The 57,671-nt window shown below is 64.2% G+C and carries 45 protein-coding genes and 2 pseudogenes (1 of these 47 running past the window's edge); 23 read left to right on the forward strand and 24 right to left on the reverse strand.

Annotated elements, in window-relative coordinates:
• Nucleotides 1–121: 121 nt before the first annotated feature.
• A complete protein-coding gene (locus FFY45_RS17320) occupies nt 122–1,588 on the reverse strand; it encodes a rhomboid family intramembrane serine protease (protein ID WP_176341367.1) in 1,467 nt (488 codons plus the stop codon).
• Nucleotides 1,589–1,692: 104 nt separating this feature from the next.
• Here FFY45_RS17320 and greB point away from each other — a divergent pair, with 104 nt between their 5' ends.
• Complete coding sequence (gene greB / locus FFY45_RS17325; RefSeq protein WP_043889830.1) at nt 1,693–2,199, forward strand: transcription elongation factor GreB; 507 nt, start codon at nt 1,693–1,695, stop codon at nt 2,197–2,199.
• Nucleotides 2,200–2,315: 116 nt separating this feature from the next.
• On the opposite strand, the gene rimO is transcribed toward greB, so the two are convergent.
• Entirely contained in the window at nt 2,316–3,689 is a 1,374-nt protein-coding gene (rimO, locus tag FFY45_RS17330) for a 30S ribosomal protein S12 methylthiotransferase RimO (RefSeq protein ID WP_176341368.1), read from the reverse strand.
• A gap of 182 nt (nt 3,690–3,871) precedes the next feature.
• Between rimO and FFY45_RS17335 the strand changes: the two genes are divergently transcribed.
• The 4 genes from FFY45_RS17335 to FFY45_RS17350 all read left to right on the forward strand — a co-directional run bounded on the left by FFY45_RS17335 (nt 3,872) and on the right by FFY45_RS17350 (nt 5,693).
• Nucleotides 3,872–4,534 (forward strand): dienelactone hydrolase family protein, encoded by a 663-nt coding sequence (locus tag FFY45_RS17335; RefSeq protein ID WP_006452350.1) that lies wholly within the window; start codon nt 3,872–3,874, stop codon nt 4,532–4,534.
• Complete coding sequence (locus tag FFY45_RS17340) at nt 4,531–4,983, forward strand: HIT family protein (protein ID WP_176341369.1); 453 nt, start codon at nt 4,531–4,533, stop codon at nt 4,981–4,983. The genes FFY45_RS17335 and FFY45_RS17340 overlap by 4 nt, the downstream gene beginning before the upstream one ends.
• Nucleotides 4,984–5,010: 27 nt before the next feature.
• A complete protein-coding gene (locus FFY45_RS17345) occupies nt 5,011–5,178 on the forward strand; it encodes a LiaI-LiaF-like domain-containing protein (RefSeq protein ID WP_176341370.1) in 168 nt (55 codons plus the stop codon).
• 323 nt (nt 5,179–5,501) lie between these two features.
• Nucleotides 5,502–5,693, forward strand: coding sequence for a LiaI-LiaF-like domain-containing protein (locus FFY45_RS17350; protein ID WP_176341371.1), 192 nt, complete (start codon nt 5,502–5,504; stop codon nt 5,691–5,693).
• Between the two features lie 25 nt (nt 5,694–5,718).
• Here FFY45_RS17350 and dcd read toward each other — a convergent pair whose 3' ends face one another.
• Both dcd and apbC read right to left on the reverse strand, forming a co-directional pair.
• Nucleotides 5,719–6,288, reverse strand: coding sequence for a dCTP deaminase (gene dcd / locus FFY45_RS17355; protein ID WP_006452354.1), 570 nt, complete (start codon nt 6,286–6,288; stop codon nt 5,719–5,721).
• Nucleotides 6,289–6,384: 96 nt separating this feature from the next.
• Nucleotides 6,385–7,236, reverse strand: coding sequence for an iron-sulfur cluster carrier protein ApbC (gene apbC, locus FFY45_RS17360; RefSeq protein WP_176341372.1), 852 nt, complete (start codon nt 7,234–7,236; stop codon nt 6,385–6,387).
• A 336-nt stretch (nt 7,237–7,572) separates the two neighbouring features.
• Here apbC and FFY45_RS17365 point away from each other — a divergent pair, with 336 nt between their 5' ends.
• From FFY45_RS17365 to FFY45_RS17375, 3 genes are all read left to right on the forward strand, one after another.
• Nucleotides 7,573–10,563 carry a TonB-dependent receptor plug domain-containing protein gene (locus tag FFY45_RS17365; protein WP_176341373.1) on the forward strand — a complete coding sequence of 997 codons (2,991 nt, stop codon included), beginning with the start codon at nt 7,573–7,575 and terminating at the stop codon, nt 10,561–10,563.
• 378 nt (nt 10,564–10,941) lie between these two features.
• Complete coding sequence (locus tag FFY45_RS17370) at nt 10,942–14,025, forward strand: TonB-dependent receptor (protein ID WP_176341374.1); 3,084 nt, start codon at nt 10,942–10,944, stop codon at nt 14,023–14,025.
• Nucleotides 14,026–14,318: 293 nt separating this feature from the next.
• Nucleotides 14,319–14,684 (forward strand): DUF6289 family protein, encoded by a 366-nt coding sequence (locus tag FFY45_RS17375; protein WP_176341375.1) that lies wholly within the window; start codon nt 14,319–14,321, stop codon nt 14,682–14,684.
• 323 nt (nt 14,685–15,007) lie between these two features.
• On the opposite strand, the gene FFY45_RS17380 is transcribed toward FFY45_RS17375, so the two are convergent.
• Nucleotides 15,008–16,603 carry a phytoene desaturase family protein gene (locus tag FFY45_RS17380; protein WP_176341376.1) on the reverse strand — a complete coding sequence of 532 codons (1,596 nt, stop codon included), beginning with the start codon at nt 16,601–16,603 and terminating at the stop codon, nt 15,008–15,010.
• Between the two features lie 361 nt (nt 16,604–16,964).
• On the opposite strand from FFY45_RS17380, the gene FFY45_RS17385 reads away from it, so the two are divergent.
• From FFY45_RS17385 to FFY45_RS17395, 3 genes are all read left to right on the forward strand, one after another.
• Complete coding sequence (locus FFY45_RS17385; RefSeq protein WP_176341481.1) at nt 16,965–19,067, forward strand: M13 family metallopeptidase; 2,103 nt, start codon at nt 16,965–16,967, stop codon at nt 19,065–19,067.
• A 341-nt stretch (nt 19,068–19,408) separates the two neighbouring features.
• On the forward strand, nt 19,409–21,505 hold the full coding sequence (locus tag FFY45_RS17390; protein ID WP_176341377.1) for a M13 family metallopeptidase: 2,097 nt from the start codon (nt 19,409–19,411) through the stop codon (nt 21,503–21,505).
• Nucleotides 21,506–21,691: 186 nt separating this feature from the next.
• A complete protein-coding gene (locus FFY45_RS17395; protein WP_168957742.1) occupies nt 21,692–23,704 on the forward strand; it encodes a M13 family metallopeptidase in 2,013 nt (670 codons plus the stop codon).
• 241 nt (nt 23,705–23,945) lie between these two features.
• Here FFY45_RS17395 and FFY45_RS17400 read toward each other — a convergent pair whose 3' ends face one another.
• The 6 genes and pseudogenes from FFY45_RS17400 to FFY45_RS17420 form a co-directional block, all read right to left on the reverse strand.
• A complete protein-coding gene (locus FFY45_RS17400) occupies nt 23,946–24,641 on the reverse strand; it encodes a rhomboid family intramembrane serine protease (RefSeq protein ID WP_043889734.1) in 696 nt (231 codons plus the stop codon).
• 40 nt (nt 24,642–24,681) lie between these two features.
• On the reverse strand, nt 24,682–25,089 hold the full coding sequence (locus FFY45_RS17405) for an MGMT family protein (protein ID WP_176341378.1): 408 nt from the start codon (nt 25,087–25,089) through the stop codon (nt 24,682–24,684).
• 280 nt (nt 25,090–25,369) lie between these two features.
• Nucleotides 25,370–26,740, reverse strand: coding sequence for a glutathione-disulfide reductase (gene gorA / locus FFY45_RS17410; protein WP_176341379.1), 1,371 nt, complete (start codon nt 26,738–26,740; stop codon nt 25,370–25,372).
• Nucleotides 26,737–26,877, reverse strand: a pseudogene (locus FFY45_RS22210) (amino acid dehydrogenase); the annotation flags it as partial. The pseudogene FFY45_RS22210 and the gene gorA, both read right to left, overlap by 4 nt.
• Before the next feature lie 205 nt (nt 26,878–27,082).
• Nucleotides 27,083–28,327 (reverse strand): DUF418 domain-containing protein, encoded by a 1,245-nt coding sequence (locus tag FFY45_RS17415; RefSeq protein WP_176341380.1) that lies wholly within the window; start codon nt 28,325–28,327, stop codon nt 27,083–27,085.
• Nucleotides 28,328–28,550: 223 nt separating this feature from the next.
• Nucleotides 28,551–29,030, reverse strand: coding sequence for an FKBP-type peptidyl-prolyl cis-trans isomerase (locus tag FFY45_RS17420; protein ID WP_006449968.1), 480 nt, complete (start codon nt 29,028–29,030; stop codon nt 28,551–28,553).
• Between FFY45_RS17420 and FFY45_RS17425 the strand changes: the two are divergent.
• Nucleotides 29,029–29,686, forward strand: a pseudogene (locus tag FFY45_RS17425) (C40 family peptidase). The gene FFY45_RS17420 and the pseudogene FFY45_RS17425 overlap by 2 nt on opposite strands.
• A gap of 109 nt (nt 29,687–29,795) precedes the next feature.
• The gene (locus FFY45_RS17430; RefSeq protein WP_074057100.1) at nt 29,796–30,545 is read left to right on the forward strand and encodes a C40 family peptidase; all 750 of its coding nucleotides are present in this window, start codon (nt 29,796–29,798) and stop codon (nt 30,543–30,545) included.
• Nucleotides 30,546–30,714: 169 nt separating this feature from the next.
• On the opposite strand, the gene FFY45_RS17435 is transcribed toward FFY45_RS17430, so the two are convergent.
• The 3 genes from FFY45_RS17435 to FFY45_RS17445 form a co-directional block, all read right to left on the reverse strand.
• Complete coding sequence (locus FFY45_RS17435; protein ID WP_006449965.1) at nt 30,715–31,206, reverse strand: acyl-CoA thioesterase; 492 nt, start codon at nt 31,204–31,206, stop codon at nt 30,715–30,717.
• 91 nt (nt 31,207–31,297) lie between these two features.
• Nucleotides 31,298–32,134, reverse strand: a complete 837-nt coding sequence (locus FFY45_RS17440; protein WP_176341382.1) for a class I SAM-dependent methyltransferase — start codon at nt 32,132–32,134, stop codon at nt 31,298–31,300.
• Nucleotides 32,135–32,147: 13 nt separating this feature from the next.
• Nucleotides 32,148–33,488 carry a dicarboxylate/amino acid:cation symporter gene (locus tag FFY45_RS17445; RefSeq protein ID WP_176341383.1) on the reverse strand — a complete coding sequence of 447 codons (1,341 nt, stop codon included), beginning with the start codon at nt 33,486–33,488 and terminating at the stop codon, nt 32,148–32,150.
• Between the two features lie 141 nt (nt 33,489–33,629).
• Here FFY45_RS17445 and FFY45_RS17450 point away from each other — a divergent pair, with 141 nt between their 5' ends.
• The 5 genes from FFY45_RS17450 (at nt 33,630) to FFY45_RS17470 (ending at nt 39,425) form a co-directional block, all read left to right on the forward strand.
• Nucleotides 33,630–35,336 carry an alkaline phosphatase gene (locus FFY45_RS17450; RefSeq protein WP_176341384.1) on the forward strand — a complete coding sequence of 569 codons (1,707 nt, stop codon included), beginning with the start codon at nt 33,630–33,632 and terminating at the stop codon, nt 35,334–35,336.
• Nucleotides 35,337–35,427: 91 nt separating this feature from the next.
• Complete coding sequence (gene tilS, locus FFY45_RS17455; protein WP_176341385.1) at nt 35,428–36,723, forward strand: tRNA lysidine(34) synthetase TilS; 1,296 nt, start codon at nt 35,428–35,430, stop codon at nt 36,721–36,723.
• Nucleotides 36,724–36,754: 31 nt separating this feature from the next.
• Nucleotides 36,755–37,018, forward strand: coding sequence for an exodeoxyribonuclease VII small subunit (locus tag FFY45_RS17460; protein ID WP_176341386.1), 264 nt, complete (start codon nt 36,755–36,757; stop codon nt 37,016–37,018).
• Nucleotide 37,019: 1 nt separating this feature from the next.
• Nucleotides 37,020–37,895, forward strand: a complete 876-nt coding sequence (locus FFY45_RS17465; RefSeq protein ID WP_176341387.1) for a farnesyl diphosphate synthase — start codon at nt 37,020–37,022, stop codon at nt 37,893–37,895.
• A 432-nt stretch (nt 37,896–38,327) separates the two neighbouring features.
• Complete coding sequence (locus tag FFY45_RS17470) at nt 38,328–39,425, forward strand: M35 family metallo-endopeptidase (RefSeq protein WP_176341388.1); 1,098 nt, start codon at nt 38,328–38,330, stop codon at nt 39,423–39,425.
• Between the two features lie 70 nt (nt 39,426–39,495).
• Here the strand turns inward: FFY45_RS17470 and FFY45_RS17475 are convergent, their stop codons facing one another.
• Both FFY45_RS17475 and pmbA read right to left on the reverse strand, forming a co-directional pair.
• Nucleotides 39,496–39,960, reverse strand: coding sequence for a DUF4870 domain-containing protein (locus tag FFY45_RS17475; RefSeq protein ID WP_176341389.1), 465 nt, complete (start codon nt 39,958–39,960; stop codon nt 39,496–39,498).
• 67 nt (nt 39,961–40,027) lie between these two features.
• Nucleotides 40,028–41,395, reverse strand: coding sequence for a metalloprotease PmbA (gene pmbA / locus FFY45_RS17480; protein ID WP_176341390.1), 1,368 nt, complete (start codon nt 41,393–41,395; stop codon nt 40,028–40,030).
• Between the two features lie 145 nt (nt 41,396–41,540).
• Between pmbA and yjgA the strand changes: the two genes are divergently transcribed.
• Complete coding sequence (gene yjgA, locus FFY45_RS17485) at nt 41,541–42,143, forward strand: ribosome biogenesis factor YjgA (protein WP_176341391.1); 603 nt, start codon at nt 41,541–41,543, stop codon at nt 42,141–42,143.
• Nucleotides 42,144–42,225: 82 nt separating this feature from the next.
• Here yjgA and tldD read toward each other — a convergent pair whose 3' ends face one another.
• Nucleotides 42,226–43,671, reverse strand: a complete 1,446-nt coding sequence (gene tldD / locus FFY45_RS17490; protein ID WP_176341392.1) for a metalloprotease TldD — start codon at nt 43,669–43,671, stop codon at nt 42,226–42,228.
• Between the two features lie 99 nt (nt 43,672–43,770).
• On the opposite strand from tldD, the gene FFY45_RS17495 reads away from it, so the two are divergent.
• Entirely contained in the window at nt 43,771–44,538 is a 768-nt protein-coding gene (locus FFY45_RS17495) for a DUF6065 family protein (RefSeq protein ID WP_176341393.1), read from the forward strand.
• Between the two features lie 180 nt (nt 44,539–44,718).
• Here FFY45_RS17495 and FFY45_RS17500 read toward each other — a convergent pair whose 3' ends face one another.
• The 3 genes from FFY45_RS17500 to FFY45_RS17510 form a co-directional block, all read right to left on the reverse strand.
• The gene (locus FFY45_RS17500; protein WP_176341394.1) at nt 44,719–48,642 is read right to left on the reverse strand and encodes a YhdP family protein; all 3,924 of its coding nucleotides are present in this window, start codon (nt 48,640–48,642) and stop codon (nt 44,719–44,721) included.
• Nucleotides 48,643–48,817: 175 nt separating this feature from the next.
• On the reverse strand, nt 48,818–50,317 hold the full coding sequence (gene rng / locus FFY45_RS17505; RefSeq protein ID WP_006449951.1) for a ribonuclease G: 1,500 nt from the start codon (nt 50,315–50,317) through the stop codon (nt 48,818–48,820).
• Entirely contained in the window at nt 50,317–50,889 is a 573-nt protein-coding gene (locus FFY45_RS17510) for a Maf-like protein (protein WP_006449950.1), read from the reverse strand. The genes rng and FFY45_RS17510 overlap by 1 nt, the downstream gene beginning before the upstream one ends.
• Nucleotides 50,890–51,011: 122 nt before the next feature.
• Here FFY45_RS17510 and FFY45_RS17515 point away from each other — a divergent pair, with 122 nt between their 5' ends.
• Both FFY45_RS17515 and FFY45_RS17520 read left to right on the forward strand, forming a co-directional pair.
• Complete coding sequence (locus FFY45_RS17515) at nt 51,012–51,746, forward strand: SIMPL domain-containing protein (RefSeq protein WP_006449949.1); 735 nt, start codon at nt 51,012–51,014, stop codon at nt 51,744–51,746.
• 318 nt (nt 51,747–52,064) lie between these two features.
• The gene (locus FFY45_RS17520; RefSeq protein WP_176341395.1) at nt 52,065–52,748 is read left to right on the forward strand and encodes an energy transducer TonB; all 684 of its coding nucleotides are present in this window, start codon (nt 52,065–52,067) and stop codon (nt 52,746–52,748) included.
• A gap of 250 nt (nt 52,749–52,998) precedes the next feature.
• On the opposite strand, the gene rlmH is transcribed toward FFY45_RS17520, so the two are convergent.
• Nucleotides 52,999–53,469, reverse strand: coding sequence for a 23S rRNA (pseudouridine(1915)-N(3))-methyltransferase RlmH (rlmH, locus tag FFY45_RS17525; RefSeq protein ID WP_168957765.1), 471 nt, complete (start codon nt 53,467–53,469; stop codon nt 52,999–53,001).
• A gap of 121 nt (nt 53,470–53,590) precedes the next feature.
• On the opposite strand from rlmH, the gene FFY45_RS17530 reads away from it, so the two are divergent.
• Nucleotides 53,591–55,132 (forward strand): alkaline phosphatase PhoX, encoded by a 1,542-nt coding sequence (locus FFY45_RS17530; protein WP_006449946.1) that lies wholly within the window; start codon nt 53,591–53,593, stop codon nt 55,130–55,132.
• A 329-nt stretch (nt 55,133–55,461) separates the two neighbouring features.
• Here FFY45_RS17530 and FFY45_RS17535 read toward each other — a convergent pair whose 3' ends face one another.
• The 3 genes in view from FFY45_RS17535 to nadD are tightly spaced (at most 57 nt apart) and all read right to left on the reverse strand, a layout consistent with a single transcriptional unit that may run on beyond the window.
• Nucleotides 55,462–56,577, reverse strand: a complete 1,116-nt coding sequence (locus FFY45_RS17535) for a J domain-containing protein (protein WP_176341396.1) — start codon at nt 56,575–56,577, stop codon at nt 55,462–55,464.
• A gap of 12 nt (nt 56,578–56,589) precedes the next feature.
• On the reverse strand, nt 56,590–57,000 hold the full coding sequence (gene rsfS / locus FFY45_RS17540) for a ribosome silencing factor (protein ID WP_176341397.1): 411 nt from the start codon (nt 56,998–57,000) through the stop codon (nt 56,590–56,592).
• A gap of 57 nt (nt 57,001–57,057) precedes the next feature.
• A protein-coding gene (gene nadD, locus FFY45_RS17545) for a nicotinate-nucleotide adenylyltransferase (RefSeq protein ID WP_255172057.1) crosses the window boundary here: on the reverse strand, nt 57,058–57,671 show its 3' portion. It continues 97 nt past the right edge of the window; only the last 614 of its 711 coding nucleotides appear in the window; the start codon falls outside the window, past its right edge; the stop codon is at nt 57,058–57,060.

Consider the following 57,671-nt stretch of genomic DNA (forward strand, 5'->3'; position numbering starts at 1 on the left):
CGCGATGGTGGCCGGGCAAGGACCCTGCAGCCAAACCGCAGATCATCCGCCTGTAATCGATAGACGCTAGCGACGATTAAGAGTCGGTTTTTTTCACAGCAAGCCTGCAAGCTAAACCAGCTCACCCATTGTCGAGCAGAAAGCGCGCCTTGTTGGCTTGGCCTTGCTCCGGAAACTGCTCCAGCACAAGCTGCAACAAGCGCGTACGTTGCGCGCCGTCCTGCAGCTCGCCGTGGCGCAAGGCCAGTACGAACCAGTGCTGCGCCAACTCCGCGCGCAACGCACTGAGTTCGCATTCTTTCAACAGCCGCTCGGCGTCGGCCAGCAACCCATTGCGCATGCACGCACCGATCAAGGCCAGCCGTGCCGGCAGCGCGCAATCAATCTTGGCCTTGCTCAACTCGGCAGCGACCGCCAGCTGTATGCGCGTCTGTTCGGCATGATGCGTATGCAGCTGCAACAGCGTCTGCGCATGCCGCAAGCTGTCCTGGCGATGGCCCGCGTTGCGCGCGGTGCGATAACGCGCCAGTGCCACCTCCAGATTGTGTGGCTGCTCGCCGGCCAACTCGGCCAACAGGCGCTCGGCCTCCACGTTTTCCATGCGTCCCAGATGTCGCTGCGCGCGCTCCCAACGATCGTCCACCAACACGGCATCGCCCTCTTCCATGAAGGCCGGGCGAGTGCGCCGCAACAGCACCAGCAAGGCACCGAGCAGCGCACCGCTGACCAAGCCGCCGGCATGCGCCTCGAAGGCGACCGCGGCATTGTCGCTCGACAACAGGCTGTACAGCTCCCAGCCCAACCACAGCGGCAACAACAGAATCGCAGGGCCACGCACGTAGTTGAACGCCACGAAAAACCAGTAGAAAAAACGCACTTTGCGCCGCCCCCAGACCACGCAGAAAGCGCCCATCAATGCCGCGATCGCACCGGATGCGCCCAACCCGCCGCCCGGCTCGCCCCAGCGCCACCACAGGCTGGCCGCGCTGGCGCCGAACCCGCCGAGCAGATACAGCAGCAGAAACCAGCCACTGCCGATCGCCCCTTCCAGCAAGGTGCCCAGCGCCAGCAGAAACAGCATGTTTCCCAGCAGATGATCCAAACTTCCATGCAGAAATGTCGCTGTCAGCATCCGCGCGGGCGACCACTCCGAACTGCGCTGCAGATGGCGCAGCGTAAACACCCTGGACAGCCGTGCGTCGTAGGGCGCACGCAATGCGCGCCATTCGCGCAGAGGCTCCTCGTCATTGAACAGCGTGCCGCTGCGCAATGCCTGCGCGAACGCCACATCGTTCATCGTCAGATGCGCCAGATACGCGACGCGCTGACGCGCCGGAACGGTGCCCAGCTTCGCCTGGCGCGCGGCGCGCAGCTTGACGTCATCGGTCTGCTCCAGATAGCGCGCGTGGGCTTGCGCCTCCAGCGTACCCAGCCCTGATTCGACGTAATAGCGCACCGCATTTTCGACCAGCGCGTCATCCTTGCGCTGATAGCCCACGTAGACCACCACATTGATCAGCACCAGCAGCAGCGTCACCCAGGGAATGTTCTGGCGCGACCAGGGTTTGTGCAGCGGCATCAGTAGCATGACGGCGTCCGTGTCCGAGAACGCAAAGCTTCGCTGTGCGGCGGCAGATGCGCAAGCAGGTCATGCGCGCTAGCATCGCGTCCCCGCCGACCGACACACCGCCCATGAGCCGCTGGCGCCCGCCTGCCGAAAAAAGCACTGCGCTGATCACGCCCGAAGGCCATGCAAGGCTCAAGGCCGAACTGGAAGATCTCTGGCGCGTGCGTCGGCCAGAGGTGGTGCGCGCGCTGGCTGCAGCCGCCGCAGAAGGCGACCGCTCGGAGAATGCCGAATACACCTATCGCAAGAAGCAGCTCGGCGAGATCGACCGCCGTGTGCGTTATCTGAGCAAACGGCTGGAAGCGCTGCGCGTGGTGGATACCGCGCCGACCGATCCGCGCGCGGTGTTCTTCGGCGCGCAGGTCGAACTGGAAGACGCCGACAGCGGCGACCTGCTGCACTACCGCATCGTCGGCCCGGACGAAACCGACGCCGGACGCGGCTGGATCAGTATCGATTCGCCGCTAGCACGCGCATTGCTGAAAAAGCGCGTGGATGACGAATTCGAAGCGCAGCTGCCGTCGGGCAAGCACACCTTCGTGGTGGTGTCGGTGGATTACGCCAGCCAGTAGCCACGCGAATCTGCTGACCTGTAGGAGCGCACTTGTGCGCGATGGGGCGTTATCGATAACGCCTTATCGCGCACAAGTGCGCTCCTACGGACTGCGGTGTCCCGACAGGTGACCGGTTACACCATCTGCAGATTCAACGACCGTCCTTGCTGAATCGGGACATTGGCCGGCAACGCATCGCCGAACAAATCGTGCTCATCGCTGTCGGTGATCTCCACATCGATCAGGTCGCCGATCTTCAATCCAAGCTCGCCGCCATTCTGGATGTGCACCAGGCCGTCGATTTCCGGCGCGTCCGCGCGCGAACGGGCCACGGCGATATCGTCTTCGATCACATCGACCAGGCATTGCTGCACGCTGCCGATCTTGGCTTCCAGCCGCGCGGCGGAAATCTCCGCCTGCTTGGCCATGAAACGCGCCAGCCGCTCCTGCTTGAGTTCTTCCGGCACCGGGTCCGGCAGCGCGTTAGCGCTGGCACCTTCCACTGGCGAGTACGCGAACGCGCCGACGCGATCCAACTGCGCCTGATCCAGGAAATCCAGCAGCGATTCGAACTCGGCATCGGTCTCGCCCGGGAAGCCGACGATGAAGGTGGAGCGCACCGTGATCTCCGGGCACATCGCCTTCCAGCGCTGCACGCGCTCCAGCGTCTTCTCCACCGCGCCCGGCCGCTTCATCAGCTTGAGGATGCGCGGGCTGGCGTGCTGGAACGGGATGTCCAGATACGGCAGCAGCTTGCCTTCGGCCATCAGCGGAATCACATCGTCCACGTGCGGGTACGGATACACGTAATGCAGGCGCGTCCACACGCCCAGCTCCGACAAACCTTCGCACAGCGCCTTCATGCGGGTCTGGTACATGCGGTCGCGCCACGGGCGCTCGGCGTATTTCAGATCCACGCCGTAGGCCGAGGTGTCCTGCGAGACCACCAGCAATTCCTTGACCCCGCCGCGCACCAAGCGCTCTGCTTCGCGCAGGACTTCATCGACCGGGCGCGAGGCCAGATCGCCGCGCATGGAGGGGATGATGCAGAAGCTGCAACGGTGGTTGCAGCCTTCGGAAATCTTCAAGTACGCATAATGACGCGGCGTCAGCTTGATGCCATAGTCCGGCACCAGATCCACGAACGGGTCGTGGCGCGGCGGCAATGCCGCATGCACCGCTTCCATCACACTTTGATAGTCCTGCGGGCCGGACACCGCCAGCACCTGCGGATAGGCCTCGCGGATCTGCTCCGGGCGCTTGCCCAGGCAGCCGGTGACGATCACCTTGCCGTTGGCGTTCATCGCCTCGCCGATCGCATCCAGCGACTCGGTTACTGCCGAATCGATGAAGCCGCAGGTGTTGACCACCACCACGTCGGCGGCGTCGTAACTGGGCACGATGTCGTAGCCCTCCACGCGCAGCTGGGTGAGGATGCGTTCGGAATCGACGAGCGCCTTCGGGCAGCCAAGGCTGACGAAGCCGACTTTGGGGTTCAGCTGGGACATGGAAGCAGGAGCCTGGGGAACGGAGCGGCCTGGGGCCTGAGTGCGGCAATTATAGCGGCGTGCGGGCAACGCTCTGAACCGCCGGGCCTCGCCAGCCCGGCCGGCTTTGCGAAACCCTCACTTTTCACGATGCCAGTCCGGTCGATAATGCGCGCCTCCCTCGCTGCACATCAGGAATTCCCATGGGTCACTGGACCACGCTCGACACCCCCGACGGCCAGGTCGCCGCCTGGCACGCCACTCCGACCACCAGCCCGCGCGGCGGCCTGGTGGTGATCCAGGAGATCTTCGGCGTCAACGAACATATCCGTGCGGTGGCCGATGATTACGCTGCACGCGGCTACGAAGTGCTGGCACCGGCCTTCTTCGATCTGGAAGAAAAAGACGTGCAGCTGCCCTACGACCAGGAAAGCCTGCAGCGCGGCCTGGCGCTGGCCAATGCGGTCGGCCTGGAGCGCGCGGTGGAGGTGGTCAAATCCGCCGCCACCCTGCTCAGCCGCGCCGGCAAGGTCGGCACCGTGGGCTATTGCTGGGGCGGCTCGGTAGCGCTGCTGTCGGCGATCCGTCTGGGCCTGCCCTCGGTGAGCTACTACGGCGGCCGCAACACCCAGCTGCTGGACGAAACTCCGAAGGCGCCGGTGATGTTCCACTTCGGCGAGCGCGACACCAGCATTCCGCCCGAGGCGATCCAGGCCCACCGCGAGAAGCTGCCGCAGATGGAAACCTTCGTGTATCCGACCGGCCACGCCTTCAACCGCAGCATCGATCCCACCCACTACGACGCCGACAGCGCCGAGCGCGCGTTGGAGCGCACTCTGGGCTTCTTCGAAGCGCATCTGGGATGAGCGGGACCGCAGCAAGCGAATCTACCCCAAGCAGCTCAGGAGCGAGCGGCTTCCAGCTCGATGCGCGTCTTGCGGCCGACAGCGTATTCGTCGCCGACGGACCGCTGTCGCAGGTGCGGCTGATGGACGACAGCCGCTTCCCGTGGATCGTGCTGGTGCCGCGGGTGGCCGAGGTCAGCGAATGGATCGATCTGGATGGCGGCCAGCAGCGCCTGTTGCTGGCCGAGATCAATCAGCTCTCGCAGTTGCTGCGCGTCGAACCCGAGGTGACCAAGCTCAATATCGGCGCGCTGGGCAACATCTTGCGGCAGCTGCATGTGCATCTGGTCGGCCGGCACCCGGGCGATGCGGCCTGGCCTGGCCCGGTGTGGGGCAGCGGCAGCGCGCAGCGTTTCGCGCCCGATGCGTTGCAACAGCGTGTCGCTGCGTGGGCGCAACGGCTACGATAGGCGCCCGTCGTTCAATCACCCTTCCGCATGAAATCCAATGTCGTCGCCGCGCTGATCCTGATCCTCGTCGGCCTGCTGTTTCTGGCCAATAACCTGGGCTGGACCAATATCAGCCTTGGCCGGCTGATCGCCACGTGGTGGCCGGCGGCATTGGTCGCTTGCGGCGTTGGCATGCTGTTTGGGCGGGGCAAGTAGCCGGGAATTGGGAATGGGGTAAGCAGTCGATCAGCCCAGCGCGTCATCAGAGCGCCGATATCCCTTCTCCCATCGGGAGAAGGTGCCCCGAAGGGGCGGATGAGGGTACGCGCGAAGCCTCATGCGCTAGCCAACTGCACCCGTAGGGATCAGGGTTCCAGCATCCCTGAAAATGTAGATGACCTGATGGCCAGCGATCAACCGCAGGCGACATGGCCACCAATGCAGTCATGACCTTTGTCATCCGCAATTGTTGACTTCCGGCACCTGATCGGCGCGCGCATCCCGCGCAGCATGGCCTCACACCTACCGAGGACATCGCCATGCGCTACCGCCTGATTCCTGCCCTGTTTCTGATCACGTTGGGCAGCTTATTCCTGCTGGACAACCTCGGGCTGGCCCGTTTCGATCTTGGCAACCTGGTTTCAACCTGGTGGCCGACGTTGCTGATCGCCGCTGGCATGCGCCAACTGCTGCGCTACTGGGAGCGCACGACCGCGACCGCGACCTGCTGACGCAAGGTCACGGCCGCACCACCCATCAGGTGCGCGGCAGAGTCACGCCGGTCTGGCCCTGATACTTGCCGCCGCGGTCCTTGTACGAGGTCTCGCAGACTTCGTCGGACTGGAAGAACAGCATCTGCGCCACGCCTTCGTTGGCGTAGATGCGCGCCGGCAGCGGCGTGGTGTTGCTGAATTCCAGGGTCACGTGGCCTTCCCACTCCGGCTCCAGCGGGGTCACGTTGACGATGATGCCGCAGCGCGCGTAGGTGCTCTTGCCCAGGCACACCACCAGGGTGTCGCGCGGGATGCGGAAGTACTCGACCGTGCGCGCCAGCGCGAAGCTGTTCGGCGGGATGATGCAGACATCGGATTCGATATCGACAAAGCTGCCCGGATCGAAATGCTTCGGGTCGACGATCGTCGAGTTGATGTTGGTGAAGATCTTGAACTCGCGCGAGCAGCGCACGTCGTAGCCGTAGCTGGAGGTGCCGAAGCTGACGATGCGCTGGCCGGCGGCGTCGTGCTTGATCTGGCCGGGTTCGAACGGCTCGATCATCGCCTGCTGCTCGGCCATGCGCCTGATCCAGCGGTCGCTCTTGATGCTCATGTGATGTTCCTTGAAGACGGAAGGCGACGGGCCAAGCGGCCCGCGCGAAGACGGCGAATTCTAACAAGCGGCCGGCACTGCTGGCCGACCCGCGCGCTACAGCAACGAGGCCGAAATCGGAATGCTGGCGCGCGGGCGCTTGCCCAGCTCTTCGGTCAGGCGCGCAGCGGCGGCCAGATAGGCCTTGGCTGCTGCCGACTCGGGCGCAGCAACGACAATCGGCTGGCCGGCATCGCCCTGCTCGCGGATCGCAATCTCCAACGGCAACGACCCCAGCAAGGGCACGACGTACTGCGCCGCCATGCGCTCGCCGCCGCCTTCGCCGAACAGATGCTCACGGTGGCCGCAACTGGAACAGGTGTGAACTGCCATGTTTTCGACGATGCCCAGCACCGGCACCTCCACCTTTTCGAACATCTTCAAGGCCTTGCGCGCATCCAGCGTGGCGATGTCCTGCGGCGTGGTGACGATCACCGCGCCGGCCACCGGAATCTTCTGCGACAGCGTCAGCTGGATGTCGCCGGTGCCTGGCGGCAGGTCGATCAGCAGGTAGTCCAGGTCATCCCACAGCGTGTCGTTGAACAGCTGGGTCAACGCCGAGGTCGCCATCGGCCCGCGCCAGATCATCGGCGTGTCTTGGTCGACCAGCAAGCCGATCGACATCGCTTCGATGCCGAATGCGCGCAGCGGCTCGATCGACTTGTTGTCCGGGCTGTCCGGCCGCCCGCTCAGGCCCAGCATCGCCGGCACGCTCGGTCCGTAGATGTCCGCATCCAGCACGCCGACGCGCGCGCCCTGCTGGTGCAAGGCCAGCGCCAGATTCACCGCCGTGGTGGACTTGCCCACCCCGCCCTTGCCGGAGCCGACCGCGATCACATTGCGGATCCGCGGATGCGGCGCCAGCGCGCCCTGTACCGCATGCGCTGCAATCCTGCGCGCGCCACTCATGCGCGGCATACCTGCGCGGGGGCGATCGTCGCGCTCACAACACCTTCCAACATCGTCGTCATTGCCTACCTGAATTCGTCGTGGGCGCAGCGGCAGCGACGAAAAATGCCGCCGGGTGCTGCGCCATGGAGGTGGTCAGTGTACCGGCTCGTCTATACACATCCGCATTGGCGACTTCGCTGAAGAAATTCACAAGCAGATACGAATATGTCAAGCGAAGACATATTTCACAAAGATAGACACATTCTTAAGGAATTGTTACGTTCGGGATCCAGTTCAGCCACCGCTCAGCGAGCGCAACTGTTTCGCTAGTTCCAGTGAGGAATCCGCAAGACCATGTCGAGTCGTCTCCCGCAACACACCCAGCGTCATCGTTTGAGCACCGCGTTATTTGCCGTGCTGGCCGCTTCTGCCGGCCACGCTGCCGCTCAATCAGAAAACGGGGTCGCACCCGGCACCACCGATCTGGACAAGGTCACCGTCACCGGCTCGCGCATCGCGCGTACCGGCTTTGTGACGCCCTCGCCGGTCACGGCGATCAGCGCCGAAGAAATCCGCGCCACCGGCGCGACCACCATCAGCGACCTGATGGCACGCATGCCTGCGCTGGCGCCGAGCTACACGCTGGGCAATTCCACCCGCTTCATCGGCACCGCCGGTCTGGGCCTGCTCGACCTACGCGGCATGGGCGTGGATCGCACCCTGGTGCTGGTCAACGGGCGTCGCCACGTGGGTTCCAGCCCGGGCTCGACTGCCGTGGACGTCAACACGATCCCGGTGGAATGGGTCGAGCGTGTTGAAGTCATCACCGGTGGCGCCTCGGCCGTGTACGGCGCCGACGCAGTGGCCGGTGTGGTCAACTTCATCCTCAAGAAGAACTTCACCGGGTTCGAGACGCGCGCGCAGACCGGCCTGGCCAACGAGGGCAACTACAACCGCTCCTTTGCCAGCTTCTCGGCAGGCACCGACTTTGCGGACGGCCGCGGCAACATCGCGGTCTCTGGCGAGTACAGCAAGCAGGACCGCTTCGGTCGCGGCAACCGCGCCATCGGTCGCGAGTACCTGGTGTCGGTGCAGAACCCCAATTTCGATCCCACCCGCCCTCCGAGCGAGAGCAATCCGCAGAATGTACTCAGCGGCCCGGGCGGCAATCATTCCACGTCCTACGGCGGCACCTTCAACCTGGGCACGTTCGATTTCCGTAACCCGGCCAGCTACGGCAACCGCTACCTGTTCAACGACGACGGCAGCTTCCGCCGCAATCGCTACAACGGCACGGTAGTGAGCAACACCTCATGTGTGGACTGCGATTTCGCCGATCTGAACGCGGTGGCCGACCTGCAGCCCGGCTTCGATCGCAAGAGCGTCAACACCATGATCAACTTCGAGATCAGCGAGAACCATCGCCTGTTCTTCGAAGGCAAGTACAGCGAGACCGATTCGGAATTCTTCGGCCAGCCGGCGTTCGACAGTTCGCTGCGCGTGCGTCGCCAGAATCCGTATGTCAGCCCGGAACTCGGTGCGCTGATGGATTCGCGCGGTGCCACGCAGATCCTGATGAACCGCTTCAACGTCGATGCCGGCCGTCGCGGCGAAAATATCGAGCGCAAGACCTATCGCGCCGTGCTAGGTGCAGAAGGCAACTTCACCGACAACTGGACCTACGACGTGTCTGCCAACTACGGCAAGACCACGGTCGACCGTCTGAACCTCAACAACCGCATCAACGAGCGTTGGCAGGCCGGTATCGATGCCGCGCGCGATGCCAGCGGCAACATCGTCTGCCGCACCACGCTGGACCCGAGCGCGATCAACCCCAACACCAACCGCGTCTATTCGGCGCTGGCACGCGAAGGCTGCGTGCCCTTTAGCGTGTTCGGCAATGGCGCGGTCACGCCGGAAGCCGCCGCATGGTTCAACACCACCGCGCGCGCGCAGGCCAAGATCCAGCAAACCGTGTTCAGCGCATCGGTAGCCAACAGCAACCTGCTGTCGCTGCCGGCCGGCGACATCGGTTTTGCCGGTGGCGTGGAATACCGCAAGGAGCAGAGCGAGGAGATCACCGATCCGTTGGCAGCCTCGGGCGTGACCTTCCTCAACGCCATCCCCAACAGCGGCGGCGAGTACACCGTCAAGGAAATCTTCGTCGAAAGCACCATTCCGTTGCTGGCCGGCCTGCCGGGCGTGGATCGACTGGCGCTGGATGTGGCAGGGCGCTATTCGGACTACGACAGCATCGGCTCGACCAAGACCTGGAACGTGGGCCTGGACTGGACCATCATCCCGTCGCTGCGTCTGCGCGGCACCGTGGCGCAGGCAGTGCGTGCACCCAGCATCGGTGAGTTGTACGACTCGCAGAGCGAGAACTTCGCAACCATCAACGATCCCTGCAACTACCTGCCGACCAATTCCAATCGTCCTGGTACCGCTGGCGACGTGGCATTGCGCCAAGCCAACTGCAGCGCGCTTGGCGTGCCGGTCGGCTGGATCGACACCTTTACCTCGACCCGCCCGGGCGTGAGCGGCGGCAATCCAGAGTTGAAGCCGGAACGTGCGCGCAGCCTGTCGTATGGTCTGGTCTGGCAACCGGAGTTCTTCGAAGGCTTCGGCATGTCGATCGACTACTGGCGCATCGACTTGCAGGACGCGATCGGCACGGTGACTGCAGAGACCAATGCAACGCGCTGCGTGGACAATCCGGGCGGCATCGACAACAGCTTCTGCAGCTTCGTGCAGCGCGCCCCGCTGGGTGGATTCACCGACCCGCAGGGACGCATCTATCCCGAGCACAGCATCATCGGCTGGCAGGCGCTCAACGAAAACCTTTCACGCTCGCGGCGTGTCGGCGTGGATCTGGAAATGGACTACCGCTTCCAGATTGGCCAGGGCAATACGGTGCTGCGCTTTGTCGGCACGCGCCTGATCCAGTCGCGCGAATGGGTGTTCCAGGACTTCCCGGCCGAGTACGACGAGTACGTCACCTATGTGACCGACCCGCGCTGGCGCGCGCAGTTCCAGACCAAGTACAACTGGAACGAATGGCGTGCCTCGTGGGACATGAACTACGTGGACGGCAACCTGCGCGTGACGCCGGAGAGCTACAACAGCAACCCGGGCTCGGCCAGCCCGATCAAGAACGGCTCGTACACGTACCACAACTTCCAGTTCGGCTACCAGTTCCCCGGCTCGAAGATCGACGTCTACCTGGGCATCGACAACGCCTTCGACAAGGACCCGCCGCGCAACTACTTCGGCTCGGACTTCAACTCTGCGCTGTATGACAACGTCGGGCGGTTCTTTTACCTGGGTACGACAGTCCGGTTCTGAGGCCTGTTGGCGATGCATCGAAAAGACCCCGTTTGACGGGGTCTTTTTTGAATTCATGTTTCAGATGAAACCAGCCAGCCAGACGCGACAATCAGTTATTGATATGGCGGCAAGGTAGCGTTCGGTTGAGCCGCTCGATGTCACGCCGCATCGCGCGCACTGACAAAAATGAATACTTGTGTAGCCCAAGCCGGGCCCTAATCGCATGCCTGGCAATTTGTGCGCAGATCCGCATATTCGATGCGGATCTCACCCTTTTTATTAACGAATCATTCAAAAGGCTTGCGACTCAGCCCGCAGATTCATTACGTTCGGGTTAAGGCCATCTGACTTTTCGATGACCGCCACTACTCCCGATACCCAGCTGAAAGGTTAGGAATGAGCAATCAATTTCGTCGCCACGCCCTCAAGCGCACCGCTCTAGCTGTCGTACTGGGCGCCTGTCTTGCCAACGGCGCGGTCTACGCACAAAGCACGACCGGCAGCATCTACGGTAGCGCTCCCTCGGAAGCGGGCAGCACCATCGTCGTGCAGAGCGACACCGGCCTCAGCCGCACGATCACCATCGACGCCAATGGCCGTTACAACCTTGGCTCGCTGCCGGTCGGCGCTTACACCGTCACCCTGAAGCGCGGCGATCAGGTCGTCGACACCCGCAAGAACGTGCAGTTGCGCGTGGGGTCCGGTACCGAGGTGTCATTTGCTGCAGCAAGCGCAGCGGGCAATACGGATGCGACAACGCTGGGCGCGATCACCGTCACTGCCGCCAACGCCCCGAAGATCGATGTCAGCTCCACCAGCTCGCGTTCGGTGATCACCTCTCAACAGCTCGCAACGCTGCCGCTAGGCCGCAGTGCCGAAGCGATCGCATTGCTGGCGCCCGGTGCGGTGTCTGGCGCTGGTGCATTCAACAACGGCTCGCGTTCCGTCGTTTCCTTCGGCGGCTCCGGCGTCACCGAAAATGCGTATTACATCAACGGCTTCAACGTTAGTAATCCGCTCAGTAATTTAGGTGGCGTCAGCCTGCCTTATGGTGCGATCGACCAGCAGGAAACCTATACGGGTGGCTACAGCGCCAAGTACGGTCGTTCGACCGGCGGCGTGATCAATCAGCTGGGCAAGCGCGGCACGAATGAATGGCATTTTGGTGTGCAGACGGTGTGGGAGCCTGACTCGCTCTCAAGCTCACGCGGCGATGTCTGGTATCCGAACAAAACGCTACCTGCTGATTACGAATACGACACTCCTGATCAACCAGGGACGCTGTACCGCTCAGGCAAGGACAACACGCAGACGCGCACAGTCTACAGCGCGTATGCAGGCGGCCCACTTATCGAAGACCGACTCTTTATTTTCGTAGCCGGTGAAACTGAGAAAGTCGATGGCGTAGGGACAAACGCAAGCAACGCGAGCATCCAGGCTCGCAATAACTACGAATACAGCACACCAAAGTTTTACGGAAAACTGGATTGGAATATTAACGATAGCAACATTCTTGAATATACTCGCGTCCAGAACACTGATAGGCGTAGCGGCTATTACACATCGTTTGATTACGATGGCTTGGTGAGTGGAGACCGTACTGGAACTTTCCCAGATACTTTCAAGATTAAAGACAATTACGACATCTTCAAGTACACAAGCTACTTGACAGACGATCTGACCTTGAACGCCACATGGGGACGTAGCACCCAGCACAATCAGCAGGTCAATCCTTTCATTTCCGATTTGCCATTCCTTGGCAGTGTCACAAGCCAGAACCCTGCACTCAACGGGGGCACACCGATCCGCAATAATCAAGCAACAAATCGTGCAAAAGCCGACGACCCCATCAACAAGACGCGTAGCCTGCGTCTGGAACTTAATTATCGATTAGGTGACCACGACATCACGGCAGGCGTTGACAACATGTACTTCAACGCGTATGACGAAGGGGTCCGTACAACTGGTCCTGGCTATCAGTGGATTTATGGACGGGCTCTCACAGAACAGACTGCGGTACGTCCGGGGCTAGGAGTTGGCGCTCCGGGGCCAGGCTCAAATGGGTTCTATGCACAGCAGCGTATTTTCACCACTACCACAAGTATGGCAGTGGAGCAAAAGGCATATTACCTGGAAGACCGTTGGCAGGTCAGCGATAACTGGCTGGTAACGCTGGGTATCCGCAACGACCAATTCACCAACTTCAATAGCGATCATGTCGCCTACGTGGACAGTGGTGACCAATGGGCGCCACGCCTGGGAGCGAGCTGGGATGTCTTCGGCGATTCTTCGTTGAAGCTGTTTGCCAACCTTGGCCGCTATTATCTCGCCCTACCAAATAGCGTTGCGATTCGTGGGGCGTCGGCGTCGACCTACACCGACCAGTATTTCACTTACACAGGCATAGATGCCAACGGCGAGCCAATTGGCTTGACTCCGTTTGGGCCGGGGCCGGTCTCTGCAAATGGTGAATTTGGCCAAGCACCCAATCCGGGTGCATTTGCTCCGAGCGATTTGAAGTCGCAATATCAAGATGAGTTGATTCTTGGATTTGAGAAGACGATTGGCGAAGGTTGGAATTCCGGCGCCAAGGCCACTTATAGAAAGTTGGAAGCGGCGATCGACGATGTCTGCGATATGCATAACGATGACTACAATGCCCGCGGCGACTTGAAACTCGCGGCCCAAGGAATCGACCCCAGGACGATTGATGTTCCCTATTGCGTAATTTTCAATCCGGGCAAGACCAATACGTACAACCTCGCAAATCGCGATGGGTCGGGCTTCACCCAGCTTCAGATGTCCCAGTCTGACTGGGGCTTCACCGACAAAGCCAAGCGCAGCTATATCGCGGTCGATTTGTTCTTGGAGCACCCGTTTGATGAGAAATGGTATGGCCGGATCGATTACACCTGGTCGCATAGCTATGGTAATACTGAGGGCCAAGTAAAATCAGACATTGGTCAATCTGACGTCTCCAAAACGCAGGACTGGGATGCGGCAGCTTTGATGTATTACGCGGGCGGCAGCCTGGCTAACGATCGTCGTCATCAACTGAAGGCGTTCGGCGCTTATCAGATCACGCCAGAATGGATGGCATCAGCCACCCTACGCGTCATGTCCGGCACCCCGGTTTCCTGCCTTGGCTACTTCAACGATCCACAGGATCCGGATCCGATCAACTATGGATCGGCCTACCACTATTGTGGCGGTCAGCCCTCACGCCCTGGTGATGCTGGCCGGACCCCATGGATCAAAAACGTGGACTTGGGCGTAACATATCGTCCTTCTTTTGCTGACCACAAGCTGGCAGTCGGCTTGCAAGTGTTCAACGTACTCAACGATCGCGCGGTCACTCGTATTGACGGAGTTTATGAGACAGATCCGGGTCTGGTCTCGAATACATATGGAATCGGCTTAGAAAACTATAGCTATAACACTCCGCGCTACGTGCGCCTGTCTGCATCCTACGACTTTTGATCGCAATCACCGGAAGCATCATCTTGATGCTTCCGGTGATTTAGTAAAGCCTGTTTTTTCCTTTAGCTACAGCAATTGTGCACTTCTTGCTTCCTAAACCAGCCTAATTCAAGTCGGCGATGGCTTCCTGGTCGCAAAACACCAAGTCAGCAACACCGATAGTGAGCACCGCGAAAAAAACGTCAGGACAAATGGAACCGTTTGGAGACCTGTAGCGATAAGCGGACTGTCTGTCAGGGCTAGAGTACGACCCACGCCTCAAGGGAGTTGGGGCAAAACAAGGAGCCAGTTGAATGAAAACAATACTTTTAGCCGCGGTGTTTGCGGCGATGAGCGGCCTTGCAGTCACCCCGGAAGCAAATGCAGCGACTCAGTACGGCCGTACCTGGATGTGGTTCGATGCTAACGAAAATCTAGTTGGCCAGAGCATCCTGTATTGCAGCAATCAGACGGAGCATCAGGGGACAACGTCCACAACCAAGCGCGTCATCATCAGCTATGCATGCGATACGCGTGAAGTCAGCTCGATCGGCTACACCGAGGTCTCGCCGCAGTTACGCGCTGACTTTTGCGATACGTGGGGGCAGGGCATGTGCGAAGGCGGCCCATGGCCCAACGGCTATCTGACCAGTCCGTGGCAGCGCGGTTTGTACAACTGATAACCGAAGCTGGCGGAGACCAGTCTTGACTTTCATCTAATTATCTCTAACCGTCAGCTACAGCAATTCCGCAACCTTCTCCAATCCAGCATAATTTACGGCGACAATGGCGTCCTGGCTGAAAAACGTCAGGCTAACACCCCGCATCAGCAACGCCGACAGCGGAGCTCTGGAAAACGTTAGGACAAATGGCCCTGTCTGCAGGCAAATAGCGATAGGCAGGCTGACGGCCACTGTTAATCAGGTATTGCGTTGCTCAAAGGCCCTGGTCCCCAGGGCTTTTTTTTGCGCTCACAGGTAGCCGGCGCGCTTTAAATACAGGCTTACCCACCCAAAATCACCCGCGCTGCATTATGCCCAGGCGCTCCGGTCACCCCGCCGCCGGGATGCGTCCCGGACCCGCATAGATACAGCCCGGGTATCGCACCACGATAAGCGCCCTGCCCCAGCATGGGGCGTGCGCTGAAGAGCTGGTTGAGGCTGAGGGCGCCGTGGAAGATGTCGCCGCCGATCAGCCCGAAGATACGTTCCAGATCGAGCGGGCTGAGAATCTGCCGGCCCAGCACCGATGCGGCGAATCCTGGCGCGTAGCGCTCCACCGTTGCAATCATCAGATCGGCGACCTCCTCGCGATGGTCGTCCCAGTGCCGGCCATCGGGAAGTTGCGGTGCCACGTGCTGGCAAAACAGGCTGGCCACGTGCTGCCCAGGCGGTGCCAGGCTGTCGTCCAAGGTGCTGGGAATCAGGAGTTCGACCACCGGCTCACGCGACCATCCGAAGGCGCGCGCGTCCAGCCAGGCACGGTCCATGTAATCCAGGCTGGGCGCGAGGATAATCCCGGCGGTGAGATGGTCGCCCGCACTAGGCAATGCAGTGAATTCCGGCAGCCGCGAGAGCGCCACGTTCATGCGGAATGTGCCCGATCCGCACCGGTAATGCGCAATGCGCTCACGGGTTGCCGCAGGCACATCGTCGGGACGCATCAAGCGCTGGTAGAGCAACTTCGGATTGACGTTGACAACCACTGCACGCGCACGAATCACGTCGCCCTTCGCAGTCACCACGCCAACCGCACGCGCCTGCTCCACCAGCACGCGCTCCACTGCGCAGCCAGTCCGGATCTGCGCGCCGTCTTCGCGGGCGCTGGCGGCCATTGCCTGGATGATGGCGCCCATGCCGCCGATGGCGTGGCCCCAGGCGCCCTTGACGCCGTTGCTTTGCCCGAACACGTGATGCAACAACACATACGCCGTGCCCGGCGCGTACGGGCTGGCGTAATTGCCGACAATGCCATCGAAGCCGAACAACGCCTTGATCGGTGCGCTTTCGAACCAGCGATCCAGATACTCGGCTGCGGAAATCGTGAACAGGTCGAGCAGGTCCTGCCGTAAGGCCAGTGGCAACGCCTGCAGCTGCAAGCCGACTTTTCCTGCACGCCACAACTGCGGCAACGCTTGCAGCCAACCGCCGTCGGTGACATCGGGCGGTGGCTGTAAGGCCAGCGCCCGCAAGACATCGGCCAGTTGTTCCAGGCGCGCTTCGTAGGCGGGCAACGCAGCTGCGTCGCGTGCGGAGAATTTGGCGAGCTGTTCGGCGGTACGTCCGGCGCCAGCCAGCAGATACTCACCATTTGGCAGCGGCAAAAAGTTATTGATGCGGCGCGGAACCACGCGCAGGCCATGCCGCTCCAGCGCCAGGTCTGCGATGACTTTTGGCTGCAGCAACGACACCGTGTAGGCCGCCACCGAATTACGAAATCCGGGATGGAATTCTTCGGTGACCGCCGCGCCGCCGACCGCATCGCGCGCTTCCAATACCAGCACCCGCTTGCCGGCCTTGGCCAGATAGGCGGCGCACACCAGGCCGTTGTGACCGGCGCCGATGATCAGTGCATCCAATGGTTCGGAGGCGATGGGCATGCGCCTGTATATAGCACCGCTTTCGCAGGTCGGCCATTCGCACAGCGGCGACCATCGCCACCGATGTGCGCTCACCGACGCAGATCATGTCCGCCAAGAACAAAACCTAATCACCCACGCGGCGCAGAGTAAGAGGATCGCAAGTTGCCAGCAATGCGCATTGCGCTATGCACGCCACGTTGCCAGCCAGCAGCCGCATGCCAAACAGCCATCAGCCCAGCGCATCTACACACGCCGCACCCATGACCTTCGACACCATGCCATCCGGCTGGCGAGGCGTAGAGTGCCGGCCACGGCCCTGGCGACGGGGCTTCCCAATCCGCTGCTTCTGGAGCCCTTTGTGATTCGAACACCTCATTTATTGACGTTGACCCTGGCCGTGGCCACCGCGCTGAGCGCTTGCAAGAAGTCTGAAGACGCCGCGCCTGCCGCCCCCGCAGCCGACACGGCGGCAACCACGCCCGCTGCACCCAAGACGCTGACCCTGGACCAGAGCAAGCTGCCGGCGGTGAACCAGTTCACTGCCGCCGACCTGGATGCCAACGGCAACGCCTGTACCGACCTCAACGCCTACGCCAATGCCAAGTTCCTGGCCGCCAACCCGGTGCCGAGCGATCGCACCAGCTGGGGCGCGTTCGAGATGCTCGACGAGCGCTCCAATGCGATCCAGCAGCAGCTGGTCGAACAAGCTGCGGCCGACACCAGCGCCAGCGGCGTGGAAAAAATCGTCGGAGACCTGTGGTCGACCGGCATGGACGAAGCCAAGATCAACGCCCAGGGTATCGAGCCGCTGAAGCCCGAGCTGGCCGCGATCGATGCCATCAGCGACCAGGCCAAGCTGGTCGACTATCTGCGCAGCAGCGCGGCCAAGGGCAACAACGAACTCTTCAGCTTCGGCGCCGAGGCGGACTTCAAGAAGTCCAGCCAGAACATCGCTTACGCCATGCAAGGCGGCCTGGGTTTGCCGGATCCGGAGTACTACACCAGCGCCACCAACAAGGCCAAGCTGGAGGCCTACCAGGCGCACGTCGCCAAGGTGCTGGAGCTGTCCGGCGTGGCTGCGGCCGATGCCGCCGCGCAGGCCAAGCAGGTGGTCGCGTTCGAAAGCCGTCTGGCCAAGGTTTCCAAGACCAGCACCCAGATGTCGCGCGATGCCTCGCTGGCCTACAACCCGATCTCGCCGGCCGAGGCCGACAAGCTGACTCCGAACTGGTCGTGGACCGAGTTCTTCAAGTCGCAGGGCGTGACCACGCCGGAAATGTTCTCGCTGGCGATCCCGGCCTTCCACCAAGAAGTCAGCAAGATGATCGCCGACACCGACCCGGCGATCTGGCGCGCCTACCTGCGCTTCCACACCGTCGATGGCGCCTCGCCGTTCCTGAGCCAGCCGTTCGTCGATGAGAACTTCGCGTTCTACAACAAGACTCTGCGCGGCCAGAAGGAAATCAAGCCGCGTTGGAAGCGCGTGCTGGCGACCATCAACGGGCAGACCGGCGAAGCCTTGGGCCAGATGTACGTCAAGGTCGCGTTCCCGGCCGATTCCAAGGCCAAGATGGAAACGCTGGTGACCAATCTGCGCACTGCGCTGAAAGCCCGCATCGAAAAGCTCGACTGGATGAGCCCGGAGACCAAGACCAAGGCGATCGCCAAGTGGGAAAGCTTCACGCCCAAGATCGGCTACCCGGAAAAATGGCGCGAGTGGAACGGTTTGAACACCAGCCGTGACAGCTATCTGGGCAACGTGATGGCCGCGTCCGAATACAACTACAAGTGGAATCTGTCCAAGATCGGCAAGCCGGTGGACAAGACCGAATGGGGTATGAGCCCGCAAACGGTCAACGCCTACTACAACCCGCTACAGAACGAGATCGTGTTCCCGGCCGCCATCCTGCAGCCGCCGTTCTTCGACCCGAATGCGCCGGAGGAAATGAACTACGGCGGTATCGGCGCGGTGATCGGCCATGAGATGACGCATGGTTACGACGACCAAGGCAGCCGCTTCGGTGCCGATGGCAACTTCATCGCCGATCCGGGTTGGTGGACGCAGAAGGATCTGGACGCGTTCAAGGCGCGCACCGGCAAGCTGGTCGCGCAGTTCGACGGCTATCGCACCTCGGCCGGCGACAAGGTCAAGGGCGACCTGACCCTGGGCGAAAATATCGCCGACCTGGGCGGCCTCAACACCGCCTACGACGCGATGAAGACCGCCACCGCCGGCAAGGACGATCCCAAGAGCGACGGCATCACCCGCGACCAGCGCTTCTTCCTCAATTGGGCCACGGTGTGGCGCCGCAACTTCACCCCGGAAGAACTGGTGGTGCGCCTGAAGACCGATCCGCACGCACCGGCCAACTTCCGCGCCATCGGTGCGCCGTCGAACATGCCGGCCTTCGCCGCCGCGTTCTCGTGCAAGGCCGGCGATGCGATGGTGCGTCAGGGCGATAAGCAGGTCGTGATCTGGTAATCGTCATCGCAAGAAAGCGGTAACCAACGCGGGCGGCGATCGGTTGATCGTCGCCCGTTTTTTTGGGCATTTCCGAAACGCACGTTCGCGACGCGTGCGGACTGCGCGAGATTGTTTCCGCAACGCAGGCAGCAGGCACTCGCATGCAGCAGCCACTTCGTTTTCGATGGGATTTTTGCGCACACACAAACGCATCGCCTGCGCATCTATCCATGCTTGAAGCGTGAGTTCGTCACTCAGCCATCGAGAGCATAAACACCAAGCCTCAACAAAGCTCAACGCGTGCTCTCGCAAAGACGCACGCGCTTATGCTCGGTGTCCTTTCATGCGACTGGGCTTCCATGTCACCGATCAAGACCTCTACGCTCGCTCTGGCACTGGTTGTGGCCTTGACCGGCTGCAAGCGCGAAGCCGGCGACAGCAATGCGCCGGCAAAAGCGGCCGCCCCGACACCTGCAGCCGCAGCTGCCGCAAAGCCTGCGTTCGACATCAGCGAATTGGGCCCTGCGGGCGGCGCATGTCAAAACCTGGACGACTTCGTCAATGGCAGCTGGGCAAAAGCCAATCCGATCCCGCCCGACCGCACCAGTTGGGGCGTGGACGAAATCCTGTCTGAAAAAAGCATGGCGATCCAGCGCAGCATTCTTGAAACTGCCGCTACGCAGTCGGGTAAGCAGACAACTTCGCTGGAGCAGAAGATCGGCACGCTCTATGCCTCCGGCATGGACGAAGCCGCTATCGAAGCGGCTGGCGCCCAGCCGATTCAGCCGCAACTGGACACGATCGCCGCGTTGAAGTCCGGCAAGGATGTCGCCGATTACATCATCAGCCGCCATGGCGAAGGCGATGCCCAGGTGTTCAATTTCGGGGCCGGCGCAGACTTCCATAACGCCGACATGCAGATCGCGTTTACCCAGGAAAGCGGCCTGGGCCTGCCAACCAAGGACTACTACACCGACGCAGAGCACGCATCCATCCGCGCCGCTTATCTTGCCTACATTGCCAAGTCGTTCGAACTCACCGGCAGTTCCGCCGACGCGGCCAAGACGCAGGCAAAGGACGTACTGGCACTCGAAACCCGCCTGGCTGCCGCATCACTGAAGCCGGTAGATGCGCGTGAGCCCAAGAACCAATATCACCTGGTCAGTCTCGCCGAAGCGGACAAGCTCACGCCGCACTTTCCGTGGAAGGATTTCTTTGCCACCCAGGGCGTGGACGTCGGCAAGGGTTTCTCGCTGGCGCAGCCACGCTTTTTCGCTGCGTTCGATCACGAACTGGCCAACGCACCCATTGCGCAATGGCAGGCTTACCTGCGCTTTCATGCGATCGATGACGCATCCGCACAGCTCAGCAAGGCCTTTGCCGACAATCGCTTCGCCTTCTATGGCAAGACCCTCTCCGGGCAACCAGAGCAACTGCCACGCTGGAAGCGCGTCCTGCGCGCGGTCAATGGCGCAATGGGCGAAGGCGTGGGTCAACTGTACGTCGCTAAAGTATTTACGCCCGAGGCCAAACAGCGTGCCAGCGAGTTGGTGGACAACGTCCGCGCCGCGCTCAAGACGCGGATTGAAAACGTCGATTGGATGAGTGCGGAAACCAAAGCCAAGGCCATCGCCAAGTGGAACACCTTCCTGCCCAAGATCGGCTATCCGGATACATGGCGCGACTGGTCCGGGCTGGAGATCGTCCCCGGCGCCTATTACCGCAATCTGCAGGCGGCCGCCAAATTCAACTATCGCTACGACATCGCTCAGATCGGCAAACCGACTGACCGCAAGCGTTGGCAGATGACGCCGCAGACCGTCAACGCGTATTACGACACCTCCACCAATTCCATCAATTTCCCGGCGGCGATCCTGCAGCCACCGTACTTTGATGCCAACGCCGACGATGCGCTGAACTACGGCGGCATTGGTGCAGTGATCGGCCACGAGGCGACCCATGGGTTCGATGACCAGGGCAGCCAGTTCGATGGTGCAGGCAACAACGTCAATTGGTGGACGGCCGAGGATCGACGCAAGTTCGAGCAGCGCAGCGAGCAGTTGGTCAAACAGTTCGACGCCTATACGCCACTGCCAGACCACCCCACGCTGCACGTCAATGGCAAGCTCACCCTTGGCGAAAATATCGCCGATCTGGGCGGCACCAACGTCGCCTACGACGCATTGCAGACCGCTCTGCACCAACATCCCGAACGCGCAAAAACGATCGACGGCTACAGTCCCGAACAACGCTTCTTTCTTGCTTTTGCGCGGAGCTGGCGCCAACGCGTGCGCGATCAACAGCAGATGGTCTACCTGGCCTCGGATCCGCACGCGCCCAGCAGGCTACGCGCCATCGCGCCTCCCTCCAACATGCCGCAATTCGCCACCGCGTTTGCGTGCAAGCCTGGCGATGCGATGGTGCGGCCTGAGAAAGACCGCGTGGTGATCTGGTAGGCGCCGCGCTAGTCACTACCTGCAAGCGCTTCCAACACGACGGCAATACGCACAGGCCCGCCCACGCGGGCCTGTCGCGTTCATGCAAGCGGCCGGCACCGAGGACAAACGGCAGCTCGCGCCCGCCTGCACGACGCGCAGCCTTGCTAAACTCCGCCGACTTCAATCTGGCCACCCTTCTTCTCGATGCCCACCATTCGTCCGCTTGCCCTCGCTCTTGGCTTCAGCCTGATCACGCTGCTGTCCGCCCCCGACGCCGACGCCGCGCGCAAGAAGAAGGCCGCTCCCAAGGCCCCGGCCGTCTCGGCGGCGTGTACCGATTTCTACGATTACGCCAATGCCGGCTGGCTCAAGGCCAATCCGCTGCCGCAGACCGGCGCCGTCACCGCACTGGGCCAGTTGTCCGAGCGCGCCCTGCAGCAGCAGCGCGAATTGCTGGACGCCTCGATGAAGACCCCGCAAGGCAACGTGCAGAAGCTGCTCGGCGACTTCTGGGCCAGCGGCCTGGACGAAGCCTCGGTCGAAAAGGACGGCTCCAACCCCATCGCCCCCTTGCTGGCGCGCATCGACGCGATCAAGAAGGCCAAGGATGTGCCCGCTTCCATCGCCGCGCTGCATCAGGTCGGTATCCCGGTCGGCTTCAACTTCGGCCCGGACGTGGATCTGAAGGCGCTGGATCGCCACATCGGTTACTTCATGCAAGGCGGCATGGGCCTGCCCGATCCGGCGTTCTACACCCGCACCGATGCCGACACCCAGGCGCTGATGGGCCGCTACCGCAGCTACGTCAAGCAGATGCTGGCGCTGACCGGCACCCCGGCCGACCGCCTCGAAGCCGATGCGGCGTCGGTGCTGCAGATCGAAACCGCACTGGCACGCAGCGCGCAGTCGGTGCAGGGCATCAACAACCCGTTCAACAACTACGCCCCGATCGCCACCAAGGAGCTGACCAAGCAATACAAGAACCTGCGCCTGGCCGACTTTCTGGAAGCGCAGGGCGTCAAGGACGATCTGGTGTCGATGGCCGACCCGGCCATGTTCAAGCAGCTCGACAGCATGATCGTCAGCATCAAGCCGGACCAGTGGAAGGCCTACCTGCGCTGGCGCGTGGGCGATGCGATGGCGCCGTACCTGTCCAAGAGCTTCCACGATGCCGAATACCAGTTCCGCGGCCGTCTGCTGCGTGGCGATGCATTGCCGCCGCAGCGCTGGCAGCAGGTGCTGGACGCGATCAATATCGCCGCCGGCCCGATGCTCGGTCGCGAATACGTGGCGCGTTACCTGAGCAGCGACACCCGCCGTCAGGCCGAAGCCATCGCCGACCAGGTGCGCGATGCACAGCTGGCCGCGCTGGAGCGCACCGGCTGGGGCAACGGCGAGGTGATCGCCGAAGCCAAGGCCAAACTGTCGGCGATGAAGATCGAAGTCGGCGCACCGCGTCGCGATCTGGACTACACCGTGCAGCCGATGGGCCGCGGCAGCTTCGGCGGCAACATGCTGATCGCCTCGACCTGGCGTCACCGCGAAGAAATGAAGCGCATCGGCAAGGGCAACGCCGACCGCCGTTGGGACGTGCTGCCGCAGCAGCCGGCAGTGGCCTACGACATCGCGCAGAACCGTCTGATCATCACCGCTGCCGTATTGCAGGCACCGGTGCTGACCAACGGCAGCACCCCGGCCGCGCAGTACGGCGCCTACGGCGCGCTGGTGGCACACGAAATCACCCGTGCCATCGACGCCAAGGGTTCGCTGGTGGATGCCAAAGGCGAGTTGCGCAGCTGGTGGACGCCGGCCGAGAAGACCAGCTGGACGTTGCTGACCGGCAAGGTGGCCAATCAGTTCGCCGCTTATCCGTACCCGGGCGTGCCCAACGTCAAGGTCAACGGCGCGCAGACCGCCGAAGAAAACCTGGCCGACCTGGCCGGCATCGAACTGGCCTGGCAGGCCTTCAGCAAGGCCCAGCCGGCCGCCACCGAGGCCGACAAGCAGGCGTTCTTCACTGCCTGGGCCGGCCTGTGGGCACAGCAGCTGTCGCCGAACGAAGCAGTGCAGCGTGCAAGCGCCGACATCCGTGCACCGGGCCAGTGGCGTACCAACGGCCCGCTGTCCAACTTGCCCGAGTTCGGTGCAGCATTCACCTGCAAGCCGGGCCAGCCGATGCAGCGTGTGGATACCGAGCAGTTGAAGATCTGGCGCTGATTTCAGCGCCAGGCAGTCACTGGCAATCAACGCAGTCACTGGAATTAAAAAAGAGCGCGGATTCCGCGCTCTTTTTTTGTCTGTCTCGTTTTGTCTGTCTCGCACGTTCTTCCATCCCGAAGAACCACGCCCTGCTCTTCGTAGGAGCGGCCCTGGCCGCGACGAGGCGTTACCGATAACGCCTCATCGCGGCCAAGGCCGCCCCTACCGCTCAGCGCCTATCTGATACGCCGCCACTCTCTCAACGCACCACGCGCAACGGCGGCTTGCGACCACCTTTCCCACCCTTGCCGCCGCTGCCGCCGAACGGTGACTGCCCGCGCCAGTAACGAATCATCAGCCAACCGAACAGCATGCCGCCCAGATGCGCGAAGTGCGCCACACCCGGCTGCCAGCCGGTCGCGCCCAGAAACAGTTCAATCGCACCGAACACGATCACGAAGGTGCGCGCCTTCATCGGGATCGGCGGAAACAGCAGCATCACCCGCTGGTTGGGAAACAGCATGCCGTAGGCCAGCAACAGGCCGAATACACCGCCCGACGCGCCCACCACCGGCGCACCACTCTGGGTGAACCAGGCCATCAGCAGCTGGCACACGCCGGCACCGGCCACACACACCAGGTAATAGGTCAGAAAGCGCTTCTGGCCCCAGGTCTGTTCCAATGCTGCGCCGAACATGAAAAGCGCCAGCATGTTGAAGAACAGATGGTTGAAGCCGCCGTGCAGGAACGCATAGGTCAGCAACTGCCACGGCATGAAGCTGGCGCCGGGCGAGAACGCATCGAAGCCGTTGGAAATCGGCCACAACATCAGCGACGACAACGCCGCATCGGAGGGCAGCACACCGGCGCCCAGGTCGCCCAATGCCCACTGCAACAGGAACAAGCCGATATTGGCGATCAATAACGCTTTGGTGACGGGCGGCAGTTGTGGCATGGCGGCATCCTTCGGAATGCCAACCATCATAACGGCAGGCTTATGAAGGCCCCCACACAGCCGCATCCAGGGTTTGCGCGGCACTGGGACGCCGCACCCGCCCCTGCTCCACCGCAACGCCCTCGGCGCGCAGGCGCCGACATTGCTCGCGATAGCCGGACGAGCCTTCCGGCAACGCGATCCGGCCATCGCTGCGCAGCACACGATGCCAAGGCAGCTGCGGATCGTCGTTGCCGCTGAGTACGCGCGCCACTAGCCGCGCCCGACCGGGAAGGCCGGCACGCAGCGCGACTTCGCCGTAACCGGCAATCTGGCCGGAAGGAATCGCGCGGATCACTTCAAGAATGCGCAGTCGTGCCTGCTCGCTGGAGAGCGCCGCACCATTGGACGCGGAACGCGCAGCTGGCTTGGCAGACGGACGAGGACTGGCTTGGCGAGGCTTGGACATCACGCAAGAATGCCACTTTAAGGATCCAGAGCCCCTCTCCCGCCGGGAGAGGGGTTGGGGTAAGGGTACGAGCGCAGATACGCACGGCTGAACAAGCAAAGCAGTCAAACGCTACGCAACGCCGAAAGAGGTACTGCCGACATTGAACAGCGGATCCAGGTTGATCGATGCATCGCTTGTACCGACCCTCACCCCAGCCCCTCTCCCGGGGGGAGAGGGGCTTTGAGTTGCTGCTCTCGTCCGCGCAGCTACGACAGCCACAGCTGCCGCAACCACCACCTCAATGCATCAATACAATCTCTTCGGACGAGGTGGGATGAATCGCCACGGTCTCGTCGAAGTCGCGCTTGGTCGCGCCCATCTTCACTGCCACCGCAAACCCCTGCAGCATTTCGTCCGCACTCTCGCCCAGCAGGTGCACGCCGACCACGCGCTCTTCCTCGCCCACACAGACCAGTTTGAACAGGCTGCGCTGGGGTGAATCGGCCAGCGCATGCAGCATCGGGCGGAAGTTGCTGCGGTAGACGCGCACCGCACCGTGGTAACGCTCGCGCGCCTGCTCTTCGGTCAGTCCAACATGCCCGAGCGGCGGATGCGAGAACACCACGCTCGGCACGCCTTCGTAATCCATGCGCGCATCCGGCTGATTGCCGAACAAGCGATCCATCAGCTTGCGACCGGCCGTGATCGCCACCGGCGTCAGCCCGACCTTGCCGCCGACATCGCCGATCGCATGAATATTCGGCACGCTGGTGGTCTGACCCTCGTCCACCACGATTTCGCCTTTCTCGCCCAGCGCGATACCAACCGCCTTCAGACCCAGCCCTGCGGTATTGGCGCGTCGACCCACGGCAAAAAACACCTTGTCGAAGACATCATTGCCCTGCTCGCTCGTATGCGCCGGGTGTCCATGCACACGCAGCCCACCGTCGGCATCGCGCTCCAGGCCGGTAGTACAAAATCCGAAATGCAGGCGCACGCCGAGATGGCGCAGGTTGTCGGCCAGCTGCAAGGTCAGTTCGGCATCGAAACGCTCCAGCAGCCGCTCGCCTTGCACGAACAGATGCACGCGGCTACCCAGCGCCTGCAGCAAGCCGGCGATTTCCACCGCGATATAGCCGCCACCGACAATCGCCACCTGTGCGGGCGCGTGACAGAGATTGAAGAAATCATCGGACACTTCGCCGTACTCGGCACCGTCCACGTCCGGGCGCAGTGGATGCGCACCGGTGGCGATCACGATGTGTTCGGCGGTCACCGGCACGCCGTCGCTGCCCATGAGAGTGTGCCGGTCCTGCAACACGCCGCGTTGCGGAATCATCACTACGCCATCCTCATTGAGCCGGCGCCGATAACTGGCATGGATGTTGGCGATGTAGCCCTGCCGATGCGTGACCAGTTCCTGCCACGCCAGTGTCGGCCGCGGCACATCGAAACCGAGCGCGCTGGCCAGTGCGATTTTTCCAGCCAGATCGGCTGCCAGCCACATCGCCTTCTTCGGCACGCAGCCCAGATTGACGCAGGTGCCACCCAACTCGTTCGGCTCCATGATCGCCACGCGGGCACCGTGTCTTGCCGCGCGAAATGCCGCCGCCAATCCACCGGAACCGCCGCCCAGGATCACCACGTCGTAGTCGTAACGGGCGCTCATGCGAATCGCTCCGCGCGGTAAACAGGCAGGTCCGGCGCAGGTGCGCGGCCCGTGATCAGATCGGCCATCAGTTGTTCGCTTGCAGTGCTCATGCTGATGGCGAGCATGCCATGCCCTGCCGCGAGCCAGACGTGAGGACGGACGGCAGGTCGCGCATGGTTTGTCTATCGGCTGCAATCGGGCGCAATCCAACCCGTCACCGGCGATCCAGTCGTCATGGCAGCGACGAGCAATGCGTCACGATCCTGCCCACCACTGCGTGCTGGCCTGCGTGCCTGGCCTGGCAACTGCGCACAGTGCAATGCCGCGCAACCCGCAGCAATACGCGTGCTACGACACGTGTCACTCCAGGCGCGCGCTGCCATGTCGCATCGGCGGCACACGCAAATAGGTCACGCTACGCCACAGCCACTCCATCGGCCCGAAGCGGAACCAGCGCAGCCACAGCCGACTCAGCACCACCTGCAGCGCGAACAACCCCAGCGCAAACGGCAGCTGCCACACCCGCGGAAACTGCTCGAAATAACCAAGCCCGTAACCATAGAACACCCACGTGCACAGCAACGACTGCAGCAGGTAGTTGGTCAATGCCATGCGCCCGGCCGGTGCGAGCCATGCCAGGCGCGGTGCAAGCCGCACCACCCATGCGGCGTAACCCAAGCTCATCAGCGGCCCGGCGATCAACGACAAGGCGAAGGCGCCCGACACACGCAAGTCCAGACGCGCCGGATCCATCCACGGCTCCAACGCATAACTCACCAGCATCACGCCCAGCCCGAGCGGCAACACGCCATAACGCAACGTGCGAAACAGACGCGGAAAGCGCTCAGGCGCCGCAATCGCGCCACTGCGCACAAACCAGCTGCCCAACAGAAACATGCCAAGCATCGCCGGACCATTGATGCTCAGCCCGGTCATCGCTTCCTGCAGGTCATGCCAGCGCTGCAGCGTCGCTTGCAGGTACGTGCCGCTGCCGTACGCGGCGCGCTGCGCCTGTACGTTCGCGACCGCCTGCTGCGCCGCATCGGCCATCGCCGCCTTCCACTCCACCGCAGCTGCCGGATCGGCCTGCGTCAACGTCCCTGCCGCGCCGTACAGCAGCATCAAGCCAGGCGCGCAGCAGTACACCAGCGCCGCAACCCACGGCAGCGTCACCGTTGGCACCGAGCGGGTGGTCAGCAACAGCAACGCCAGCAAGGCGTAGGTCACCAGAATATCGCCGGACCACAGCAGCAATGCATGGGCCAGCCCGATCGCCAGCAATCCAAGGGTCCGCCGCAGATACGTGCCGAAAAACCCGCGCCCGGCCTGCTCGGCGCGCTGCGCCATTACCGCAAAGCCCATGCCGAACAACAACGCGAACAAGGTGTAGAACTTGCCCTGCACGAACAGGTAGACCAGCGCATCGGCAACACGATCGATGCCATGCCAGTGCGGATCCACGCCGGTGAGCGCCAGATCGAGCGGGCCGACGAAGGCTTCGATATTCATCAGCAGGATGCCCAGCAGCGCAAAGCCGCGCAGCACATCCAGCACGACGATGCGCTCGGTTGCGGCAATGGGCTGCAGAAAATCGCGTGGTGTCATCAAGGCTCGGAGCGTGGTGTGCACGACAAAATGCAAACAGCCCGCCGAGATGGCGGGCCGTTTAACCTACAGCGGTCACCCGGAGTGGCTGGCAACACGTCGCAAGCCCTCGTTGGCTGGAAGCGGAGACGGTCCAGAAACCGGCATGTCTGCGTGGCACATGCAGAGTTCAGACACCGGCCACGCCCGCCCGAGGGCAGCGCGACCGTGTCAATCACCGCTCTCAGTGGTGATGGCCGCCTTCGCCATGCACATGTCCGTGGTCGCGCTCTTCCTGGGTGGCTTCACGCACGTCGATGATTTCCACATCGAAGTGCAGATCCTTGCCGGCCATCGGGTGGTTAAGATCCACATCGACCACGCTCATGCCGACCTTCTGCACCGTCACTGCGCGCGGGCCGAAGTTGGTCTGCAGCATCACCTGGGTACCCGGTGCCAGCTTGGTGGCGCCGAAGTGCTTCTTCGGCACGCGCTGGCTCAGGCCTTCGCGGTATTCGCCGTAGGCCTCGGTGGCCTTGACGTCCACGCCGAAGCTCTCGCCGGCCTCTTTGTCCATCATGGCCGCTTCCAGGCCTGGAATGATGTTGCCGTGGCCGATCATGATCGCCAACGGGTCACGTTCCTTGGAGCTCTCGATCGGCTCCTGGCCGATCTCCGAAACGGTGTAGTGGAAGCGGACGACGCTGTCTTTTTCGATCTTCATGCCTGGCTCTGAATGGGCTGCCCGGTGGCAGACGGTGGAGGACGGCTTGTCGGCCGCCGGGTGCGCCGCCATCATGGCGACCTGTTCGAACCGACCATTATCCCGGCTCCATGCCTATCACGCCAGTTTTCGCCGCTCACACCCGTCGTGTCGCGGCCAGTGTATTGCTGGGCCTGCTCGTGCTGTTGGGCGGTTGCGCACAGACCCCGGTGAGTCGCCCGGCTGCCGCCCCAGCGCCGACTGCGCGCGTATGGCCGCAGGTACCGCCGGCAGACCCGGCCGCCGCCAACAACATCCTAATGCGCGCCTTGGGTCTGGTCGGCACGCCCTACCTGTTTGGCGGCAACACGCCGGAAACCGGTTTCGACTGCAGCGGCCTGGTCGCCTATGTCTACAAGGATGTATTGGCGTTGGCGCTGCCACGCACCTCGCGCGAGCTGGCCGCCATCCAGGGACCCAGAATTTCGCCCGAAAAGCTGGCGACCGGCGATCTGGTGTTTTTCGGCTCCAGCGGCAACGTCACCCATGTCGGGATTTATGTCGGTGAAGGCCGCTTTGTGCATGCCCCCAGCACCGGCGGTACAGTCCGCTTGGATTTCCTGGACGGAGCCTACTGGCGTGACCATTATTCAGGTTCAAAGCGTGTTTTACATTGAAACGTGACGCACATCACAAGTCACAGAACGGAAATTTAACCTTTTTTGAACGTAACGATTCTTTCACCAAGGCATCATCGCGCATCGACAGCAGAAATGTGATTCCCGCGTGACGAACGACGAACAGATCAATCCTGGCGCCGCACCGCTTCCGCCCCGGAAACCGCTCCGCCTGCTGTGCGCCACCGCTCTTTGGCTCGCAGCCCTTCCCGCTCTGGCACAGACCGCCAACACTCCTTCATCCGTTCCGCAGACGACCACGCCAGACAGCGCCGTCGCCGCCGAGAAAGCCGCAACCCGCAGCCGCGCCGACGCCGCTGCCACCGCAACGCTGGCCGCCCTGCTTCCGCATCTGGCCGCCAATGACGCCATTCCGCTGATGGACCGTTCGGCGATGTTCGCCGGCGACCTCAGCCGTCTGTTGGCCAATTACGACGTTTCGCAGAGCGCGGCCAACGCCGCCCAGAACGCCGTGGCCGACAGCCGTGTCCAAGTGATCCTGCAGCGCGCCATGGCCCTGCTCGGCACCCCGTACGTCTGGGGCGGCGAGTCCACCGAAGGCTTCGACTGCAGCGGCCTGGTCGGCTATGTGTTCAAGACCGCCCTGGGCATCGACCTGCCGCGCGTCTCGCGTGATATCGCCCGCGACGAATCGGCCGAACTGATCAAGGACCCCTCCGCGCTCAAGGCGGGCGATCTGGTGTTCTTCGGCCGGCGTGGTCGCATCGACCATGTGGGCCTGGTGGTCGGCGACGGCAAGTTCCTGCATGCGCCCAGCCGCGGCAAGGACGTGCGCGTGGATTCGCTGGCCAGCGGTTACTGGAGCGAGAAGTTCATCCAGGCACGCCGAGTGCTGTGATTCTCGGCACCTGATCCACTGCGTGACAGACGAAGGCCGCGGCGATCCCGCGGCCTTTTTCGTGGCGGTGGTTTTTTAGGTTCGTACTTCAACCGCGGTGAACCAATCGACCGCAGCGCCGCGCAAGCACGTGGATCCTGCGCGGGTCACCCGGTGCGCAGCCACTCGGTCAGTGCGCAGCATCCGCTTTGTAGTGCGACATGGTGTCCTCGATGCCCTTGCTCAGTTCCATCACCTTGAGCGCGTACTCGGCCAGGCGCTGATCCTCAGGCGTGTCCGGCTGCCATGAGGGCACTGCCACTGGTGTGATCCCGTCCGGATCCATCGCCACGAACACGATGATGCAATGCGTGCACAGCCGCGAGTCGCCGCCCATGGGGCTGCGCGCACGCACATCGATGGCGAAATGCATGCTGGTGCGCCCGGTGTAGACCAGCTTGGCCGACACCGCGACCAGATCCCCGATCCGCACCGGTGCCACGAAGCGAATGCCGCCCACTGCCACGGTGACGCAGTAATGCCCGCTCCAGCCACTGGCCGCGGCAAAGCCCACCTGGTCGATCCACTTCATCACCACACCGCCATGCACCTTGCCGCCAAAGTTGACGTCGCTGGGTTCGGCCAGAAAACGAAATGTCAGATCACGCTGTTCGCCAATCACCGCCCGCCCTCGTCAATGGATGAGCTGGCAGTGTGCCATGCAGGTGCGACAGAAGCGCGCAGGGACATTCGGCGTTCCGGCGTGTATTCGATCAACCGCGTATCGCTTCAATGTTGTCCTGCTTGCGCAAACACAACCAAGGGAAATGCAGCTGTTTCAACTTAAACATCCGCCGCAGGCGCGCACTCGGCCGTCGCGGGTCGAATAGCCATTGCACTGCAAACCGATCGAACGTGGCGTAAGTGTGTTGGTGGTAGTGCGCGGCCAGTGCGGGCACACCCAGCTCGCTGAAGTAGCGCAGGCTGCGCGCGGCGCTTTCGCTGGCGCGTTGCGGGTCTGCGTACAGCGGGCTGTCGAGGATGTGCAGTTCGCCGCCGTCGCGCAGCTGGGCAAGCAAACGGGTGACCAACGCAGTGGGATCGGCGAAATACTGGATGCAGGCCGGCAGCACGATGACGTCGAAAAGATCACGTGGCAGCGCCAGGGTCTGGATATCGGCGGCGATGAAACTCAGCCGCTGGTCGTGGCCGAATACGCGTGCGGCCTGGGTCAGTTCGGTGCGATTGACGTCGATACCGCAGACGTCGCGTTGCAGCGATTGCGCCAGCAACTGCGACAGCCAGCCGTTGCCGCAACCCAGTTCGAGAATGGCGCCCTCGCCCGCACGCGCCTGTAGATGCTGCACCAGCAACGCGCTGGACAGCGCGCGCACCCGCCATTCCAGCGTCGTGCCGAGCTTGCCGCTGGGCCTTGGCAGGCTACGCACCTGCGCATCGGTGTAGAGCCGGCCCTCCTTGCGCCGAATCTCCAGATACTGCTGCTCGAACGGATCATCGGCCAACGAGCGCTGCACGAACACGCCGTCGATGCTCTCCAAGTCGGACAACTGCTGCAGCCGATCGCGCAGCGCGGGAAATCCAACACTCATCGGTCGGTCGCGGTCAGCGCCGCGAGCTGGCGCGATCGGTCAGCGGATCTTCCAGCCCCACATTGGTCGATGCCGACTCGTAGACCGCCTTGTCCAACAAACCGGTTTCCTTGGCCACCAGCACCGGTACCAGCATCTGCCCGGTCACGTTGGTCATGGTGCGCATCATGTCGAGGATGCGGTCGATCGCATACAGATAGCCGATGACTTCCAGCGGCAGGTTGGCCGCACTGAGCACCACGGTGGCCATGATCACCGCAGTGCCCGGCACGCCGGCCGTGCCGAAGCTGCCGAGTACAGAAGCGATCAACACCACGAAATACTGATTGGCAGTCAGTGGCACGCCGGTGTATTGCGCAATGAACACCGCGCACAAGGCCGGAAAAATCGCGCCGCAGCCATCCATCTTGATGCTGGCACCCAGCGGCACCGCGAATGCGGCGTAATCCTTGCTGACGCCCAGGTTATGCGTGATCGAGCGCATCGCCACCGGCATCGCGGCAAAACTGGACGAACTGACGAATGCCACCTGCATGCCCGGCGCTGCACCACGGAAGAACTTCCACGGATTCAATCCATGCAACAACAACAGGCTGCTGTAGACCACCACGATGTGGATCGCGCAGGCCACATACAACGCCAGCACGAAGTTGCCGAACGGCAACAGCTTCGCAAAGCCGTAGCTGCCCACCAGACCGGCGATCAGGCCGAAGGTGCCGAGCGGGGTCATCTCCAGCACGAAGCGGGTGACCTGGATCATGATGTCGCTCAGTTGCGCGGTGAGCTTGCGCGCCTCGGCCACGCGCTCGCCAAGCTTGACCATCGCAAAGCCCAGCAGCGCGGCGAAGAAGATCACCGGCAGGATCGATCCGCGCCCGGCCGCCAGGACCGTTTCGCCGGCCGCGTTGGTCTTGGTGCCGATGCCGGTCAACGCGTAGAACGGGTTGGAGGGCACCACGTCCAGCAGCACCTTGATCGGGCTGGGCACATCGCGCGGTTTCCAGGCCGAATCCACGCTCAGGCTGAAATGGCCGGCGCCGGGCTGCATGAGCGTGCCCACTGCCAGACCCACGCCCACCGCCAGCGCAGCGGTGATGACGAACCACAGAAAGGTACGCCCGCCGAGTGCGGCGACGGATTTTTGCCCGTGCAGCGACGAGATCGCATTGATCACCGCGAAGAACACCAGCGGGATCGCGATCATCTTGATCAGGGTGACGTACAGATCGCCGAGTGGGCCGAACCACACATCGGCCGCAGGGCCCATGGCCGCTCCGGCGATCGCACCCAGCACGAAGCCAGCCACCACGCGTTGCCAGAACGGAATGCGCAACCAGGCCGAGACCAATGTCATGCGTCGAATCATCCGGGGGGAGAGTGCATGCACGATAGCTCAGGCCCGCGCTGGCCGCGAGACCACGACTGGAACAGCGGTGTGTCATCGGTGTGACGGATGCATCCCGGCATAATGTGTGCTGATTCAGCCACGAGTTCGATGCCGATGCGTTACCGCCTGCCTGCCCTTGCCGCCCTGACCACCTTGTGTGTCGCCGCCTGCGCTTCCACCACCGGCACCAGTGCGTCCGCGCCTGCCGCCGTGCGCGTGGAGGTGCCGCAGGTGACGCATCCCGCCGGCGAGACACCGCAATGGTGGTACCGCTCGGGCGCCGCGCGCGCAGCCGGCAATGGCGCGATGGCCGGGCGTGCGCGCAACGTGATCCTGTTCCTGGGCGATGGCATGAGCCTGACCACGGTGGCTGCCGCGCGCATTCTGGATGGCCAGCGCAAGGGCGGGCCGGGCGAAGAGAATCTGCTGTCGTGGGAGCAATTTCCGGCCACCGCCTTCAGCAAGACCTACAACACCGATTCGCAGACGCCCGATTCGGCCGGCACCATGACCGCCATCACCACAGGGGTGAAATCGCATATGGGCGCGATCGGCGTCAGCAGCGGCAACCGCAGCGACTGCGCCGATAGCCTGGGCAAGGGGCTGCTGAGCTGGCTGCAACTGGCCGACAGCGCCGGCATGGCGACCGGCATCGTCACCACAACCCGCCTCACCCACGCCACCCCGGCGGCCACCTACGCGCATTCGCCGGACCGCAACTGGGAGAACGACACCGACCTGCCCGAGTCCGCGCGCACTGCAGGCTGCCAGGACATCGCTCAGCAACTGCTGTCCACCGCGCGCTTCGGACGCGGACCGCAGGTGGTGCTGGGCGGCGGACGCAGCCAGTTCCAGACCGTGCAGGAGCGCGATCCGGAATACGACGACAAGGTCGGCCTGCGCCTGGACGGCCGCAATCTGGTCGCCGAGTGGAAACAGGCGCATCCGCAAGGCGCCTATGTCTGGAACGAACAGCAATTGAAGGCGGCGGCCGGCGCGCCTGCGCTGCTGGGCCTGTTCGAGCCGGATCACATGCAGTTCGACCACGACCGCAATCGCACCCCGCAAGGCGAGCCCAGCCTGACCGAGATGACTCGCACCGCGATCCAGTCGCTGTCGCGCGATCCGAACGGCTTCGTGCTGATGGTCGAAGGCGGCCGTATCGATCACGCCAACCATGCCGGCAACGCCTACCGCGCGCTCGACGAAACCGTGTCGCTGTCCGATGCGGTGCGCACCGCCGTGCAGACCGCGCCACCGGACACGCTGATCATCGTCACCGCCGACCACTCGCATACGCTCAACTTCGTCGGCTACCCGGTGCGCGGCAACCCGATCCTGGGCAAAGTGCGCGGCACCGGCGGCGAAGAAGGCGACCGCACCCAGCTGGCCACCGACCTGGCCGGCCAGCCCTACACCACACTGAGCTACGCCAACGGCCCCGGCCACACCGGCGCCAGCAACGCGCAACCGGCCGGACCGAAGAAGTACCCGCACGAACCCAGCAGCAGCGAGCCTGCTTCCGGACGCCCGGATCTGACCCACGTCGACACCGAAGCGCCCAGCTACATGCAGGAATCGCTGGTGCCGACCAAATCCGAAAGCCATGGCGGCGAAGACGTCGGCATCTGGGCAACCGGCCCGGGCAGTGCGGCGTTTCGCGGCACGCTGGAAGAGAACGTGATCTACCACGTCATCGTGCAAGCCACCCCGCGCCTGCGCGAGCGCCTGTGCAAGGCCGGCACCTGCGACAGCGCCGGCGTGCCGGTGGAGTTGCCGGCATCGGCGGTGTTCGAGACTGCGACCAAGCGTTGATGTGCAGTGTTGCGCCGTTGCGATTGGCAGGCGGTGGCAATCCGCTACCGGTCGCACCGTGCCGCAGCGCTGTCTTGATCGGCATGCACAGATGACTGCCCTGGCGCTCCCCGCGACGCCGCCGGGCCCGATCCTTGTCGCCTACAGCGGCGGCATGGATTCGAGCGTGTTGCTGCAGCTGCTGGCAGCCGCGCCGCGCTATCGCAACATCGGCTTGCGCGCGGTGCACGTGCATCACGGCTTGCACGCCGATGCCGATGCATGGGCTGCGCATTGCCAGCGCCAATGCGATGCATTGCAGATTCCCTTGCAGATCGCGCGCGTGCAGGTCGCGCGCGACAGTGGCCTGGGTCTGGAAGCGGCCGCACGCCATGCACGCCACGCCGCGTTTGCCGAAACACTCACGCCCGGCGAATGGCTAGCGCTGGCGCACCATCGCGATGACCAGGCCGAAACCTTCCTGCTACGCGCACTGCGCGCTTCCGGCCCGGACGGCTTGGCTGCCATGCGCGCGCAGCGTCCATTCGCAGGCGGCATGCTGTGGCGTCCACTGCTGCACCATGCACGCACCGACTTGCTGGCCTATGCGCAGGCACATGGGCTGGAATGGATCGAAGACCCCAGCAATGCCGACACACGGTACGACCGCAACTTCCTGCGCACCCAGCTCATGCCTCTGCTGCAGCAACGCTGGCCACAGGCCGCCGAGGCGTTGGCGCGCAGTGCGCACCTGAGCGCCGATGCCAGCGCGTTGCTGCTGCAAGAGGACACCGCGCTGCTGCCCACCATGCTGACCGCAACCGGCGCGCTGGATCTGCAACGGTTGCGTGCACAGCCCGCGCCACGTCGGCCGCGCCTGCTACGCGCCTGGGTGAGTGCGGCACACGCCCCGCCGCTGCCCGCACATGGCATCACCGCGCTGGAACAGGAAATCGACAACCACGCACCGGACCGGCAAGCGCGCTTTGCCTGGCAACAGGTCGAAGTGCGTCGCTGGCGCCAGTGTCTGTATTTACTTCGCCCACACACCGCATGCCCGCCGCAGTGGCAGACGCACTGGGATGGCCAGGCGGCGCTGCAGCTGCCCGATGGCGCGCAGTTGCAGTTACACGGCGCCCCCGGCCTGCGCTTCGCGCAACCCCTGCTGGTGCGCACACGCCACGGTGGCGAGCGCATCGTGTTGCCGCAACGTGCGCACTCGCATCGCCTCAAGCACCTGCTGCAGGAACTGGATCTACCGCCCTGGGAACGCGAACGCCTGCCGATCCTGTGGGACGGCGACCAGGTACTCGCAGCCGGCGATCGCATCATCTCCGCCGCATTGAACGACTGGCTGCAGGCCAATAACGCAGCGTTGCGATGGCACAGCAACACAGCTGCGAATTGACCCGCCTGCGCGCGCGCCGCACACTTTACCGATGGCCAAGAAGTCCTTGAACGAAACATCCCCGGTTGCCCGCTTCGAACAGTCGCTGGAAGAACTCGAGCAACTGGTGCAGAAGATGGAAGTCGGCGACCAGAGCCTGGAGCAATCGCTCCTGGCCTATGAGCGCGGCATCGGCTTGTACCGCGATTGCCAACAGGCACTGGAACACGCCGAACTGCGCGTCCGCATGCTGACCGACCCCGCCCGCCCCGATCTGGCCGAAACCTTCGAACCGCCGTCGTCGGACGGCGGCTGAGGTGAGTTCGGCGTTGTTCGATCACTGGATCGCCCGTACCGAACGCAGCCTGGGGGCATGCCTGCCAAGCCAAGCGCTTGCCCCGCAGCGCCTGCACGCCGCCATGCGGCACGCGGTACTGGGCGGCGGAAAGCGCATGCGTCCGTTGCTGGTGTATGCGACCGGCGCGCTGTTCGACGCCGACGAAGACAGCCTGGACACCCCTGCCGTGGCGGTGGAGCTGATCCATGCCTATTCGCTGGTGCACGACGATCTGCCGGCGATGGACGACGACGCGCTGCGCCGCGGCCAGCCCACCGTACATATCGCCTTCGATGAAGCCACGGCGATTCTGGCCGGCGATGCGCTGCAGACGCGCGCGTTCGAACTATTGGCTGCGGCATCGGTGAGTGCCGACCTGCGGGTCGGCTGGTTGCAGAGCCTGGCCGGCGCTGCCGGCGCTGCCGGCATGTGTGGAGGCCAGGCGCTGGATATCGATGCCACCGGCCAGCTGCAATCGCTGAGCGACCTGGAACGCATGCACGCACTCAAGACCGGCGCGCTGATCCGCGCGGCGGTGCGCATGGGCGCGTTGACCGGTGGCGCCGCGCATGCCGACCAGCAGCGCCTGGACGCCTTTGCCGATGCGCTGGGCCTGGCGTTCCAGGTGCGCGACGACATTCTGGATGTGGAATCGAGCTCGGCGCAGCTGGGCAAGACCGCCGGCAAGGACGCTGCGCAATCCAAATCCACCTATCCCGCCCTGCTCGGGATGGACGGCGCCAAGGCCAAGCTGGCAGAGCTGGCCACGCGCATGCACGACATCCTGCAGCCCTACGGCCAGCCCGGCGAAACGCTGGCGACGCTGGGCCGGTTTGCGGTGGACCGCGCGCACTAGCGCGACGCTCAAAACGACCGCACAGCCATACAACCGGCCCACCCAATCAAACGCGGACGTCGCTGCGTGGTCACTCGCCAGCGGCAGCGATGCATGTATCAATCCTGCGATAGCGCCACCTTCTGCGCACACCGTGCGCCAGCGCACGGTGGAGACGTGGAGCGTCCTCGAATAACCGGGGTTGTGCGTCACAAAACGTAAATTCTCTTTTCATAGATTTTCACAAGGGAATTTATGCGGTGCGCGTTAAAAATGTGGATGGACGCACACCTTGGAGCCAAATTGTCGCCATCGCTGTCCATATTTGCCATTCCAGCGCCATCAGTAGGCCAAAAACAGCACGAATCGATTGTCTTGTCGTGCCCGCTCGCCCTGCCTAGGTTGGTCTGCCCGCGTTCAGCGGACATCCCCCGATCACATGGAGAGTTGCTGGTGAAGAATGTTTTTCTCGCATCGTTTGCAGCAGGCACGTTGGCCGTTGTCGGCGTGCTCGGATCGGCGCAGGCGCAGTCCGTGCGCGGCCCGGTTCCGTTGACCATCGAACTAGCGCCGGTCGCCGATCAGGCTGGGCGGCACCAAGGCAAGATCGCCGTCACCGTTACCAACAACGGCAGCCAGATCGCGCGCGTGCCGACCTATCAGCTGCCGCTGAAGTCACTGGATAACGGCATTCTGGACGTCAGCCGCGATGGTACGCCGGTGAACTACACCGGGCGCCTGGTCAAGCGCGGCCTGCCCAAGGCTTCCGACTTCACCATCCTCAAGCCCGGCCAGAGCGTGCAGGGCGAGGTCGATCTGGCGGGCGCCTACGATCTGTCCACCAGCGGCAACTACACCATCCAGGTCCGCTCGTCGCTGCAATACGCCTCACTGTCCGATGGCAGCCTGATGAAGGCGGCCAACGGCGAGCCGGCCGTGGCCACCAGCACCCCGCTCACCGTCTGGCTGGACGGCGCACGGCGCGGCGTGCAACGCCAGCTCGCAGTCGGCCCGACCGCCGTGGTCAACGGCATCAACTATCTCAACTGCAGCACCACCCGCACCAACCAGGCCGCCAGTGCCGTCACTGCCGCGCGTAATTACTCGCAGAACGCGCGCACCTACCTCAACGGCGGCAGCACCGGCGCGCGTTACACCACCTGGTTCGGCGCCTACAATGCATCGCGCTACAGCCGGGTCAGCTCGAACTTCGTCAACATCGACAACGCGCTGGACCAGAACAACGGCCAGCTGACGATCAACTGCAGCTGCGAAGCGGATCTGGCGGACGCCTTCGCCTACGTCTATCCGAACCAGCCGTACGAGATCCATGTGTGCAACGCGTTCTGGAGTGCCTCGACAACCGGTACCGACTCCAAGGCCGGCACGCTGGTGCACGAGACCAGCCACTTCACCGTGGTGGCCGGCACCCAGGACCGCGTCTATGGCCAGTCCGGCGCGCGTAGCCTGGCGATCAGCAACCCGGCCCAGGCGATCACCAATGCCGACAGCCACGAGTACTTCGCCGAAAACACCCCGGCGCAGAACTGATCCAGCAGTCGTTTGAAACGACAAAGGCCCGGCATCGCTGCCGGGCCTTTGTCATTCGCACCGTGCCGGATTACTTGATCAGGCGCAGCGTGAACGGATAACGGTAATGCTCGCCGTTGTTGGCCTTGACTGCGGCCAGGATGCACAACACCAGATTGCCGATCCACACCAACGTCGGCACGAAGAACAGAATGCCGAACGACACGATGGTCAGGATCACCGCAGCCACATAGGCGATGATCACGGTGATCTGGAAGTTCAGCGCTTCCTTGGCCTGATCGGTGGCGAATGGCTTGGACGGGCTGGCGTCCTTGCTGATCAGCCAGATCACCAGCGCGCCGATGAAGGACGTGAGGATGCCGAGCAGATGCGCGGCAAGCGCCAGGGTGCGCTCCTCCGACGGCGAGCTGGTGCCGATCGGCGGTGGCGGCGGTGCAGCGTGTGACTCGAAGTCGCTCATCATGTCTCCCCATGCATGGTTGTGGTGCGGCGGACTATAGCAACCCGTCAGCCAGCCACCAGTGCGGGAAGACATGGTCTCGTTCGCGATGCTCCTCGGCAGTCGCCGGGAGCGGTGAGCACAGTCGTCGCGATCGGCACGCTCAGCTGTCGCCTGCCACCGTCATGCGGTTGAGCAGCACCGCACCGATCTTGACGTGCGAACGCGGATCCACATCGTTGCCGACCGCCTCGATGCCGGCGAACATCTCGCGCAGGTTGCCGGCGATGGTCAGGCCATCGACCGGATAGGCGATCACGCCGTTCTCGATCCAGAAACCACCGGCGCCGCGCGAGTAATCGCCGGTCACTGGATTGACCCCGTTGCCCATCAGTTCGGTGACCAGCAGACCGCGCGACATGCCGGACATCATCGAGGCCAGATCGCCCGCATTCGCAGTGACCTGCAAGTTGTGCACGCCGCCGGCGTTGGCGGTGGTCTGCAGGCCCAGCTTGCGTGCCGAATAGCTGCCGAGCACATACCGCTGCAGCACGCCGTCGGTGATCAGCGCCGAACGCCGCGTCGCCACGCCCTCACCATCGAAGGCGGCCGAGCGCAGCCCTCGACGCAGATGCGGCAACTCCTCGATGTTGAACCAGTCCGGGAACAGCTTGGTACCGACACTGTCGAGCAGGAAGCTGGCACGCCGATACAGCGCGCCACCGGAGGCCGCGCCAAGCAGATGGCCGACCAGCGAGCGCGCCACTTCCGGCGCAAACAGCACCGGCAGCTGGCCGGTCGGCAGTGAACGCGGTTGCAGCCGCGCCAGGGTGCGCTCGGCAGCATGGCGGCCGATCGCCTCGGGCGCTTCCAGGTCTTCGCGTGCCAGCGCGCTGCTGTACCAGCCATCGCGCTGCATGCCGTCGCCCTGCCCGGCGATCAGCGCGCAGCTGATCGAATGATGGGTGCCGCGCTCGCGGCCGATGAAGCCATGCGAGTTGGCATACACCGACAGGCTGAGCCCGGTGCTGGCCGAGGCGCCATCGGAATTGCTGATCCGGGCATCGGCATCGCGCCCGGCGGTTTCGCAGGCCAGCGCCAGGTCCACTGCGGTGTCGGCGTCCAGCGCCCACGGGTGCCAGCTGTCCAGTTCGGGGAACTCGCGCGCCATCAGTTCCGGATCGGCCAGGCCGGCGGCCACGTCGTCTTCTGTATAGCGGGCGATCGCGCAGGCCTGGGCCACGGTGGATTCCAGGCTGGAATCCTGCAGGTCGGCGGTGCTGGCGCTGCCCTTGCGCTTGCCGAAGTAGACGGTGACCGCGATACCGCGGTCGCGGGTGGATTCCACCGTTTCCACGTCACCCAGCCGCACGTTGACGTCCAGGCCGCGCTCTTCGCTGCAGCTCACTTCGGCCTGGGTGGCGCCGGCCGCACGGGCGCGCTCGAGCAGGCGCTGCGAGATGTCGGTGAGCGCGTCAAGACGCTGCAGGCTGTCGTCGTGGACACGTGTTTCGGAGGAGAGTGCGTTCAATGCTTTATCCTTAGGAACGCGGATCCTTCCGCAAAAGCTCGGCCATCGTTGGCCGGAGTGTCTGAATTCAGTGCGGAGTGTTCCGCCGGCGCCCGGCCGTTCAAGGCCGGAGTTTTTATCAACCAAGTTTCGGGATGTAGTGGCAATGCGCGGACGCGACGAAGACACCGGTGAATTTCGCGGCGCCAGCCGCAGCCAGCAACGGCGCGAGGCGCTGGAAATTTTCGACCTGGGCGAAAAGCTGGTTGCGCTCACCCCGGCGCAGCTGGCCAAGTTGCCGGTGCCCGAATCGCTGATTCCGCATATCGAAGAGAGCAAGCGCATCACCTCGCATATCGCGCACAAGCGGCAGCTGGCGTTTCTGGCCAAGCACATGCGCCGCGAGGACGACACCACGCTGAACGCGCTGCGCGACGCGCTGGATGCCAATAGCGACACCGCGCGCCGCGAAGTGGCCGCGATCCACCGCGTCGAGCGTTGGCGCGAGCGGCTGCTGGCCGAGAGCGACGTGGCCCTGGCCGAATTGCTGGAAGCCTACCCGGCCGCCGACCGCCAGCAACTGCGCCAGCTGGTGCGCAACGCCATCAGCGAGCGGGCCAAGAACAAGCCGCCGCGCGCCTACCGCGAGCTGTTTCAGGTGCTGCGCGAGTTGTCCACGCAGGCGGGCGAAGAAGTGGATGCCGGCGACCACATCGATCTCGACGACAGCGACGACGCCAACAGCGAAGAAACGCGGACCGAGGACTGAGGAACGACCCAGGCGGGACGCATCACGCCTCGCCGCCCCCGCTGTTGCGATTCCCGAATCCCCATTCCCGAATCCCCGCATCTCAGGCCTGCGTTCCGCCAACGGTGATGCCGTCGATCAGCAGCGAGGGCTGGCCGACGCCGACCGGCACGCTCTGCCCGTCCTTGCCGCACACGCCCACGCCTTCGTCCAGCGCCAGGTCATTGCCGATCATCCGCACCTTCTGCATGGTCTCCGGGCCGTTGCCGATCAGCGTGGCGCCCTTGACCGGCGCGGTGACCTTGCCGTCTTCGATCAGGTAGGCCTCGGTGGCCGAGAACACGTACTTGCCGCTGGTGATGTCGACCTGGCCGCCGCCGAAGTTGACCGCATAGATGCCCTTCTTGACCGAGCGGATCATCTCCTGCGGATCGTGCTGCCCGGCGCGCATGTAGGTGTTGGTCATGCGCGGCATGGTCAGGTGCGCAAACGACTCGCGGCGGCCGTTGCCGGTCGGTGCCACGCCCATCAGGCGCGCGTTATGGGTGTCCTGCATGTAGCCGACCAGCACGCCGTCTTCGATCAGCGTGGTGCACTGGGTGGGCGTGCCTTCGTCGTCGATATTGAGCGAGCCGCGACGGCCGTCCAGGGTGCCGTCATCGACGATGGTCACACCCGGCGAGGCCACGCGCTCGCCGATGCGGCCGGCGTAGACGCTGGTGCCCTTGCGATTGAAGTCGCCTTCCAGGCCATGCCCGACCGCCTCATGCAGCAGCACGCCGGGCCAGCCCGGGCCGAGCACGACCTGCATCACGCCGGCCGGAGCCGGAATCGCATCCAGATTGACCAGGGCCTGGCGCAGCGCTTCGCGCGCGAAGCCCTCCGGGCGGCCGTCGGCGAACAGCTCGGCATAGCCGTAACGCCCGCCGCCGCCGGAATAGCCGGATTCGCGGCGCCCGCCGTGTTCGACGATCACCTGCACATTCATGCGCACCAACGGGCGCACATCGGCGGCCAGCACGCCGTCGCTGCGCGCGATCAGCACCGTGTCCACACCGCCGGACAGGCTCACCATCACCTGTTTGACGCGCGGATCGGCGGCGCGCACGTACTGGTCGATGCGGCGCAGCAACTCGACCTTGGTCGCGCTGTCCATGTCGTCGATCGGGTCGGTGGCCGGGTACAGCGCACGACCACTGCCGCGCACCAGCGCGCGGGTGGATTGCGCACCGCCGTCGCGCGAGATCGCGCGCGCCGACTGCGCCGCTTCCAGCAGCGCCTCGCGCTGGATGTCGTCGGAGTAGGCAAAGCCGGTCTTTTCGCCGGAAATCGCACGCACGCCCACGCCTTGTTCGATGGAATGTGCACCGTCCTTGACGATGCCGTCTTCCACGCTCCAGCTCTCGCGTCGCGAATGCTGGAAATACAGGTCGCCGAAGTCGATGCCCGGGCCCAACAGGGCGCCGAAGGTGCGGTCGAGATGGCCGGTGTCCAGGCCGGAAGGAAGCAGCAGCCGGGTTTCGGCCAGAGTGAGAGCGTTATCGGTCATGCGATCAGGATGGGGCCCGCACGCCGGGGAGACAAGTCGTTCGGCTGAACGTGCGGCGCGGCTATCATCGCAGGCCCGCTGCCCTGCCGACGCCCGCGCATGAAGCTCACTGCCCACGTCCTGGATGGCCACACGCTGGACATCCGCCCCGCCCCGCATGAGCGCGACTGGATGGACGCCACCGACCAGCGCTATGCCTACCGCTGCCTGCCGCTGGCGATCGCCAATGCGCATGGCTGGGAGCTGCTGTGCCAGGCCGGTTTCGCGGCCAGCTGGAACGGCGGCGATGGCCTGGACGCCATCCAGATCGTTGCCGATGCCGGCAGCGCATCGCCGGCGATCAGCCACTTCGGCTATGGCGTGCTGACCTTCCACGTGCCCTGCCTGTTCCGCACCGAAGAAGGCATCGATCTGTTCGTCACCGGGCCGTTGAACCGGCCCAAGGACGGCATCGGCGCGTTGAGCGGCATGGTGGAAACCGACTGGAGCCCGTACACCTTCACCATGAACTGGAAGTTCACCCGGCCCGGGCGGGTGCGCTTCGACGCCGGCGAGCCGTTCTGCCATCTGTTTCCGCTGCCACGCCGGCTGATCGAGCAAGTGCAACCGCAGTGGCAGCCGCTGTCCGAGGCGCCGGAACTGGCGCGGCAGCACGCCGACTGGACCCACAGCCGCACGCGATTTCTGGATGAACTGCCGGATGCGCAATCGGCCGCCGCACGCGAGAAATGGCAGCGCGGCTATTTCCGTGGCGTGGCTGGCGCAGATCAAGCGCCGGCGCCGGGCCACCGTTCGCGTCTGCGCCTGCCGATGTTCGCGCGTGCTGCCAGCGAAGACGAGGTAGGTAACGAGACGCCAGCAGACTGAGCACGTCAGCGTATGGGCGCGGCTCGCCACGTGCAGAGCTTGCTGGAAGGCGCTAGGTGTATTCGATTTGCCCGGCGGACGCTTCAACGCCTCAGCGCGACGGTGTGCGGACTGGCCCGATGCATTGCGTGCGCTAGGCGCATTTGACTAATCCCGCGGCGCGCCGCACGCTTGGGCGCCTCAGCGCGGCGCTGCACCAGGCTTGCTGGAACTGCTAGCTGGCGCACTTGAAGAACTCGGCTTGCTTGGCGCACGCTCGCGCGCTTCGCGTTCCACCACGTCCACCTGCGGCTCCTTCCACGGGCCGGTGACGTGATAAGTCTTGGCACCGATCGCGCCCAGCGGCTTGCTCAACACCGCATTGGCGGCCGCGCCCACCGCCGCGCCGACCGGGCCACCGGCCACGGCGCCGACAACGGCCAGCAGATTGCCGGCCTTGGGATTCACGTCCACGGTCTGGTCGAAGGTCTGCGCACGCAGGTCGGTCAGCCCGCGGATGGCGATGTCGGCGGCCGGGCCTTCGATGCGGATGGCGTCGGTGCGCGCGAAACCATCGCCGAAGCGCACCTCGCCGGCCAGCTTGTTGAACGCTAGCCCCTTGGAGAAGAAGTCGCGGAAGTCGAACATCAACCGGCGCGGCAACTGCGCCACGCTGAGCAGGCCGAGCACGCGGCCGGCGCCGGGATCCACTTCCAGCAATTGGCCGTTGCGTACGTCGATCTTGAGATCGCCGTCCAGCGAACCGAGCGCAAAGCCAGTCGGCGAGCCCTGCCAGCCGGCGTTGAGCTCAAGCTGGCCTTCGCCACCGCGCAGCTGACCGCCCAGGGTGAGGTTTTGCAGCAGATTGCCGAGATTGCGGCTGTCCACGCGCGCCGATAGCCGGGTGCTGGCGGATTCGCCCTTGCCGCGCCAGGCGCCGGTCAGACCAATGCTCTGATCGTTGGAGCGCAGTTGCAGCTGATCCACCTGCATGCCGTCGCTGAGCCGGCTGCTGCGCAAAATAGCCGCGCCCAGGGTCATCTTGCCGACCTGCAAGTCATCGATATCTAGCGACAACGGCGGAATCGACACCGGGTCGAACTCGGCCACCGCGCGGCGCGCCGGCTCGGGCAAGGCGCCGGCCAGCGGGTCGCCCGGCTCGGGCGCCGCCGGTTCGGCGGCAACCACTACCGGCTGCCAGTGCACGGTGCGCAGCTTGCCCTGCACGGCGGCGCCGTCGGCATTGGGCACCGTGAGCTGGCCGGCCAGGGACGGCCCGTCCAGTGTCACCGCCACCGCGTCGCGGGTCGGGCGCAGCCGCAGCCGGGTCTGCGGGAACACGCCGCCGATCATCAGAAGTCTGTCCGCCTGCACGTCCACCTGCTGCAGCGGCACGGTGCTTTTTTTGGTCTCCGGCTGGCCCGGCAGCGGCGGCGTCTCCGGCTCGCTGCTACCGCGCGCCAGGCTGATCCAGTCGATCGCATCCAGCGAGGCGGTGCGGCCGGTGACGATCAACCCGTTGGCCGGTGGGCGCTCGCTGACCGTGTCGGTGCCCATCACCACGCGCACGCCGGTCTGGTTGCCCTGGCTGCTGGCCTTGAGCGCCACCAGCTTGCCGAACGCCACATCGATATCGCCATCGCCGACCGGCAAGGCCACCTTGACCTGGGTGTCCAGCGGCTGGGTGGCCGCCTTGTCCAGCGGCGCGGGCAGATCCAGGGTGGTGCCGACCAGGTCCGAGCGCAGGCTCAACATCGCCTTTGCATCGGTCTGGCCCGGCGGCGGCAGCGGCACATCCACGCCCACCTGCCAGGGCGCGCTGCCGTGCACGTACGGGCGCAGCCATTCCATCTGTGGCGCGCGGTCGAACAATTCCTTGGCATCCAGGGTGGCGGCAAAGCGCGCTTCGAACGCCTGCTTCGGGTCCTGCACGAAGCCGCCGGCACGCAGGGACAACTCGCCACTGCGGCCCTGGTGCTGCACGCTCAACTGCTCGGCGGCAAAGCCGGTGTCGCGGTAGTCGGCCTGGCCGCTGACCTGGTCGAAGGCCAGATTCCAGCGCGCGTCGGCCAGCCTGGCACCCTGCAGCGCGACCGTGCCCTGCAGATGCCCGCCCACACCCTTGCTGCGTAACGGGCGCAGCAGATCGAACGTCACCGTTGCCGGGCCGGACACCGTGAGATTGTGCAAGGTGTCGCCGTAGCGACGCTCCAACGGACTTTTGCGCAGCATGCTCAGCAACTGCGTGGCGTCGGCCTGGGTGGAAGCGCGCACGTAAAGTTCGGAGGTGGCGAAATTGGGAATGCCGGCCTCAAGCCGGGTGATCGGCGCGCCAGCCAACTCGCCACTTCCCTGCAGGGAGAAGCCGTTACCGAGGAAGCTCAGATCGGCCTGCACCTGCTCCATCGCCGGCCATTCGGGATTGAAGGGGATCACGCCGTCGCGAATGTGGCCGAACGCTTCGAAGCGCCCGTCGTTGCCTTCGAACGGCCAGTCGTCCAGATCGCCACTGACCAGGCCGGTGCCGCCGGTGATCACGCCGCCGGCTACCGCTTTGTCCAGCCAGTCGATGGCGGGCTTGCTCATCTTCGAGCGGATCCAGAATTTGCGCGCCACCGGCAAGGCGACATCGTCCAGTTGCGTGGCCAGCTGGATGCGCGGGCGGCTGCCATCGTTCTGGAACCACAGCCCGCCGCGCACATTGGCGCCGTAGTCCTTGGCCTGCACCCGCAAGGCCGGCGTGGCGACCTGCCAGCCGGCGCCGTCGCGCCAGCCGACGAGCTTGCCGGCCAGCTGGATCTCATGCACCACCCCGAAGCCGGTCGGCCAGTCGAAACGCACCGTGGCATCGGGCGCGGTATCCAGCTCGACCGCCTGCGCATCGCCATCGATCTGCCCGCGCAAACCGCTGACGCCTGGCGAGTTGCCCACCGGTAGAAATGCCAATTCGTCGATCTGGCCCTGCGCGCGCAGGGCACCGCCCTGCTCGCCTGCAACCTGCAGGTCGGCCACGCGCAGCTGCGGTTTGGACAAACTCAACCAGCGCCGCAAGGTGGGCGACAGGTGGTCGCTCAATGCCGCCGCTGCGATCAGGCCGGAGACATCCACATGTTTGCCGACCACCGCGTAACGGCGCCCGCCAGCAATGCTCAGCCCATCCAACTGCTGCAATTTGGCCGCCTCGCCCAGCCGCAGCAGCGGCGCATCCACACGCCAGCCGCCTTCGATGGTCTGCCAGCGCGCGCGTGCCTGCAGCCGCTCCCACACCAGCGTGCGGCGTGCGGTTTCATCCGGCAACGCGGCACCGGACAAGCGCACCTGTTGAAGATCGGCATCCACGGTGACACCGGTGATGCGGCGCGCGCGCAGTTGTGCCCACGCCTGCAGCCGTCCGCCGCCGCCATCCACGCGCATGCCGCCGACGTGCAGCAACGAGGCCCACGCGGCCAGATCTGCGGGGTCGGCCTGCGCGTAAGCGCTGCCGTCGCCGCTGTTGCGATCGAACTCCAGCACGGTGGTCAACGGTGCGCGCTGCACATCGATCCAGGCGTGGCTGCCGACTTTCACCGTCGAACCGCTGACACGCAGACGCAGGTCGATGCGCGGCAAGGTGGTGTCCAGGCCGATCGAGGGCGCGGTCACATGCAAATGCGCCTCGGCCACCTGGATTTCACCAAGGCGACGCAAGGCTTCCAAGGGGTCGGCACGCCGCGCGGCCGGCAAGCCCTGTACTGACCACACACCGTCATCGCTACGCTGCAGCGTCAGTGCCAGACCACGCAGGCGGACTTCGGTCAGCGAATGGCCGGGCAACAGGCCGGCGTACATCGCCAGCAGGATTTCGGCCTGGCCCACGCGCACTTCGCCATGCGGGCCGATCCGCAAGCCGTCCAGCCGCAACAGCGGACCGCGTCGGGTCCACTCGGTCTGCAGGCGATCGAAGGCAATGGGCTGGCCGGCGCGCTGACTCAACCACGCGGCGATCTGCTGTGGCCGCTGCTCGGCAAGCGGCAACGCCTGGCTGGCCGCACCCACCAGCAATGCGATCGCCACCAGCACGAGTGCGGTGGCGGTGATCGCATAGCGGCGAAACAGACGCAGACGGCGGCGCAGCGGGGTGGGCATTAACGGCCGGGAATGGGGAGTGGGAAATGGGGAATCGCAGGAGCAGAAAACGCGCCACACGCACGATCATCCACTTGCGCGCGCCGCCATTCTAAAGATGTCGGCAGTAACCCGCAGAGCGCCTTTCGCTCCATCTCCATCCCCATTCCCGATTCCCGACTCTCCATTCCCAGCCTCACAGCAGCACCACATCGAACTGCTCCTGCAGATACTGGTCGTCGGACTGGAAGCGGATGCTCTTGCCGAGGAATTCCTCCAGCTCGGCCACCGCCGCCGATTCTTCGTCGGTGATCCGCGCCACCACTTTGGACGAGGCAATCACCAGCAGCCGCGCCGCGTCGAACTGACGCACCGCACGGGTGATCTCGCGGAAGATCTCGTAGGTCACCGTTTCGGCGGTCTTGATGGTGCCGCGCCCGCTGCACTGGCCGCAGGTTTCCGACAGCTGCCGCTCCAGGCTTTCGACGGTGCGCTTGCGGGTCATTTCGACCAACCCCAGCGGCGAGAATTCGTACACGGTGGTCTTGGCGTGATCGCGCGCCAGTGCCTTTTCCAGCGTGCGCAGTACCTGGCGGCGATGCTCGGCATCGTCCATATCGATGAAGTCGATGATGATGATCCCGCCCAGGTTGCGCAGCCGCAGCTGCCGCGCCACCGCTTGCGCGGCCTCCAGGTTGGTGCGGAACACGGTTTCCTCGAGATTGCGCTGACCGACGAACGAACCGGTGTTGACGTCGATGGTGGTCATCGCCTCGGTCTGGTCGATCACCAGGTAGCCACCGGACTTGAGCGGCACCTGCTTGTTCAGCGCGCGCCCGATCTCGTCCTCGACCCCGTACAGGTCGAAGATCGGCCGGTCGCCGGTGTACAGCTCCAGCCGCTCGGCCAGCACCGGCATGTACTTGGCCACGAACGCCTGCAGCTGCACGAAGGTCTCGTTGGAATCGACCTTGACCTTCTCCACGTCGCGGCGGATCAGATCGCGCACCGCACGCAGCGGCAGGCTCAGGTCTTCATAGATGATGCTGCACGGCGGCGCTTCGCGACCGCGCCGCTCCACCACGTTCCAGACCCGCGACAGATAGGCGATGTCCTCGGCCAGCGCCTCGGCCGGCTGGCCTTCGGCATTGGTACGGATGATGTAGCCAAAGCCACCGTGCTGGGCCGAGACCTCGCTGACGATGGTCTTCAGACGTAGCCGCTCGGCCTCGTCCTCGATCCGCGCCGACACCCCGACGATCTTGGACTGCGGCAGCAGCACCAGATAGCGCGAGGGAATGCTGATCTGGGTGGTCAGCCGCGCGCCCTTGGTGCCGATCGGGTCCTTGACCACCTGCACCACGATGTCCTGGCCGTCGCGCAGCAGTTCCACGATCGGCACCGAGGCCGCCGGTGGCGGCGGAATCGGGGTCTCTTCGGTATCGACCACGCTGGCCGGCGCGGGCGCCGGGCGGATTACGTCGTTGGCGTGCAGGAACGCGGCGCGCTCCAGACCCAGTTCGACGAACGCCGCCTGCATGCCGGGCATCACCCGCTGCACCTTGCCCTTGTAGATATTGCCGACCACGCCACGGCGCCAACCGCGCTCGATATGCAGTTCCTGCAGCATGCCGTTCTCGATCACCGCCACGCGGGTCTCGCGCGGGGTGACGTTGACCAAAATCTCTTCCGACATCAATGCGCTCCGAAGGCTGTGAGCAACTGCGAGGTGTGAAATAAGGGCAATCCCATCACGCCGGAATAGCTACCGGACAGATGGCTGATAAAACGTTCGGCGCGTCCCTGGATCGCGTACGCGCCGGCCTTGCCCATCGGCTCGCCGCAGGCCGCATAGGCAGCGATCTGCGCAGCATCGAGCGTGTCGAACGTGACCTCCGATACCACCAACGCCTGCGCCGGGGCGCGTTGTGCGCAGACTAGAACCACCGCTGTGAGTACCTGGTGGGTGCGCCCTGACAGCAAGCTCAACATCGCGATCGCATCGGCCACATCGACCGGCTTGCCGAACACCCGCTCGCCCAACACCACCTCGGTATCGGAGCCCAGCACGATCGCATCGGGGTCGCTGGCCTGCACCTGCGCCAGCCCGGCGCGCGCCTTGTCCAGCGCAACGCGTTGCACGTAGTGCGCGGGCGATTCGTCGGGCGCGCGCAGCTCGGGCACGTCCAGTTGCAAGGTCTGGAACGGCACATCAAGGCGTTGCAGGAGTTCTTGTCGGCGCGGCGACCGGGAGGCGAGATAAAGCATCCTTCCAGCATACCCGTTGCCCATGCTCGCCCGCTTGCTTGGGTGGCACACAGTGGTCGCGTTCGACTCACAACATGTTCATCGAACTCACAACACGCTCTGCAGACAGACAAGGAGATCTCATGCGTACCACCTTCAAGCCGTTGTTGCTGGCCCTCTCGATCGCTGCCGGAACCGCCATGACCGCCCATGCTCAACCTGCGTCGAGTTACACCATTCCTAACGACGGCACCTTGCTCAACGTCTCGGCCGAAGCGGAAGCCAAGCGCGTGCCGGACATCGCCACGCTGTCTGCCGGCGTGGTCACCCAGGCTGCCGACGGCAACGCCGCCATGCGCCAGAACGCCGAGCAGATGAACAAGGTGCTGGCCGCCGTCAAGGCCGCCGGCATCGCCGACAAGGATGTGCAGACCAGCGGCATCAACCTCAGCCCGCAGTACACCTACAAAGAAAACGAAGCGCCCAAGATCAACGGCTACCAGGCCAGCAACACGGTCAACCTCAAGGTCCGCGACATCACCCGCCTGGGCAAGGTGCTCGACGCCCTGGTCGCCCAGGGCGCCAACGACATCAATGGCCCCAGCTTCTCGATCGACCAGCCCGAGCCGGTCTACGACGAAGCACGCGTGGCCGCACTGAAGAAGGCCCAGGCCCGCGCCGACACCTACGCCAAGTCGCTCGGCCTGAAGGTGCGCCGCATCGTCAGCATCTCCGAAGGCCGCAGCGGTGGCGGCGTGCGCCCGATGATGATGGCCGCCTCGATGCGCTCGGCCAAGGTCGAGATGGACACCCCGGTCGCTCCTGGCGAGAGCACGCTGTCGATCAACCTGGATGTGACGTTCGAATTGGGGCGTTGACCGGATCGCAATCGAGCTTGAATTGATTTCTCTGACTGCCCTCTCCTGAGGGCAGTTTTTTATTGGGAAAGCCGAAAATTCTGGTGCATCGCCTTGCCATGTCACTGTGACCGCATCTAGTCGTACGCGCGGTCGTACGCGAGTCTGCCACACCAGCCAAGCAGCCCGAATCGATACGCCCGGAGTCAATCGGCGAGCCATCGCCGGCGCTGCGAAATCACTTGTGTCCACACAAAGGTCGCGGTAAACCTACGTCACCGGATGGTGGTGTGCGTCCGGGTCGCGCTGGTCCGTTCCGCAGTTCCGTTGAGGAGGTGGATGATGGTTCTCACGCAATCGCAGGTTTCTTCCCGATCCACAGGCATCGACACCTCGCGCGTTCTGGCGATGAGTACGGCCGTGGCGTTGCATTTGCTGGCCGGCGGGCTGTTGCTGATTCCGCTCTCGTACCGGGCGATTCCGCAGCAGCCTATGCCCAAAGAACGTTGGGTCATGCCGATGACGGTCCCAACGCCACCCGCCCCGCCAGCGGTGTTCCCAATCGAAGTGAAGTTCAAGCCACAGGCGACGCAGACACCGCCGACCACCGTGCCGGTGCAGGTACAGGTGCAAACACCAGTGGTGAATCAGGCACCGTTAGTGGACAGCGCAGCGCTTGCCTTGCCCGCTGTCTCCGACGCTGTGACTGACACCGCTCCGGCCATTGCCGCACCCAGCGGCCCGGTCGAGGCAGGCCAGCTGCAGTATCTGAGCTCACCGGCGCCGGGTTACCCGGTGGCCGCATTACGTGCAGGACAACAAGGCACCGTGCTGCTACGCGTGTTGGTCGGTACCGATGGGCGCCCGACCGAGGTGAGCGTGCAGACCAGCAGCGGTCATCGCGCACTCGATCTGGCGGCGCGTAGCCAGGTGCTGCGCAGCTGGCGTTTCCAGCCGGCGATGCAGAATGGCCAGGCCGTGCAGGCCTACGGTCTGGTACCGGTGAGTTTTTCGTTGAATTGAGTGAGTCTGGAATGCGGCGACTCGGCCTTCGGGTCGCCGCATACAAGCAGTGCTCCACATCAGACCGGCATGGAAGCGCTCTGGGAGCAGGTGCTCGTGCAATGGATTTCCAATTGTCGGGCACAGCCTCCTGACGAGTGCTCGCGATGCAATGTCAGCAGCACACACGATCAATGCGGCGGCGACCGGCGGGTCACCACGACAGGCAACAGCAGCGGCTATTGGCACACCGCAAAACCTTGCTCACCACTCACGCGCGGTGATACGGATGATTGGCCAGCATCGCCGCAGCGCGATACAGCTGCTCGGCGACGATCAGGCGCACCAGCATGTGCGGCAGGGTCAACGGGCCGATCGACCAGCTTTCGCTGGCGGTTTTCAGCACATCGGCGGAGTGACCTTCGGGGCCGCCGATCAGAAACGCCAGATCGCGGCCCTGCCCGCGCCAATGTTCCATGCGTTGGGCGAGCTGCTCCGAACTGAGCGGGCGACCCGGGATATCGAGCGCCACCACGTAGGCGTTCTTGGGCAGCGCGGCAAGCACGCGGCGGCCTTCGTCGTCGGTGGCGCGTTGCGCGTCGCGGCCCTTGCCGCGTAGGCCGGGTTCGATCTCGACCAGCTCCAATGGCATCCAGTGCGAAAGACGTTTCTGATATTCGGCAAAGCCCTGCGCCACCCAGGCCGGTGCGCGCTCGCCGGTAGCGATGAGTCGGCATTTCATCGCGACATGATATCCGCGTCACAGCCCGGGCATCGGAACCAGGTCGATCACAGCGGTGTCATGGTGCGGTTACAGCGGGCATCTAGCGTCGGCGCACTACCCAGCCAGCAGGAGTCGTTCGATGCCGATTTTCGATCCCGCCCGCCGCCAGGTGCTCAAGGGCAGCGCCGCCGTGATGGCCGCCGGTGCGCTTGGCAGCTTGAGCGCGCTGCAATCGCGCCAGGCTCAGGCCGCCACCAGCACTTCCCCGCCGTTGCAGCTGGCACCCGTCCCCAGCCGCTATGGCCCGCTCGCCCCGGTCGCCGACCAGAGCACCGGGCTGCCGCTGCTGCAGCTGCCGCGTGGTTTCAGCTACCGCTCGTTCGGCTGGAGCGGCGATCGCATGGACGATGGCCAGCCCTGCCCCGACCGTCATGACGGCATGGCCGTGGTCGGCCTGCGTCGGCCCGACTGGCGTCCGGGCAGCGATCCGCTGCGCGGTCTGGAATATGTGCTGATCCGCAACCACGAGCGCGGCGCGACCACCCCGTTCCGCGCACCAGCGATGTACGACACCGGCATCGTCAGCGGCACCCAACTGGCCGGTGGCGGCACCACCACCTTGAGCTACGGCCGCCGCGGTTGGGGCAGCCTGGAGCCGAGCCTGGGCGGCACGCTGGTCAACTGCGCCGGTGGCCCCACCCCGTGGGGCACCTGGCTGAGCTGCGAAGAGATCAAGACCAATGCGGTGTCCAGCACCGGCCGCAAGCACGGCTACGTGTTCGAAGTGGACCCGGACAGCCAGCGCACCACCGGCCGCCCGCTGGTCGGGCTGGGCCGCTTCAGCCATGAAGCGGTGGCGATCGATCCGCGCACCGGCATCGTCTATCTCACCGAAGACGATCGCAACAAGGCCGGCCTGTATCGCTTCATCCCCAACGACCGTCGCGGCCGCAATGGCTCACTGGAAAATGGCGGCCGGCTGCAGGCCGCACGCGTGCGCGGGCGGCGCAATGCCGACCTCACCGTCGCCAGCATCGGCCAGCAGTTCCAGCTGGAATGGGTGGATATTTCCGAGCCCGATCTGGATGGCATCGCCGCACCGGCCGGCTTCCCCGACATCGGCGCCAACGACACCCTGAGCGGTCCGTTTGCGCAGGCCTGGGCCGACGGCGCGTTGCGCATGAGCCGCGGCGAAGGCATCTGGTACAGCTACGGCAAACTCTTCATCGTCGACACCAGCACCGGCGTGGATGCACAGGGCCGCCGCGGTTACGGCAACGGCGCGGTATGGGTGCTTGATCTTTTCACGCAACGCTTGAGCGCACTGTTCGTCAGCGGCAACCAGCTGGCCGCGCACAACCCGGACAACGTCACCGTCAGCGCGCGCGGAGGCGTGGTGCTGTGCGAAGACGGCGGGGAGAGTCCGGACGAATACGGTCCCGGCGCGCGCCTGCTCGGGCTCACCCGTGGCGGCGAATCGTTCTATCTGGCCAAGAACAACGTGCAGCTGACGTCGCAGCAGATCGCCGATGCCGGCAAGACCATTGCCGAAGGCGATTACCGCGACACCGAATTCTGCGGCGCCTGCTGGGACCCGCTGGCGCGCACCTTGTTCGTCAACATCCAGACGCCGGGGATTACGCTGGCGATCACCGGGCCATGGGAACGCGGTCCGTTGTAGGCGGTCTTTGCCAGGCAAACGGCCGACGCCGCACCTGCCGGACGGACCGTCGTTCGCTCGGCAGTTTTCCATAATGCCGGAGCAGGCCTCACGCGACCGGCAGGGACAACCTGCGCTAATGCAGATCTGCGGGGAATACGGGCGTTCGAAGCACCACTCCTAGCTGCAGGACAGCTGCGCACTCACCACTAGCGGTCGCTGCGACGCAAACGCGACGACTGCAGCCGCTCGCTCCACGTGCACGGTTGGCACCACCGCCTAATGAACCGCTCAGCGGCATTCGCTTTCAGTCGAGCGTGCAGGCAGCGCGCGAGTCGTGGGCCTGCGTATCAGAACCAGGGTGCGTCTGGTCCGCCAGACATGGCACGCTGCAATTTCAGCCAGCGCTTGAGCGATTGCGGGTCGGCCAGTTCGCGCAGGCCCTGCCGCGCTTCCATCAGATCGTCTTCGATGTCGCGCTTGAGTTGGGCCATCAATTTACCCAGTCGCTCGGGCTTGAGCCGCGACGGCAGGTCCAGAGCATATTCTGCGCAAAAGTTCTCCGACTGCTCCTGCACCTGCTGTTGCAATTCCTTGCACTGCCGGTCCAGTTCGCGGTTGTAGTCCTGCAGCCGCGCCGCGCTCATTGCATCCACACCTTGCGCGTCCAGCAGGCCGATCTCGGCCTGCAGTTCGAGCAAGCCGAGCAGATCGCCCGCCTTGTAAGCCGCATTGAGCCGTTGCATCAGGATGGTGCGCGAGGCGTGGTCGTCGGGGTCCTTGGCGCGGTCCGGATGCAGATTGCCGGCGAGTTTGCGATACAACTCGCGCAACGGTGGCGGCTCGGCATTCCCGGCAACCGCTTTCTTCTCGGCACGCTTGCGGCGCTGGGTGTTGCGCTGTTGTTGTTGCGCGTGTTCCTGCTCGAGACGCTCGCTGACGCGTTCGAAGAGCTCTTCGGGCGAATCGATGCCGTCCAGTTCGTCGGCATCCAGCCCATAGGCCTGGCCGAGAATCTGCTTCATCAGTGCATCGGATTCGGAGACTTCCTGGTCGTAGCCCATGACACTGTGGCGATCGTAGATCGGCCGCAATGCTTCATGTCCCGATTCGATCAGCGGGCCGGCGATATCGCACAGCAGCTCCGACAGAAACGCACGGTCGGCCTTGCTCAGCTTGACCGTGGCATGCGCGCGATCGAGTTCTTCGACCAGCGCCACATCGGCCGCGCGCCGATGATCGAGCAAGGGCTGCAGCTCGGTGTGATAGCGCTCGCGCCAACGCGTGAGCGCCGTTTGCCAAGCTTGCAGTTCGTTGCGATGACGCTCCAGATCGCGCAGCAAGCGGTCGAAGCGTTTGCGCGCCGGCGACAACGGCTGCGCGGCGGCCTGCGCCGGCTGGCTGCGCAGTTGCTGCAGCGCCGGCGAGGCAGGTGTCTCCGTCTGGGCTTGGGATTTTCTCGCCATGCCGTGGGTCAGTTACGCCTCGGGGTCGGCATCCGCATCGTCCGGACGCTGGTCGCCTACAGTCCACAGGCGCTCCAACGCGTAGAACTCGCGCACGCGCGGCAGCATCACGTGCACCACAACATCGCCCAGGTCGACCAGCACCCATTCGGCTTCGCGCTCGCCTTCCACGCCCAGCGGCATCACGTCCAGACGCTTGGCGAACTTGACCACTTCTTCGGCGATCGACTTGACGTGGCGGGTCGAGGTGCCCGAGGCGACCACCATGTAATCGCAGACGCTGGACTTGCCGCGCACATCGATTTCGACCACGTCCTTGGCTTTCAGCTCCTCCACGGCCTCGCGCACGGTGGCCAACAGGGCCGGCACGGACGGCGGCGGGTTAGGAATGGAGGTCTTGATGACTTGGGCTTGGGTGGTCAAAGCGGGCAACTCGATGGAATTAGTGTGAATTATAGGCCGGTCCGGCCGGATGCGTGTTCAGCTAGACGGCTGCGCGCTGCCGTAAAGGCATTCGCGCGCGATAAACGCTGCCACCGACGGCGGCACCAGCGCCTGCCAGTCGCCGCCGGTGGCGATGCGCGAACGCACCGCGCTGGCCGATTCGCCACGCAGCGGTTGATGCAACCGCCACAGGCGGCCGGCCGGGGCGGCGCCCAGTTCGCTGGCGCTGGCAGCCCACCTGCCCTGCACTGCCTGGGCAAGCTGCGGCGCCTCGGCCAGATCCGGCGGGACGCCTGGACGCTCGGCAACGACGAAATGCGCCAGCTCGAACAGCGCCTCCCACCGATGCCAGCTGCTAAGGCCGACAAAGGCATCGGCGCCCAGCAACCAGGCGATCGGCGTCGCAGGGCCGAGTTCGGCGCGCAGTTCGCGCAAGGTATCGACGGTATAGGACGGTGCGCCGCCCTGGCTCGCGCGGCGTAACTCGCGGGTGTCCAGCACCAGCCCGGGCGTGTCGGCGAGCGCCAGTTCCAGCATGCGTGCGCGCTGCGCGGCGGTGGCGCCGGGTGCGGGGCGATGCGGCGGGTCGGCGGCTGGCACCAGATGCACGAGCGCGCCCAGTTCGTCGCGCGCGGCGCAGGCGATGGCCA

This window comes from Xanthomonas hortorum (genome assembly GCF_011305375.1).
Classification (GTDB): Bacteria; Pseudomonadota; Gammaproteobacteria; order Xanthomonadales; family Xanthomonadaceae; genus Xanthomonas; species Xanthomonas hortorum_E.

What these genes read in the sequence shown, in the direction of transcription:
- FFY45_RS17405 (WP_176341378.1), bottom strand. Translation starts at nt 25,089, where the DNA reads ATGTCCAAGCCTCGCCAAGCCAGTCCTCGTCCGTCTGCCAAGCCAGCT.
- yjgA (WP_176341391.1), top strand. Translation starts at nt 41,541, where the DNA reads ATGCGCGGACGCGACGAAGACACCGGTGAATTTCGCGGCGCCAGCCGC.
- dcd (WP_006452354.1), bottom strand. Translation starts at nt 6,288, where the DNA reads ATGAGCATCAAGAGCGACCGCTGGATCAGGCGCATGGCCGAGCAGCAG.
- rimO (WP_176341368.1), bottom strand. Translation starts at nt 3,689, where the DNA reads ATGTCCCAGCTGAACCCCAAAGTCGGCTTCGTCAGCCTTGGCTGCCCG.
- FFY45_RS17440 (WP_176341382.1), bottom strand. Translation starts at nt 32,134, where the DNA reads ATGAGTGTTGGATTTCCCGCGCTGCGCGATCGGCTGCAGCAGTTGTCC.
- rlmH (WP_168957765.1), bottom strand. Translation starts at nt 53,469, where the DNA reads ATGAAATGCCGACTCATCGCTACCGGCGAGCGCGCACCGGCCTGGGTG.
- FFY45_RS17445 (WP_176341383.1), bottom strand. Translation starts at nt 33,488, where the DNA reads ATGACATTGGTCTCGGCCTGGTTGCGCATTCCGTTCTGGCAACGCGTG.
- FFY45_RS17420 (WP_006449968.1), bottom strand. Translation starts at nt 29,030, where the DNA reads ATGAAGATCGAAAAAGACAGCGTCGTCCGCTTCCACTACACCGTTTCG.
- FFY45_RS17340 (WP_176341369.1), top strand. Translation starts at nt 4,531, where the DNA reads ATGAGCGGGACCGCAGCAAGCGAATCTACCCCAAGCAGCTCAGGAGCG.
- FFY45_RS17450 (WP_176341384.1), top strand. Translation starts at nt 33,630, where the DNA reads ATGCCGATGCGTTACCGCCTGCCTGCCCTTGCCGCCCTGACCACCTTG.
- FFY45_RS17535 (WP_176341396.1), bottom strand. Translation starts at nt 56,577, where the DNA reads ATGGCGAGAAAATCCCAAGCCCAGACGGAGACACCTGCCTCGCCGGCG.
- FFY45_RS17390 (WP_176341377.1), top strand. Translation starts at nt 19,409, where the DNA reads ATGTCACCGATCAAGACCTCTACGCTCGCTCTGGCACTGGTTGTGGCC.
- FFY45_RS17415 (WP_176341380.1), bottom strand. Translation starts at nt 28,327, where the DNA reads ATGACACCACGCGATTTTCTGCAGCCCATTGCCGCAACCGAGCGCATC.
- FFY45_RS17530 (WP_006449946.1), top strand. Translation starts at nt 53,591, where the DNA reads ATGCCGATTTTCGATCCCGCCCGCCGCCAGGTGCTCAAGGGCAGCGCC.
- FFY45_RS17520 (WP_176341395.1), top strand. Translation starts at nt 52,065, where the DNA reads ATGATGGTTCTCACGCAATCGCAGGTTTCTTCCCGATCCACAGGCATC.
- FFY45_RS17475 (WP_176341389.1), bottom strand. Translation starts at nt 39,960, where the DNA reads ATGTCTTCCCGCACTGGTGGCTGGCTGACGGGTTGCTATAGTCCGCCG.
- FFY45_RS17495 (WP_176341393.1), top strand. Translation starts at nt 43,771, where the DNA reads ATGAAGCTCACTGCCCACGTCCTGGATGGCCACACGCTGGACATCCGC.
- greB (WP_043889830.1), top strand. Translation starts at nt 1,693, where the DNA reads ATGAGCCGCTGGCGCCCGCCTGCCGAAAAAAGCACTGCGCTGATCACG.
- FFY45_RS17375 (WP_176341375.1), top strand. Translation starts at nt 14,319, where the DNA reads ATGAAAACAATACTTTTAGCCGCGGTGTTTGCGGCGATGAGCGGCCTT.
- FFY45_RS17345 (WP_176341370.1), top strand. Translation starts at nt 5,011, where the DNA reads ATGAAATCCAATGTCGTCGCCGCGCTGATCCTGATCCTCGTCGGCCTG.
- apbC (WP_176341372.1), bottom strand. Translation starts at nt 7,236, where the DNA reads ATGAGTGGCGCGCGCAGGATTGCAGCGCATGCGGTACAGGGCGCGCTG.
- FFY45_RS17510 (WP_006449950.1), bottom strand. Translation starts at nt 50,889, where the DNA reads ATGCTTTATCTCGCCTCCCGGTCGCCGCGCCGACAAGAACTCCTGCAA.
- FFY45_RS17350 (WP_176341371.1), top strand. Translation starts at nt 5,502, where the DNA reads ATGCGCTACCGCCTGATTCCTGCCCTGTTTCTGATCACGTTGGGCAGC.
- FFY45_RS17515 (WP_006449949.1), top strand. Translation starts at nt 51,012, where the DNA reads ATGCGTACCACCTTCAAGCCGTTGTTGCTGGCCCTCTCGATCGCTGCC.
- FFY45_RS17395 (WP_168957742.1), top strand. Translation starts at nt 21,692, where the DNA reads ATGCCCACCATTCGTCCGCTTGCCCTCGCTCTTGGCTTCAGCCTGATC.
- FFY45_RS17500 (WP_176341394.1), bottom strand. Translation starts at nt 48,642, where the DNA reads ATGCCCACCCCGCTGCGCCGCCGTCTGCGTCTGTTTCGCCGCTATGCG.
- FFY45_RS17335 (WP_006452350.1), top strand. Translation starts at nt 3,872, where the DNA reads ATGGGTCACTGGACCACGCTCGACACCCCCGACGGCCAGGTCGCCGCC.
- gorA (WP_176341379.1), bottom strand. Translation starts at nt 26,740, where the DNA reads ATGAGCGCCCGTTACGACTACGACGTGGTGATCCTGGGCGGCGGTTCC.
- FFY45_RS17400 (WP_043889734.1), bottom strand. Translation starts at nt 24,641, where the DNA reads ATGCCACAACTGCCGCCCGTCACCAAAGCGTTATTGATCGCCAATATC.
- tldD (WP_176341392.1), bottom strand. Translation starts at nt 43,671, where the DNA reads ATGACCGATAACGCTCTCACTCTGGCCGAAACCCGGCTGCTGCTTCCT.
- tilS (WP_176341385.1), top strand. Translation starts at nt 35,428, where the DNA reads ATGACTGCCCTGGCGCTCCCCGCGACGCCGCCGGGCCCGATCCTTGTC.
- FFY45_RS17320 (WP_176341367.1), bottom strand. Translation starts at nt 1,588, where the DNA reads ATGCTACTGATGCCGCTGCACAAACCCTGGTCGCGCCAGAACATTCCC.
- FFY45_RS17380 (WP_176341376.1), bottom strand. Translation starts at nt 16,603, where the DNA reads ATGCCCATCGCCTCCGAACCATTGGATGCACTGATCATCGGCGCCGGT.
- rng (WP_006449951.1), bottom strand. Translation starts at nt 50,317, where the DNA reads ATGTCGGAAGAGATTTTGGTCAACGTCACCCCGCGCGAGACCCGCGTG.
- FFY45_RS17370 (WP_176341374.1), top strand. Translation starts at nt 10,942, where the DNA reads ATGAGCAATCAATTTCGTCGCCACGCCCTCAAGCGCACCGCTCTAGCT.
- FFY45_RS17365 (WP_176341373.1), top strand. Translation starts at nt 7,573, where the DNA reads ATGTCGAGTCGTCTCCCGCAACACACCCAGCGTCATCGTTTGAGCACC.
- FFY45_RS17460 (WP_176341386.1), top strand. Translation starts at nt 36,755, where the DNA reads ATGGCCAAGAAGTCCTTGAACGAAACATCCCCGGTTGCCCGCTTCGAA.